Below are 56,624 nucleotides of genomic sequence, written 5' to 3'. Positions count from 1 at the left end.
ACGGCATCTTCCTGCTCGGCCCGACCCTGATGGAATTCGGCACCGACGCGCAGAAGGCACGCTTCTTGCCACGCATGGCGCGCTGCGACGACATGTGGGCGCAGGCGTGGAGCGAACCGGGCGCCGGCTCGGACATGGCGGCGATCCGCACCACCGCCTACCGCGACGGCAACCACTACGTGATCAACGGCCAGAAGACCTGGTCGACCCGCGCACGCTGGGCCGACTGGATCTTCGGCCTGTTCCGTACCGAGCAAGGCTCGCAGCGCCATCACGGCCTGAGCTACCTGCTGGTGCCGCTGGATTTGCCGGGCATTACCGTGCGGCCGATCCGCCAGCTCAACGGGCTGGCCGGTTTTGCCGAGATTTTCTTCGATGAGGTGCGCGTGCCGGTGGACAACCGGCTGGGCGACGAGGGCGAGGGCTGGGCGGTGGCGATGGCGACCGCCGGCTTCGAGCGCGGGTTGATGCTGCGCTCGCCCGCCCGCTACCAGGCGACCGCACGGCGGCTGGCCGCGCTCTATCACGCGCATCCGGACGCCGCGCGGCGCGACCCTGCCTTGCGTGACCGTGTCGCGGCGGCCCTGGCGGCCACCGAGGCGTACGCGCTGTCGACCTACCGTACGGTCAGCCAGTTGCAGGCCGGCGGCAGGATAGGCCCCGAGGCGAGCACCAGCAAGATCTTCTGGTCCGAGCTCGACCTTGCGCTGCACGAGGCGGCGCTGGCTATCCTCGGCAAGGAGGCGGAGCTCGATACGCCCGAGGCGCGCCGCTGGATGGAGGGCTTCATGTTCGCGCAGGCCGGGCCGATCTACGCCGGCAGCAACGAGATCCAGCGCAACATCATCGCCGAGCGCATGCTCGGGCTGCCGCGCTAAGGAGGAAACGATGGATTTCACGTATACGCAGGACCAGAAGAGTTTCCGCGACGCGGTGCGCGCGGCGTTCATGGTCGAGGCCACGCCCGACGTGGTGCGCGAAGGATGGGAGCATGCATCCGGTGTCGCGCCGGCGCTTGAGGCGCTGATCGCCGAACAGGGGCTGACCGCCCTGTCGGTGCCCGAGGTGTTTGGCGGGCTCGGCCTGTCGGACACCGACTGGGCCTTGCTCACGCAGGAATTCGGCTACTACGCGGTGCCCGACGCGCTGCTCACCACCAGCTACCCGGCCGCCTGCCTGATCCGCGAACTGCCGGACGCCGCCAACCGCCAGCAGGCGTGGCTGCCGGCGCTCTCCGAAGGGCGGCTGTCGGTGGCCGTCGGCCACCCGCTCAGTCCGCTGGTGGGCGACGCCGACAGCGCGGACCTGCTGTTGCTGTGGCACGAGGACGAGGTGCATGCAGTTTGGCGAGCCGACGTCGATATCACGCCGGTGGCGAGCGTCGACCCGTCGCGCCGGTTGTGCCGCGTCAGCTGGAACCCGTCGTCCGCCAGCCGCGTCGCCGACGCGGGGGCCGGCCGTGAGCTATGGCAGCGCCTTGCCGACCGCATGGCGCTCGCGATCGCCGGCGAGCAACTGGGGCTGACCCAGCGCGTGTTGGATCTCGCGATCGACTACACCGCGCAGCGCAAGCAGTTCGGCAAGCCGATCGGCAGCTTCCAGGCGGTCAAGCACCTGCTCGCCGACGTCGCGGTGAAGGGCGAGTTCGCCAAGCCGGTTTTCAACCGTGCCGCTTACGCGCTCGAACACGGCCACCCCAACGCCGGTGCCTACGTGTCGCACGCGCGTCTGGCTTGCGGGGACGCCGCCTGGCTCGCCGCGCGCAACGGCATCCAGGTGCACGGCGCGATCGGTTACACCTGGGAGTGCGACCTGCAGATCTTCATGAAGCGCATCTGGGCGCTCGAATCGGCGTGGGGAGATGCCGCCTACCACAAGGCGCGCGTCGCCGACTGGGTGCTCGCCGACGGCGCCGCGGGGCCCGGCGTCACCTTCGCGTAAACGAAAACCACAAGGACAGACCATGGCAGAAGCTTATATCGTCGACGCGCTGCGCAGCCCGACCGGCAAGCGCAAGGGCTCGCTCGCCGACGTGCACGCGGCCGACCTGGGCGCGCATGTGATTCGCGCCATCGTCGCGCGCAACGCGATCCCGGCCGAAGACTACGACGACGTGGTGTTCGGCTGCGTCGACACCATCGGCAGCCAGGCCGGCGACATCGCGCGCACCTCGTGGCTGGCCGCCGGCCTGCCGCTGGCGGTACCCGGCACCACCGTCGACCGCCAGTGCGGCTCGAGCCAGCAGGCGGTGCACTTTGCCGCGCAGGCGGTGATGTCCGGCACTATGGATGTGGTGCTCGCCGGCGGCGTGCAGACCATGACGCGCATCCCGATCTCGGCGGCGATGCTGGCAGGCCAAGCCTACGGCTACAGCACGCCGTTCGCCGAAAGCAGCGGCTGGCGCGCGCGCTTTGCCGACGCGCCGGTCAACCAGTTCTACGCCGCACAGCGCATCGCCGACCACTGGGGGCTGTCGCGTGCAGCGATGGAAGCGTTTGCGCTCGATAGCCACGACAAGGCGCGCCGCGCCACCGAGGCCGGCCATTTCGCGCGCGAGATCGTGCCGCTGTTGGGCCTTGCCCACGACGAGACGGTGCGCGCGACCAGCCTTGCCAAAATGGCCGAGCTTGCGCCGGTCGACGCGGCCTACCCCGACATTACCGCCGCGGTGTCCAGCCAGACCGCCGACGCGTCCGCCGCGCTGCTGGTGGTGTCGGAGACCGCGCTCAAGCGCTACGGGCTGACCCCGCGCGCGCGCATCCACCACCTGTCGGTGCGCGCCGACGACCCGATCTGGCACCTGCGCGCGCCGATCCCGGCCACCGAATACGCGCTGAAAAAGTGCGGCATGAAGTTGTCCGATATCGATCTGGTTGAAATCAACGAGGCGTTCGCGTCGGTGGTGATGGCGTGGCAGATCGAGACCGGTTTCGATCCGGCGCGCATCAACGTCAACGGCGGCGCCATCGCGCTCGGCCACCCGCTGGGCGCCTCCGGTGCGCGGCTGATGACGACGCTACTGCATGAGCTCGAGCGCAGCGGCGGGCGCTTTGGCCTGCAGACCATGTGCGAGGGCGGCGGCCAGGCCAACGTGACCATCATCGAGCGGCTGTAACGGCCGCCATAGCAGGAGAAACTCCATGCAGCTTTGCGAAAACCGCACCGTGATCATCACCGGCGCCGGCGGCGGTCTGGGCCGCGCCTATGCGCTGGCTTTGGCCGCAGCGGGGGCCAATGTCGTGGTCAACGATATCCGGCTGGAGGCAGCACAAGCCGTCGTTGCCGATATTCTGGCAAGTGGCGGCAAGGCGCTGGTCAACGCCGGCGACATCTGCTCGCTCGAAGGCGCGCGCGCCATCGTCGCGGCGGCGCTGACCGCCTTCGGCGAGGTGCACGCCGTGGTCAACAACGCGGGCATCCTGCGCGACCGCATGTTCGTCTCGCTGTCCGAGGAGGACTGGGACGCGGTGATGCGCGTGCATCTGAAGGGGCACTTCTGTCTCGCGCGCGTGCTCGCCGAGCGCTGGCGCAACCTTGCCAAGGACGGCATCGCTATCGACGCGCGCATCATCAACACCACCTCCGGCGCCGGCCTGCAAGGCTCGATCGGCCAGTCCAACTACGCATCAGCCAAGGGCGGCGTCGCCGCGTTGACGCTGGTGCAGGCGGCGGAGCTTCGCCGCTATGGCGTCACCGCCAACGCGCTGGCGCCCGCCGCGCGTACCTCGATGACCGAGCAGGGCATGCCGGACCTCGTGAAAAAGCCGGACAGCGGCTTCGACCACTACGACCCGGCCAACGTCGCGCCGCTGGTGGTGTGGCTCGCCAGCAGTGCCAGCCGCGGCGTCAGCGGCCAGGTGTTCGAGATCGAGGGCGACCGCGTGTCGGTGTGCGACGGCTGGCGCTCCGGCCCCGAGGCGAGGGCAGGCGGCGTCGCCTTTACCGCGCAGACGATCGGGCCGGTGATTGCCGGCCTGATCGGTGAGGCGGTGCCGGCCAAGCCGGTGTGGGGCAGCTGAGCGCAGGCCGTTGGCCGCATCGCCTGCTGTACGACAACAGCCCGCCGCGAGCGGGCTGTTGCTTTTTGGGGCTCAGCAAAGTTCGATGGCCAGCGCGGTCGCCTCGCCGCCACCTATGCACAGGCTGGCCACGCCGCGCTTGAGGCCGTGCCTTTGCAGCGCGTGCAGCAGCGTGACCAGGATGCGCGCGCCGGATGCGCCGATCGGGTGGCCGAGCGCGCAGGCGCCGCCGTGCACGTTGACCTTGTGTTCGGGCAGGGCCATCTCGTGCATCGCGGCGAGGGCGACCACGGCGAACGCCTCGTTGATCTCGAAGAGGTCGACGTCCGTGGCGCGCCAGCCGATCTGCCCGAGCAGGTGCTGCATCGCATGCACCGGTGCGGTGGTGAACCAGGCCGGTTCGTGCGCGTAACTGGCATGGCCGACGATGCGCGCGAGCGGCGTCAACCCGAGTGCACGCGCGGTCGATTCGCGGGTCAGTGCGAGCGCCGCCGCGCCGTCCGAGATCGAGCTTGAATTGGCCGCGGTGACCGTGCCGCCGGGCCGGAACGCGGGCTTCAGGGTGGGAATCTTGTCCGGACGGGCGCTCAGGGGCTGCTCGTCGCTGTCCACCTGTACCTCTCCCTGGCGGCCTGTCACGCTGACCGGCGCAATCTCGGCGGCAAAAGCGCCGTCGCGGATCGCCGCCTGCGCGCGGCTGAGCGACAAGCGCGCGAAGGCGTCCTGCCTCTCGCGGCTGAAGCGGTAGTGGTCCGCGCAGCGCTCGGCGAACACCCCCATCAACGTACCCTTTTCGTACGCGTCTTCCAGCCCGTCGAGGAACATGTGGTCCTGGGTGACGCCGTGACCGATGCGCTGGCCGGTGCGCATCTTGGGCAGCAGGTAGGGCGCGTTCGACATGCTCTCCATGCCGCCGGCGAGTACGACGCGCGCGCTGCCGGCCTGCAGCGCGTCGTGCGCCATCATCACCGCCTTCATGCCCGAGCCGCACATCTTGTTGATGGTGGTGCAGGGGGTATGCAGGTCCAGTCCGGCGGCGAGTGCCGCCTGTCGTGCCGGCGCCTGGCCCTGGCCGGCCGGCAGCACGCAGCCCATGATCACTTCGTCGATGGTGTGCCCGGCGAGGCCGGCGCGTTCGCATGCCGCGGCCAGCGCCACCGCGCCGAGCGCGCTCGCGCTGTGCGTGGCGAGGCTGCCCTGGAAGCCGCCCATCGGGGTGCGGGCGGCACTGATGATTACGACCGGATCTGGCTGCGACATGGTGGCCTTTCGTTGACGTCAGTGCACGGCAAGGGATGGAAAAGCCACGCCGCAGGCGTGGCTCAGCGTTCGCCCTGCGAGGCGCCCGCTCCGCCGGTGCGCTTCTCGATCAGCTGTTCGCACATCTGGCGCAGCGACTGCACTTCGCGGGTGACCACCCGGATGTCCTCGATCTGCTGCATCAGCTGCGCTTCGCGCTGGCTGAGGACCTTCAGGAATTCGAGCAGCTGCGGCGCGTCGTCGTGCGCCGCGTCGTACAGGTCGAAGAGTTCGCGGATTTCCTGCAAGGTGAGTCCGATGCGTTTGCCGCGCAGGGTCAGCAGCAGCCGCGTGCGGTCGCGGCGCGAATAGACGCGGTGCTGGCCGCGCCGCTCCGGTGCGATCAGGCCCTGGTCTTCGTAGTGGCGGATGGTGCGGGTGGTGACGTCGAATTCTCGCGCCAGTTCGCTGATGGTGTAGGTTCTTTTTTGCTCGTCCATATTGCTGCTCCGGCTGATGGCGCGATTTTATCGCGGTGCAATATTTTGCGCTGCCCGCAACAAGGCATTGGTTGCGACGCCAGATTCGTGTGCATTGTTTGACGTTTACGTTCGCGTAAACATATATTAGCGTCATGACCCGGCCAGGGTAAAGGGGCTGGCAATGCAGGCAAGGCGGGTTGCCGTTCTTGGCGCAAGGCAGACGGGTAGCCCGTTTTTGTGCTGTTACTGCACGGCGAACTGTGATCGGCGATGAGCTTGCCCGCATCCACACCACCATCAGCCTGAGGTAGACCGCATGGACTTCGCGCTCAATGAAGAACAGCGCGCGTTTCAGGACAGCGCGCGCGCCTTCGCCCGCCATGAACTCGCACCGCACGCCGCGCGCTGGGACGCCGACGAGGAGTTTCCGCTCGCTACCATCCGCCGCGCCGGCGAGATGGGCTTTCTCGGCCTCTACACGCCGGAAGCCTACGGCGGGCTTGAGCTGCCGCGGCTGGACAGCGCGCTGGTGTTCGAGGAACTCGCCTACGGCTGCACGTCCACCGCGGCATATCTCACCATCCACAATATGGTGAGCTGGATGGTCGCAAGCTTCGGCTCGCCTGAACTGGCGGCACAATGGGTGCCGCGCATGGTGACGGGTGAGGTGCTGGGCAGCTACTGCCTGACCGAACCGGGCGCCGGTTCGGACGCCGCCTCGCTTGCGACGCGCGCCGAGCGCCACGGCGAACACTATCTGCTCAACGGCAGCAAGATGTTCATCTCCGGCGCCGGCAGCACCGAGGCGCTGGTGGTGATGGCGCGCACCGGCGGGCCCGGCCCCAAGGGTATTTCGGCCTTCTTGGTGCCGGCCGACAGCCCCGGCATTGTCTACGGCAAGAAGGAAGGCAAGATGGGCTGGAACAGCCAGCCCACCCGCGCGATCAGTTTCGAGAACGTGCGTGTACCGCTGGGCAACCGTCTGGGGGAGGAGGGCGCGGGCTTCACCTTCGCGATGAGGGCGCTGGACGGTGGCCGCATCAATATCGCCACCACCGCAGTCGGCACCGCGCAGGCCGCGTTTGACGCCGCCTGCCGCTACGTGGGAGAACGCGAGCAGTTCGGCGCGCCGCTTGCCAGCCTGCAGAACATCCAGTTCCGGCTCGCCGACATGCAGACCGAACTTGTCGCCGCGCGGCAGATGGTCAGGCTGGCGGCCTGGCAACTGGACACGCAGCACCCGGAAGCGTCGGCGTATTGCGCGATGGCCAAGCGCCTGGCCACCGACCTTGCCTTCAACGTGGCCAACCAGGCGCTGCAGTGCTTCGGCGGCTACGGCTATTTGCGCGACTTCCCGCTGGAGCGCCATGTGCGCGACTTGCGCGTGCACCAGATCCTGGAAGGCACCAACGACATCATGCGATTGATCATTGCCCGCCGCCTGCTCTCGGACGGCGTTTCGGAGAACCTCAGATGAGCACTTACCAAGGCCTGCGCCTGGAAAAACACGGCGTCGCCGCCGTGGTCACGCTGGACAACCCGCCGGCCAATACCTGGACGCGGCAGAGCCTTGCCGACCTTGTACGGCTGATTGACGACGTGGAGGCCGACCCCGCGCTCAGGGTGCTGATCCTGGTGGGCGCTGGCGACAAGTTCTTCTGCGCCGGGGCGGACCTCAAACAGTTTGCCGAAGGCGACGTCGCGGTGGCCGCCGAGGCGGCGTCGGCGTTCGGCCGCGCGTTCGAGCGGCTGTCCGCCTACCGTGGGGTCAGCATCGCCGCGATCAACGGCTACGCGATGGGCGGCGGACTGGAAGTCGCGCTCGCCTGCGACCTCAGGGTGGCCGAGGCGCAGGCGCAACTGGCGCTGCCCGAGGCGGGCGTCGGCCTGCTGCCGTGCGCCGGCGGCACCCAGTTGTTGCCGCATCTCGTCGGCGAGGGTTGGGCCAAGCGGATGATCCTGCTGGGCGAGCGGGTGGACGCCGACACAGCCCTCGGTATCGGACTCATCGAACAGGTGGCCGGCAAGGGGGAGGCGCTGTCCGTCGCGCTTGAAATGGCGGCCAAGGTCGCACGGCAAAGCCCGGCCAGCACCCTCGCGTGCAAGACGCTGATCCAGCGCGCGCGCAGCGTGCCGCCGGCGCTCAACCTGCCGCTGGAGCGCGAGCTGTTCGTCGGCCTGTTCGCCGACCCCAACCAGCAAGAAGGCGTGCGCGCCTTCCTCGAAAAACGCGCGCCCGTGTGGCAGGTGCCGGGCAAGGGGGAGCGGCCATGAGCGCGGCCGATTGCGTATTGTTTGCCGAGTACACCGCCGCCAACGGCTACCGCATCGCCACGGCGACGCTCAACAGCGAGCGCACGCTCAACGCGCTGACGCTTGAGATGATCCGCGCGCTGTCCACCCAGCTCGCGCGCTGGCAGGACGACCCCAGGGTCGCGCTGGTGGTGCTCTCGGGCAGCGGCGAGCGCGCGTTCTGCGCGGGCGGCGACGTGCGCGCGCTCTACCGCGCGCTAACCGAGACGCCGGCGCCGTGCCCGCACCCGTACGCCGAAACCTATTTCAGCGAGGAGTACGCGCTCGACTACCTGATCCACACCTACCGTAAGCCTGTGCTGGTATGGGGGCGCGGCATCGTGATGGGCGGCGGGCTCGGCCTGCTGGCGGGCGCCAGCCACCGCGTGGTCACCCCGTCCACCCGCATGGCGATGCCCGAGGTGAGCATCGGCCTGTTCCCGGACGTCGGCGGCAGCTGGTTCCTGAACCGGATGCCGGGCCGGGTCGGCCTGTTCCTCGGGCTGACCGGCGCGCCCTTGAACGCTGCCGACTGCCTGTACGTCGGCCTCGCCGATTACGCGCTGGAGGACGGTGCGCTGCCGGGCTTGATGGCGGCGCTGTGTGCGTGTGACTGGCAGGACGGTGCCGCGGCCAACGGCGCGCAGCTGGACGCGCTGCTGCAAGGCATGGCCGACCAGGCCAAGGAGAGCCTGCCGCCCGCGCAGGTCGAACCCCACTTCGCGCGCATCGAGGCGTTGACCGCGTATCCGACGCTCGCCGCCGTTCATGAAGCGGTGCTGGGCGCGCAAGGCGACGCGTCGCCTTGGCTTGCCGACGCTGCCGGCAAGCTCGCGGCGGGTTGCCCGACCACCGCCGCGCTGGTGTGGGAAACCCTCAGGCGCGCGCGCGAGCTGTCGCTCGCCGACGTGCTGCGCATGGAACTGGTGCTGGCGCTGCGCTGCTGTGCCAACGGCAACTTCAGCGAGGGCGTGCGCGCGCTGCTGGTCGACAAGGACAACGCTCCCGTCTGGCAGCCGCCGACGCTGGATAGGGTGGACCCGGGCTGGATTGCCAGCCATTTCGAGGCGCCGTGGCCACGCTCGCCGCTGGCCGCGCTGGGTGAACGCACAAAGGAAACCGCATGACACGCATCGCATTTATCGGCCTCGGCCATATGGGCGGCCCGATGGCGCTCAACCTGGTGAAGGCCGGCTTCGAGCTTGAGGTGTACGACCTCAACCCGGCGCTGGCCGAACCCCTGCTGGCGGCAGGTGCGACGCTTGCCGCGTCCGCCGCGGCGGCTGTCACCGACGCCCACGTGGTGATCTCCATGCTGCCGGCGAGCCCGCATGTCGAGCGGCTCTACCTGGGGGACGCGGCGGCGGGCGGGCTCATCGCGGCGATCGCGCCGGGCGCGCTCGTGATCGATTGCTCGACGATCAGCCCGCAAAGCGCGCAAAAGGTCGCGGTGGCCGCGCGCAAGCAGGGACTGAGGATGCTGGACGCGCCGGTGTCCGGCGGCACCGCCGGCGCGGCGGCGGGTACGCTGACCTTCATGGTCGGCGGCGAGGCGGACGACCTGGAGCTGGCGCGGCCTATCCTGTCGGCGATGGGGCGCAACCTCTTTCACGCCGGCGGGCAGGGCGCGGGCCAGGTCGCCAAGATCTGCAACAATATGGTGCTCGGCGTGCAGATGCTCGCCATCAGCGAGGCGCTCGCCCTGGGTGTGCGGCAGGGGCTGGATGCGGCCGTGCTGTCGGACATCATCGGCAAGAGCTCGGGGCGCGGCTGGGTGACCGAGGTGTACAACCCGTGGCCGGGGGTGATGGACAACGTGCCGGCCGCGCGCGGCTACGCCGGCGGCTTCGGGTCCGACCTGATGCTGAAGGACCTGGGGCTGGCGGTGGAAGCGGCAATCGCCGCGCGCGCATCGGTGCCGATGGGCGGCCTCGCGCGCGAACTCTTTGCGCAGTGGAGCAGCTCGGGCCACGGCGCGCTGGATTTCTCCAGCATCGTCGGCCTGTTCGCGCCGCCTGAGGCCTGAGGCGTGCCGTAAGACCCGCAGCGGCCCTGCTCTCTGGCAGGGCCGTTTTTGTTTTTGGCGGGCGGCAAGCGCGGGCGTCATCGCCCGGCTTTGCGCGTTCAGCCTTGCAGCGCCGGCAGCCTGGCGAACAGCTCGAGCGCGGCCGGGTTGGCCAGCGCGGCGAGGTTGTTGACCGGCTCGTCGTGGATCACGTTCCTGACCGCCAGCTCGACGATCTTGCCGCTGACGGTGCGCGGGATGTCGGCGACGGCGACGATCTTGGCCGGCACGTGGCGCGGGGTGGCCTGTTGCCGGATCGCCGCCTTGATGCGATCGGCCAAGCTGTCGTCAAGGGCCAGGCCGTCCCTGAGCCTGACAAATAGCACCACGCGCTCGTCGCCCTGCCAGCGCTGGCCGACCACGACGCTCTCCAGCACCTCATCGAAGCGTTCGACCTGCCGGTAGATCTCGGCGGTGCCGATGCGCACGCCGCCGGGGTTGAGCACCGCGTCGGAGCGGCCGTGGATGATCAGGCCGTCCTCGGCCGTCAGCTCGGCGTAGTCGCCGTGGCACCAGACACCAGGGAAGCGCGCGAAGTAGGCTTTGCGGTACTTCTCGCCGTCCGCGTCGTTCCAGAAGCCGACCGGCATCGACGGGAAGGGGCGGGTGCATACCAGTTCGCCCTTTTCCCCCCGCACCGGTTTTCCCGCGTCGTTCCACACCTCGACCGCCATGCCTAAGCCCCGGCATTGCAACTGGCCGCGGTAAACCGGCAGGCAGGCGTTGCCCAGCGCGAAGCAGGAGAGGATGTCGGTACCGCCCGAGATCGACGCAAGGTCGAGGTCGGCCTTGATTGCCTGGTAGACCCAGTCGAAGCGCTCGGCCAGCAGCGGCGAGCCGGTGGACATCAGCACGCGCAGGTGCGCCAGCGCGTAGTCGTCCTTGGGCACCAGGCCGGACCTTGCCGAGGCCGTCCAGGTATTTGGCCGAGGTGCCGAAGTGAGTGCAGCGGTAGGCGTCGGCGTACTCCCACAGGATGCGGCCGCCCTTGGCAAAGGGCGAGCCGTCGAACAGCAGCAAGGTCGCGCCGCTGGCGAGGCCCGAGGCCAGCCAGTTCCACATCATCCAGCCGCAGGTGCTGAAGTAGAACAGCACGTCGCCCTGGTGCAGGTCGGCGTGCAACTGGTGTTCCTTCAGGTGCTGCAGCAAGGTGCCGCCGTGGCCGTGCACGATGCATTTGGGAGCGCCGGTGGTGCCGCTGGAGTACAGGATGAACAAGGGGTGGTTGAAGCCGACCCGCTCGTAGCTGAGCGCCTGCGCGGCAAAACCGTCGAGGAAGCTGTCTAGCCTCACCCCGCCGGGCAGCGCTGCAGCGAGCGCGTCGGCGCCGCCGGTGTAGGGCACCACCACCAGCCGCTCGAGCGAGGGCAGGGCGCGGGCGATGGTGCCGAGCTTGGCACCGATGTCGACGCGCTTGCCGTTGTAGAAGTAAGCATCCGGGCAGAACAAGACCTTGGGCGCGGTCTGGCCGAAGCGGTCGATCGCGCCGTCGGCGCCGAAGTCGGGCGAGCAACTGGTCCAGATCGCGCCCAGGCTGGCGGTTGCCAGCATCGCGGCCAGCGTCTCCGGCATATTGGGCATGAAGCCCGCCACGCGGTCGCCCGCGCGCACGCCCTGCGCGCGCAGCGCCTGTTGCAAGCGCGACACCAGTTCGCGCAGCGCCCTGAAGCTCAACTCGCGCTTGACGCGGTCTTCCCCCCAGAAGGCGACGGCCAGCGCGTTGCCGTCGTGCCTGAGCAGGTTTTCGGCGTAGTTGAGCCGCGCGTTGGGAAAGAAGCGCGCCGCGCGCATTTCGTCGCTTTCGACAAAGGCAACCTCGCCCGGCTTCCCGATGACCCCGCAGTAATCCCATACCTGGCGCCAGAAGCGGCCCGGATCGTCAATGCTCGCCTGCCTGAGGCTTTCGTAGTCGGGGTAAGTCCTGCCGTCGGCGTGTTCGGCCTGGCGGGTGAAGGCGGTCAGGTGGGCCGCCGCGACGCGCGCGGCCGACGGTTGCCAAAGAGGGGCGGGCTGGGTGTGCATCGTGTGTTTATTCCGTGTTCAGCGCGGGGTGCCGGCGGATACCCGCCCGCGCGCCCGCGCGTATTTCGAGCCCGGCTCGCGGCCGAGCGCGTCGGCGATCTGCCACGCCGCGTCGGTGACGGCGGCCAAATCGACGCCGGTGGTGTAGCCCATGCCGTGAAGCAGGTAGAGCACGTCCTCGGTCGCGACGTTGCCGGACGCGCCGCGCGCGTACGGGCAGCCGCCAAGGCCCGCCACCGAACTGTCGAAGGTGCGCACGCCGGCGGTGAGTGATGCGTAGATATTGGCGATGGCCATGCCGTAGGTATCGTGAAAGTGCCCGGCGAGCCTGTCCACCGGCACTTCTGCGGCAACCGCATCCAGCATGGCGAGCACCTTGTCGGGCGTGCCGACGCCGACGGTGTCGCCCAGCGAGACCTCGTGGCAGCCCATCCGGTACAGCGCAGCGGCCACCTCGGCGACCTTGCGCGGGGCGATATCGCCCTCGTACGGGCAACCGACCACGCAGGAGACGTAGCCGCGCACGCGCAGGCCCGCTGCCAGCGCCTGGCGCGCGACCGCCTCGAAGCGCGCGAGGCTGTCCTGGATGCCCGCGTTGATGTTTTTCAGGCTGAAGGTTTCGCTGGCGGCGCCGAAGATGGCGATTTCGCGCGCGCCGGCCGCGAGCGCAGCTTCCAGCCCCGCCAGGTTGGGCACCAGCACCGGGTAGTTGACCGGGCCGGCCAGGTTGAGCGAAGCGAGCACCGCGGCGCTGTCGGCCATCTGCGGCACCCACTTGGGCGAAACAAAGGCGCCCGCCTCGATGTGGCTCAGCCCCGCGTCGGCCAGGCGCCGGATCAGCGCGAGCTTCACCGCCAGCGGCACCGCCTGTTTTTCGTTCTGCAGCCCGTCGCGCGGGCCGACTTCGACGATCTTTACCTGTGTCATCTTCAGTCCGCCTCGAAATCCACCAGCTCGTCGCCGTCGCTTACCTGCTCGTCCTGGGCGAAGTAGAACGCTTTCACCACGCCGTCTGCCGGCGCGCAGAGGGTGTGTTCCATCTTCATCGCTTCGAGGATCATCAGCGGCTCGCCGCGCGCGAGGCGGTCGCCGGTCTTGGCCAGCAGCGCGACCACCCGCCCCGGCATCGGCGCCGTCAGGTGGGCCTCGCCGTGCGTAGCTTCTTCCTCGAACGCGTACGGGTCGACGTAGTCGACGCAGATTTGTTCGCCGTCGACGAACAGCACCCGCTTGAGGCCTTGGCTAACCCGCGTGGCGTTCACGCGTTTGCCATCAAGCGTGACGGTGAGTACCTTGCCTGCCAGTGTCGCCTCGGCCGGCTGCCACTGGCCGCCGACCTCGACGGCGAGGCCTCCGTTCTCCCGGCGCACGCCGATATCGAACACCGCATCGCCTTGCTCGAAGCGGACGCGGCGGGTATGCGTGCCGTTCAGGCGCCAGGACGCCTGGCAGGGGGCGTCGCTGTTCTCTGCCGAGGCGAGCACCTCGCCCAGCGCGAGAAGTGCCAGCGCCTCCGGGGTCGGCGCGGCGGGCGGCAGCAGCAGGGTGTCCAGGTGGCGGGCGATCAGCCCGGTATCGACGCGGCCCGTGGCGAAGTCGGCGTTGCCGGCGATGCGGCGCAGGAAGCGGATATTGGTCGCGACGCCGACCACCTGATAGCTGGCGAGCGCAGCATCCAGTTGCCTGAGCGCCGCCTCGCGCGTCTCGCCCCACACGATCAGTTTGGCGATCATCGGGTCGTAGTAGGGGCTGATGCTGTCGCCCTCGGTGACCCCGGTGTCGATGCGCACCCGCGCGCCCTCGGCGGGCGGCGCAAGGTGGACGAGGGTGCCGGTGGCCGGCAAAAAGCCCTTGTCCGGGTCTTCGGCGTAGATGCGCGCCTCGATGCTGTGGCCGCGGATCGCGAGTTCGTGCTGCGCGAGCGGCAGGCGCTGGCCGCAGGCGACCTTCAGTTGCCACTCGACCAGGTCCTGCCCGCAGATCATTTCGGTGACCGGGTGTTCGACCTGCAGCCGGGTGTTCATCTCCATGAAGTAAAAGTGCCCGCTGTCGACGTCGAGGATGAATTCGACGGTGCCGGCGCCCACGTAGCCGACGGCGCGCGCGGCGGCAACCGCCGCCTCGCCCATCGCTTTGCGGGTGGCGGCGGGCAGGTTGGGCGCCGGCGCTTCTTCCAGCACCTTCTGGTGGCGGCGCTGCACCGAGCAGTCGCGCTCGAACAGGTAGACGCAGCCGCCGGCACTGTCGGCGAACACCTGGATTTCGACGTGGCGCGGCCGGGTCAGGTATTTCTCGATCAGCACCTTGTCGTCGCCGAAGCTCGCGCGCGCCTCGCGCTGGCAGCTCGTGAGCGCCGCGGGGAAGTCCGCGGCTGTCTCGACGATGCGCATGCCCTTGCCGCCGCCGCCGGCACTTGCCTTGATCAGCACCGGGTAGCCGATGCGTGTGGCCTCGGCCGCCAGCAGCGCCGGGTCCTGCGCGTCGCCGTGGTAGCCGGGCACCAGCGGCACGCCGGCCTTTTCCATCAGGGTCTTGGCGGCGGACTTGCTGCCCATCGCGGCGATGGCGGCAGAGGGCGGGCCGATGAACACCACGCCCGCCTGCGCGCAGGCGTCGGCGAACGCGGCGTTTTCCGACAAAAAACCGTAGCCGGGGTGGATCGCCTCGGCGCCGCTTTGCCGCGCGATCTCGAGCAGTGTATCGGCCTTCAGGTAAGAGTCGGCGGCCGGCGCCGGCCCGAGGCGCCACGCCTCGTCGGCCAGTTTCACGAAACGGGCGTCCCGGTCGGCGTCCGAATAGACGGCGACGGTGGCGATGCCCAGCAGCCGCGCGGTGCGGATGACGCGGCAGGCGATCTCGCCGCGGTTGGCGATCAGGATCTTGCCGAACAGAGGACGGACATTCGGCGGCTGGGGCGGGTCGCTCTGCGGCAGCGCTTGCTGCAGTTGCTCCGGGGTGGGGTAGGCGTGCATCAGTGCTGGATCCAGTCGGGTGGGCGTTTGTCGAAGAAGGCGGCCAGCCCTTCGCGGGCTTCTTCGCCGGTACGGATCTGGGCGATGCGCCGCGCGGTGTCGTCCAAGAGCGCGTCGTCCTGCACCGACGTACCGGAGAGCACGCCGAGCAGGTCTTTCGCTGCGGCGAGCGCGCCGGGTGCGCCCTTGGCCAGTTCGGCGCAGATTTCGCTGATGCGCGCGTCGAGCGCGTCTTCCGCCACCACTTCGTGCAGCAGGCCCATGCGCTGCGCGCTGGCCGCGTCGATGCGCTCGGCGGAGAGGAAGTAGCGGTGCGCGTGGCGCTCGCCGATGGCGTGCACCACATACGGGCCTATGGTCGCCGGGATCAGCCCCAGCCTGACTTCGGAGAGGCCGAAGCGCGCCTTGGCGGTGCCGATGGCGATGTCGCAGGCGGCGATAAGCCCGGTGCCGCCGGCCATTGCCGGGCCGTGCACGCGCGCGACAACCGGCTTGGGGCAGCGGTGGATGGCCTTGAGCATGCCGGCCAGCGCGCGCGCGTCCGCAAGGTTTTCTTCTTCGCTGAACGCCGCGGCGCGCTGCATCCAGGTGAGATCCGCGCCTGCACAGAAGCTGCTGCCGCGCCCGGCGAGCACGATCACGCGCACCGTCTGCTCGAGCGCGAGGGTGTCGAAAGCGCCTTGCAGTGCGGCGATCAAATGCTCGTCCATCGCGTTGTGCCGCTCGGGGCGGTTCAGCCAAACGGTGGCGACCGGGCCGTGGCGGGTGATGTCCACGCTCATCTCTGTCATCGCAAGCCTTTCCTGGTTTACATGCGGAACACGCCGAAGCGGGTCGGCTCGATCGGCGCCGTCAGGCTCGCCTCCAGCGCGAGCGAGAGCACTTCACGCGTCTGTGCCGGGTCGATCACGCCGTCGTCCCACAGGCGGGCGCTCGCGTAGTAGGGGTGGCCCTGGCGTTCGTACTGTTCGCGCACCGGCGCCTTCAACGCCTCTTCCTGCTCAGGCGTAAACGCGTCGCCCAGTTGCTCTTTCTTGACCTGGGCGAGTACGCCGGCGGCCTGCTCGCCGCCCATCACCGAGATGCGGCTGTTCGGCCACATCCACAAAAAGCGCGGGCTGTACGCACGCCCGCACATGCCGTAGTTGCCGGCGCCGAAGCTGCCGCCGATCAGCACGGTGAACTTGGGGACCTGCGCGCAGGCGACCGCCGTCACCAGCTTGGCGCCGTCCTTGGCGATGCCGCCGTTTTCGTACTTCTTGCCGACCATGAAGCCGGTGATGTTCTGCAGGAAAACCAGCGGGATGCCGCGCTGGCAGCACAGCTCGACAAAGTGCGCGCCCTTGAGCGCGGACTCGGAAAATAGGATGCCGTTGTTGGCGATGATGCCGACCCGGTAGCCGTTGAGCCTGGCAAAACCGGTGACCAGGGTGGTTCCGTAGTTCTGCTTGAATTCGTCGAACTCGGAGTCGTCGACCAGGCGGGCGATGATCTCGCGCACGTCGAACGGCTTCTTGCTGTCGGCCGGGATCACGCCATAGAGCTCGTCGGCCGCGTAGCGGGGGGGCTTGGGCTCGATGCGGTCGAGCCGGCCGGCCTTTTGCCAGTTGAGCGAGGCGACGATGCGCCGGGCGATGGCGAGCGCGTGCGCGTCGCTTTGCGCGAGGTGGTCGGCCACACCGCTGACGCGGGTGTGCACGTCGCCGCCGCCCAGCGCCTCGGCGCTGACCACCTCGCCGGTAGCCGCGCGCACCAGCGGCGGGCCGCCCAGGAAGATGGTGCCCTGTTCCTTCACGATCACCGTCTCGTCGCTCATCGCCGGCATATAGGCGCCGCCGGCGGTGCACGAACCCATCACCACCGCGATCTGCGGCACGCCGGCGGCGGACAGTTGCGCCTGGTTGTAGAAGATGCGGCCGAAGTGCTCGCGGTCGGGAAAAACGTCGTCCTGCAAGGGCAGGTAGGCGCCGCCGGAGTCGACCAGATAGATGCACGGCAGGTGGTTCTCGCGCGCGACTTCCTGCGCGCGCAGGTGCTTCTTCACCGTCATCGGGTAGTAGGTGCCGCCCTTGACGGTGGCGTCGTTGGCGACGATCAGGCAGTCGACGCCGCTGACGCGGCCGACGCCGGCGATCAGCCCGGCGCCGGGGGCGTCGCCGCCGTACATGCCGAAGGCCGCCAGTTGCGACAGTTCGAGAAAGGGCGCGCCGGCGTCGAGCAACAGGTCGACGCGCTCGCGCGGCAACAGCTTGCCGCGCGCGACATGCTTCTCGCGCGCCTTGTCGCCACCGCCTTGCGCGGCCTGGGCGACCTTGTCCTTGAGGTCGGCCACCAGAGACCGCATCTTCTCGGCGTTGGCGATGAAGTCGGCACTGCGCGGCGAGAGCCTGGATTCGATGACGGGCATGGGTGGTCTCTGCTGTGGGGGCTAGCGGGTTTCGGCCATCAGCTCGCGGCCGATCAGGTAGCGGCGGATCTCGCTGGTGCCGGCGCCGATCTCGTAGAGCTTGGCGTCGCGCAGCAGGCGCCCGGTCGGGTACTCGTTGATATAGCCGTTGCCGCCCAGGCACTGGATGGCGTCCAGCGCCATCTGGGTGGCCCCCTCGGCCGCGAACAGGATGGCACCGGCGGCGTCCTTGCGCGTCTGGCGGCCGGCCTCGCCGCGGTCGAGCGCCTGGCCGACGGCGTACACGTAGGCGCGGCTGGCTGACAGCTTCACGTACATGTCGGCCAGCTTGCCCTGCATCAGCTGGAAGTCGCCGATGGCCTGGCCGAACTGCTTGCGCTCGTTAAGGTAAGGCACCACCACGTCGAGGCAGGCCTGCATGATGCCCAAGGGGCCGGCGGCGAGTACCGCGCGCTCGTAGTCGAGCCCGCTCATCAGCACCTCTACCCCCTTGCCCTCGCCGCCGAGCACGTTGGCCTCCGGCACGAAACAGTCGTCGAAGAACAGCGGGTAGGTATTCGAGCCGCGCATGCCCAGCTTGTCGAGCTTGCTGCCGTGGCTGAAGCCGGCGAACCCCTTCTCGACGATGAAGGCGGTGATGCCGCGCGCGCCGGCACAGGGGTCGGTCTTCGCGTATACCACCAGCGTGTCGGCGTCGCCGCCGTTGGTGATCCACAGCTTGCTGCCGTTGAGCAAATAGCCGCCGTCGACCTTGTCGGCCTTGAGCTTCATGCTCACCACGTCCGAGCCCGCGTTCGGCTCGGACATCGCCAGCGCGCCGACATGTTCGCCCGACACCAGTTTGGGCAGGTAGGCGCGCTTTTGCGCTTCGCTGCCGTTCTTGTAGATCTGGTTGACGCACAGGTTGGAGTGCGCACCGTAGGAGAGGGCGACCGACGCGCTGGCGCGGCTGATCTCCTCCATCGCGATCATGTGCGCAAGGTAGCCCATGTCGGCGCCGCCGTAGGCTTCGGGCACGGTGATGCCGAGCAGGCCCATCTCGCCGAACTGCTGCCACAACTCGGCCGGGAACAGGTTGTCGCGGTCGATGGCGGCCGCACGCGGCGCGATCTCGCGCTGCGCGAAGTCGCGCACCGCTTCGCGCAGCATCCGGCAGGACTCGCCGAGGTCAAAACGCAGGCTGTGGTACATGTTCTGTCTCCTTTGTCCCGGGCAGGCCCGGTGGGTGCGGCCTTTTCATGCCGTCATGCTTTTATTTTAGTGACGTTTACGTTAGCGTCAACTTTGCGACGGAGAACTGGGCGCTTGTGTTGCGTCAAGATCAGCGGCGTGTGGTTCCCTGCGCAGCCGAGGAGGCAGTTGGTCGGGGATAGAGCTGCAGGGGCTGGCTAGCCTGGAGTACGCAGAAGGTCTTGCCGATACCTCACCGAAGGTGAACGCTACCAGATTCAACTACTGGCGAGTGAAGGATGCAGGCCGGCCGTCATCGGTCAGTGTGTCGGGCGCTGCAGGAGCGTCATCAGCCGGGAACTGTGCTGCAATCGTTCAGGCTTCGGCTGCTACAAGGCATCGGATGCGTTTCCAGAAGGCGCGTAAGAAGCGCTACGGCCGGCCCTAGCCTGTCAGGACAACACTCCATCCATGACCGCCCCAGCGCGGTTTTGGAGTGCCGGCGAATCGGCAACAGGGAGGCTGGCGTGATCATCGGAACCGGGTATCGCGGAGCGGTGGTCATGTCCTGTGGTAGCCGTTTCTGCCAGTTGGTAGGCAACGGCTTGGCATGGCTGACGATCGCGTCGATGTCGAAGGCCAGGGCCAGCGTCACCACGTCGGCTTCCAGTCTGTCGATCACCGAACGCGACTTCTTGCCCGAGCCTCCGTGCGACTGCTTGATGATCAGCGCTTCGTCAGTATTTTTCTGCCTCTGCGAAATAAAGCCTTGGTTGCTGTCCTTGTACAGTTCACGGGTCGGGGCGTAGGACACATTGAGCAAGGGGGAGGGCTCAGCCGCAGCAGTGCCCACAAGCCGCACAAGACGGCCAGTACCACGCTGCCTTCCTGTCTGCGTTACAGAAGACCGCACTCTTTCACATACGCACTATCCTGACCAATAACGGCAGCAAGTGCACCGATCGCTTGTCCAACTGCTCGATGCAGGTCAGTGGCGATCGAACTCCGACTCACCCAACCGCGCATGCCGCAGATAAACGGAATGATCGAGCGTTTCAACGGCCGGATCAGCGAGGTGCTGGCCACGCACCGTTTCGAATCGGGCCAGGATCTCTCGACCACGCAGGAGCGCTATGTGCTGCTCTACAACCAGCATCTGCCGTAGTTGGCCCTGCAACACCGGACACCGATTCAGGCCATGAAGGAGTGGCAGAAGCAGCGTCCGGACTTGTTCAAGAAACGTGTTTGCAATCGCCCGGGACTGGACACCTATTTCTATGACAAATCGCCTGCTTGCCGCAGCTCTTGTTGCGGGATTTACCCTCGCTCCGCCGACCTATGCCGGCACATATCCTGATGATGTTCCTGCACTGGGCTATTCGCCGGCCAACATGGATAGCAGCATCAATCCGCGCCAGGATTTCTATCGCTACGCCGCTGGCAACTGGCTCAAGAAGACCGAGATTGCAGCCAGCGATTCGGACGTAGGGGGTTTTGTATTGCTGGGACACAATCTGGAAAAGCAGCTGCTGATCCTGATCACGGAGGCTTCCAAGGTAAGCGACGCACCCAAGGGCAGCCCCCGTCAGCAAGTGGGTGACTTCTACAGGGCGGCCATGGACAACGCACACCGTGATGCCATCGGCCTCAAACCGCTTGAGGCCGATATGAAGCGCATCGCTGCGGCAGGTGGCACGCCGGCCGACTATGGCCGTCTCGCCGGCCGGCTACAGGTTGCGGTGGGCGGCTCGCCACTGATCATGGCCGGGGCCATGGCAGATGCCAAGGACAGCAGCACCGGTGTCATGGTGCTGGCACCCGGCGCGCAACTGCTCGAACAGGACGAGTACGCCAGGCCCGAGCATCAGAAGTTGCGCAACCTGTATCACAGGTACATCGTAGCGATGCTGCACGGCACCGGCGAGTCCATCGATACCGCCAAGACTCAGGCGTCCAGGATCCTGACGATGGAAGCGCAAGCGGCGGGCGCGATGATGACGCCGCTGCAGCAGCGCGATCCGGCCAACACGTACAACATCATGACACTGGATCAGGCGCAGGCGCTGGTGCCGGCGCTTGACCTGCGGGCCTATTTGGCCGAATTAGGCATCGCCGTACCCGCACGGGTTCAGGTGGTGGATATCAACGCCATGAGGGCGCTGCAAAAAATGCTGACCGAGCGTCCGGTCGATGAGGTCAAGCTGCTGCTGCGCTGGTTCTTGCTGGCCAGCCGCGCCTCGGAGTTGGGACAACCGTGGCGTTTGCAGGAAGAAGCGTTCACGAAGGAGCGCAAGGGCCTGAAGATTCCGCCCGAGCAGAAGCAGGTCGTCACCCAGCAAATTAGCGCGCAGCTGTATCACCCGCTGTCGCAGCTGTATGTGCAGACCTACTTCCCCGATTCCACCCGGCGTGACATCACCGAGATGGTCGGGCATATCAAGGACGAGTTCGCCACCCGCCTGCGCCGCAATTCCTGGCTGGACGAGGCGACGCGCAACGCTGCGCTGGAAAAACTCAGCAAGATCGACATCCAGGTTGGCTACCCCCAGGGGTGGGTCGATTTCAGTGGGCTCGATATTCGCCCGGACGACCATTTCGGTAACGTGCAACGCGCCAATCGTTTTGCGTTCTTGCGGGAAATGGCGCAGGTTGACAAGCCCGTTCTGAACAACCGTTTTGCCGTGGCGACCAAAACCACGCCGATTGCGGTGAACTCCGCCTACAACTTCACCACCAACACCATCGATATTACGGCGGCCATTCTTCAACCGCCGTTTTATAAGCCAGGTGCTGATCCTGCCGCCAACTACTGCGCCATCGGCGGTGTGATTGGGCATGAGCTCACCCATGGTTTCGACAGCCTTGGGCGTCAGTACGACCCGCAGGGCAACTTGCGCGACTGGTGGACGCCGCCGGCGAACGCCGAATTCAAGCGGCGCACCGACGTGCTGGTTGATCAGTACAGCCACTACGAAATCCTGCCCGGCCTGATGCACAACGGCGCCATGACCGTCACGGAGAATACCGCCGACCTGGGCGGCATCACACTCGCGCATGCTGCCTTGAAGCGCTCTCTGGCTAAAAATCCGATACCGGACGTGGATGGACTCAACGCCGATCAGCGCTGCTTCGTTGCCTGGACGCAGATGTGGGCCTACAAGGCACGTTCGGAGCGGCTGCGCTACCTAGTGTCGGTCGATGTCCATGCCATCGCATCAGTGCGGGCCGTCGCGCCTCTGTTGCATCTCGACGCCTTCCACAAGGCTTTTGATACGAGGCCGGGCGACCCGATGTGGCGGGCCCCCAAAGATCGCGTGGTTATCTGGTGATGTCTGGCATGACAGCCAGGATCTCTCGGTCTGCCAAGGTGCAGCTTGCTGCGTGCGCCCTGATCGTGTTGAGCGCGGCAGGCTGGACGAGCACGGCCAAGGCTACGGGAGACAAGCTGCCAGAAATCGAGCGCGCCAGAGCCGAACCCGCGCAAGTGCGTGTCCAGGGTGATACGGTGTACTACACGGGTAATTTCTCGAAAGCGAGTTCCGCGGCCTTCGACGCCGCGGTGGCTGGTATCGCTCGCGGTCAGATCACCCGTCTGGTCATCAGCTCCGGCGGCGGCGACACCGTCGCCGGCCGCCATGTCGGGCGCTGGGTCAGGGATATGGGATTGGTCGTCGAGGTGGATGTCATCTGTTTTTCGTCCTGCGCCGATTACATCTTCCCCGCCGGACGTGCGCGGGTAATCCGTACCGATGCCTTCGTCGGCTGGCACGGCAACGAGCGGACGTTCCATGTGCAGGCCGCACGCAAGGGCATAAGCCTCGCAGAACAATTGGCTCAATATGTCCCCAAGGACGCATCGCCCGAGCAACGAACGGCCTTCTTTCGGGATTTTGAAGAGACGACAAAGGTGACCATGAAGGACGAGGCGGACTTCTACTCGCAACTGGGCCTCAACGATGCCTTTGCCGTGTGCGCGGTTGGTGATGTTCTGGAGAAACGCCCTGGTTATGCCAAGCAGATCGGCTGGGGGTTTGCTATCCCGGACATGGCGCGCTTCGGAATGACCAATACCGTTTATCTGGGTGACGGATCGTACGAAGACTCCGCCCGTTTCCAGAAGTACCTCGTGCGCATCAGCGCCGACGAATGTCAGGCAATGCTGAAATGAAGCAAAGCTCATCAAATCGAAGAAAGCATCCTTATGGCAAGTTTCATCGGTAGCCCGATCCGCAACGAAGAGCGGTTTGTCCGGCTGGAAGATCCCGCGCCCGACTTCCCGTTCTATAACGGGGTGCCAGTTTCCATTTCGGGAAGGCAATGGCTGTTTGTCATGGCCATGGTCGTTGCCGGCTTCCTGTTGCTGGCTTCACCCATTGACTGGCCAGATGGCGCATTCTGGAAATTCCTGCCGGCGATCTTGATGCCCGGCCTGCCTCTGATCGCTCTGGCTTACGTTGCGCCCGGTCACTGGAAGGCCATCTTCGGCAAGGTAGGCGGCCGCGAGGTGAAACTGATGTTCGGTTTTGCGCTGCTCAACATTGTCGTCAGCATGATCGTGGGTGCCATCGTCATGGCACTGTTCGGAGCCACCCCGAACAGAACGACAGCCGAGTTGGGAGGGTTTGACACCGCAGGGCAAATTGCGTTTTTTGCCAAGATCATCCCGCAACTGCTGGGCGAGGAAGTCATCACGCTTCTGCCGTTTCTGGCACTGTTGCAGTGGTTTTCGAAAGGCTTCGGCATGGGAAGAAAGAGCGCAATCATCTGTGCCTGGGTGATAACGTCCGTTTTCTTTGGCCTAATCCACCTACCCACCTACGACTGGAACTGGATCCAGTGCATCGTCGTCATCGGCTCCGCACGCATGATGCTTACGCTGCCGTGGATTCTGACCAAAAACATTTGGGTATCCACCGGGGCCCATATCGTTAACGACTGGCTGCTTCTCGTGATGACTTTGCTGGGAGCCAGTCTTGTCGGCAAGGTCTGAACAGTTATGTCAATTCGTAGCGGAAACAACGCAAGCAACTTCAGAAACGACGCCGGGGTCGTATTAGTCATCGACAGAAAAGGTTGAATGTCATGAAGAAAAAACTCGCCATCGCCATTGTTATGATCTTTTCGGTACATGCGTCCGCTTACGCGATCAATGCCAAGTACAGGCAACAACTCGAGCGCTCCGGTTGTACGCAAGCAAGCGAAGCGCAGGGGTGCGACATCACCAAGACGAAGGAAGAGAACGCCAAGATGGGTTTTGATACTGGCATTCCCGCCGAAAAGGCCAAGACCTCAAGCCAGACGCCTTATGCCGGACAATGGGTTGCCGTCGGCCCAACCGGCGGCACGGTCGCCACTATTCGCATCGACGAAAAAGAACGGGTTTGGGTCAACGGCAAACCTGTCAAAGCCAAGCGCACGGACGGTGCGCTGGTATTTCGCCAAGGCGTGATCACTTACACCATTCAGGGCGACCGTCGCTTGAAGGGTAAGGATGTCTGGCACAGTTCCGATGCCGGAACCTCCGGGAAAATCGTTTCCGAGTAAGGGCCGCTAACAAAAAACTTGTCGATAAATCGCAGGAAAATCAAGGGGCTGTCCAGCTTGAGCAGGGCGTAATGGGTATCAAGTCGCCGTTCGAAACGGATGCGCAGTTTTCCGAAGCCAGCAAGCCACGCATGGGTACGTTCAACGCCCCAGCGATGTAAACCCAATTTCTCGCTGCTTTCGACGCCGCGATGGGCAATGCGCGCCAGGGCGCGGAGCGAAATTCTGCTTATCGCCCGCAGGCTGGGTGTGACGATCTGGAAACGCTGGAGTGGCTACTACCGGCGTAGCTTGGTCAAAACGAAGATGCGCTGTTTCAAACGGCTAGGTGAGCGCGTCATGGCTCGGACGTTTGAACGTCAGGTGGCAACTCCGCCACGGCTTATCAGCCCGACCATACGGTTCAGGCTGGATGCGGCGAATGGGGGCAACACAGGTGGCACGGTTGGAGGAGGTGACTACGCCGACTTGATTCGTGATTTGGCAGCCCGCTACGGGAGGTGTCTTGATCTGGATGATCTGCGCGAGCGGTTCGAAGAGCGGGTTGCCATCGTTGCCGAGTCCGAACCGGAAGCCGTGGCAATTAAAACCGCGCTGACTGAGATCGAGACTTTGATGCGGACGTTGGAGTAACGGGCTACCGCCCCGTTGCCAAGCGTTACGTAAGTGGTTGCCTCACGTTACTTTACGAGTGACGCATCATGGTTGCGTCACGGAGGCAGGCAAGCCAGGGAAGCCCGCTCAATCCCGCTTTAGCTAGGCGGGGTTTTTCATTCGAGGTATGGGAAAGTATGTCAAGTATGGTTCTTCAGGCAGGTCTTTCCTTACATCAGTGGATGGGAGAGTCAGCTTCTCGACTTACTAATTTTGGCCAATAAGCAGGCATGCCCCTTCGGAAAACTAGCGGAAGCTTTGGCCGACGATCTGACGCTGCCTACCCAGGTTGGCTGCTCGTCGGCCAAAGCAGACAGCAAGCGGAGCGCTTTCACTACGTCTTTATCCTCAGAAAAGTCAGTTAGCCCCGACGCCTTTGGAAATATTCTCTTAGGCGTTTGTAGCTAGCATCTTGTGCAAAAATTGGCGCTGCATTCGAGATTTCGTCCAAGCATTGTCCCAACTCTCGAGGAGCCCACTGCTGGTCTGCAATCACTGCATCTAGCAGCTGTAATGCCTCGGCAGGGAACCGTCCGCACAAACCGGATTCGAGCAGCAGGCGTACGACATAGTCCGGGTGTTCGATCGGTTTTAGCCAGTCTTGTACCGCAGTCAAGGCTGACCGGAATTCTCCTCGGGCCGCGATCACCAAATGAGTCAAAGAATCGGCAATTCGCGGGGTAGCCAAATTGCGAGATTTTGGCCAGACATGTTGCCAAAACGGCTTGGCACGATTTTTCCAATACTCCTCACGCTGATCCGCCGCACCTTCAAGCGCTTGGGAGAGCGCCTGCGCTGACTTCTCCAGACCTTCTTGCGGAAGAGAACCAATCGCAGAGCGGAACTCCTCCACGGTGTATCCATCGGTCTGGTCCAATGCTGCATAGGTCAGGAGTCTCGCGAATTGCTGGCGGTGCTTGCCAAGATCGGTATAGTGGTTAGCGCTATCAAGGAACTGCGACTTGAAGGCTATCAACAACGGCTGGTACAAGCGCGGCGACCAAAGGAAGCCTTCCCACGCAGCCTTGGCTTCAACGGGATTGCACCAGTCGAACAATGGCAGCAGGTTCTGTTCGGTCCAAGGGCGATCCACGCGGAAAAATGCGATCAACCTCGAACCCATTAACACCCGGCCGTGGCGGAATCGATCTATCTGCGCGTTGCACAGTGTGGTGAAAATGGGCTTCAAGTCACTAGGAATCAGATCGTTATCATTCGGGTTCTGCTTGAACCACAGGTTGATCAGTGCCTGCGTGACATGCCCCACCGGGTGGTTAATGGCCTCCGTAACAGGTTCATCTATTGGCTCGCCGTTACGTGTCATCCCAGTACCCGCATCAATTGACAGCGCGAGAACGCGGCGGCACAACTCCAGCAGGATTTCCTCGTGGCGGTTGATCGACTTGGATGCAGCTTCAATCCACCACGTTACACTGTGGGAAATTTCCCGAAGGACAGCATCGGGCATGGTCCGCACTATCGGTGCCGCATAGCACCACATGCGCTGGACCTGTTTCCCATTGCTCCATGCATACAGAGCATCACTCCAGCGACTATGAAGCCAATTTCCCCGCGCCGCTAAATCAGCGAGGGCAAACAAACAGTTCAAAGAGTGCCTATTGCAGGCGTCACGCCAAGTGTCTTCATAGAACGGTCGCCGCTCTGGCATCGGCTTTGTGAGCCATTGCACCAGTTCCCGCCGCTTGCGGGGGGCAATGTCGACATCCCGACTGTCCTCGTAGTCCGGATCACCGGTGCCACTCATCCAGTGCGAGAACTCGTCACGCTCGTTCGTCGCCAGTTGCCATTGTGGGTAGGCATTGGAAATTTCCGCCAATCGTGCCGCTGCAGACGCTCCCAGTACGACTCCTGATGTGTTCAGTTTGGCCAGATGCAGCCAGACCGAGCGGGCCACCAAGTCTTGCCACCGATCATCTTCCAGATCGTCTCGGTACCTCTCACGTGGCGGGCCCGCCAAAATGGCTGTCTCCAGGCGTTGCTGCTCGGCTCCAGCCAGATGCCGCCCCTGCAACACGAGCAACCTGAACACCTCCCGCCCCGTATCTGTGGACCACAACCACCACGCATCATCGGCCAACAACCAATTCACCCATTGCTCGGGTGGGATGCAATCATCCTGACTGGCAGCAAACAAGGCCAGACGTTTGAAGGTGGAGTACGTCAGTTCAAACCAGTTCTGCGCGATGCGTTTGGCGCGCGCACTGTCGTTGGCACGAACCGCAAGCCATGCATCGCGCAGCAATTCAATCAGGCTCACCCAGTCGTGGAACCCGCGATTCTGCCAGTGGGGCGTGATGGATGGCAGATCCCAGTGTGATCGATCGCTATGGTCGTCGGCCTCGCCCAACTCACGCAGCAGATCCAGTGCGTCACGCAACAACTGTTGAAAATCATTCAGCAGTTCTGGCAAGGCCGGCGTCCAGTGCTCGTCAGCCAAATCGCGCAGGGTTGAATGCACGTGATCAGCGGCCAGTGCGAGCTCCCAATCCACCAGTTGCTTGATCCGTGTGGGCTCGTCAGCGCCGCTCGAATCGTCCTCTCCCCAGCGAAATGGTTTCTTCAAGACAACCTTGGGCGCGAGCAATTCACGCAACTCCAGACGCAATGTGGCGGTCAGTCCTTCTCGCTTAAGGCGTCCTTTCCATCGATACAAATCGGGATCGTGCCACGGCGATTTCACCCGGCCACTAAGCAGAAGGCGCCACAAAGTGCGCATCAGTGGGCTAGGAATGGCCTTGGGTGCGTATAAGCGGATTTCATCAAGCTCGGAGGTTTTTCCCTCACGTTCCAGTGAAGCAAAGCGATCCAGCTCATGTTCAATTAGCCACAGCCAGCGATCGTGCAACTGACCGCCGCGCTCCGCAATCCAGATGATCAGCCTTGGATCATCTAGGTGTCGCACCAGCCATCGGGACAGATGGGACATCACGTCATCCCACTGGCTACCAGTGATGCCACCAGAGGCAAGCAGCATCGGCGGTGCACGGTCATAGGGCGCGGGCCGTCGAATGAGGCTGAAGCGCAGCTTGGTGTCCACTTCGTCACGGGGCGGCACGCCAAAGCGAGATAGGTCGCTGTGCCCAAAATGCTCATGCGCGAAGGGTTCCAGCAGCCAGTCCAGTGAAGGAACAGGATTCAAATCGGCAAAACGTTTCGCCGGCAGACCTGATTTGTCCGACAAAGCCCAAAGCATCCGCCCGACGAAATCGTCCTGCTGCGTGCTCTCCTGTGGGCGTGTCAGGGCGTGTTTAACAACGATGGCTTCTTTGCCCTGCACACCGTCACGATAGGTTTCTGCCCAAGCGTGCAGGGTCAGGTGCAGCGCGGAATGGTCATAAGTGCCAGCGGGCACGGTGTAGAGAATGGGGGTGACACCCTTGGCTTCCCATTCGATGGTTTTCCGGTGCTCTTGCCCCGGTTCGCAATCGCCCAGTGCCCAAGCCTGAGGTGTGATTTCGCCCAGCATCCGGTCAGCCGCCAGCGCATCCATCATGTAGCGCAGCACTGGGTCGTTGATGCTATAGCCCACAAAGCAGACCACGTAGTTGCGGAACAGCTCGCTCACAAAGCGTGCCGCCCAGCGTTCAGTCAGATACGCCAAGCCGAAATCACCGCTGGTCACAACCAGACGGTTCAGGGCTGTGTCGTCCAGTTTTACGGGCAGCAAGCCGTGCAGGTAGACCAACCCGTTCCAGCGGCTGTTCTTTGGAATCGGCAGCATCGGAGCTGCGTGGGCCTGGAACATTTGGCCTGTGCGTTTGGCCGCCACGTGAAAGATGCGGTCGAAGTTGGTGGTGACCAGCCGTAGCGCCCCCTCGCGGCTGCGAGCCAGACGCAACAGCGCCGCCTGCGTATCGATAGCACCCTTGCGGCGGAGCTTCGGCTTCAGCGCCTGCGCTAGCGCTCGACGGACGGCCAGACGCTGGCCCGGCAACCGCCGCTCCAGCAGTTCAAGCGTGGCGTCGAACTGTCCCCGCTCAAAGGTCTCGTGCTCGATGTCCCGACGCGTCGTCCCGTTCAGCCGATAGATCTGATCCACCAACCTCTTGAAATCGGGCAAGCCAGCGGGAATGGAAATGCCTGCCCCGCAGAAAAACACTACGCGGCCTTCCTCGTGTGCCCGCAAGAGTGTGTCGGGGACGTCCGGGCCATTTGTGACGAATTGCATCTCTTCTGCTGCCTGTCCAAAGCTTATAAAAGGACGCCCTTTCTCCCGAGATCTGCTATTGGGAGCCCAGATTGACCAGCCGCGTCCGGCTAACAGCAAGCATTGTATATATTTGGCATTGAGTAATGCTATGGCGAGCGCGTCCGGCTGTGGCGTCAGCCTAGCCAGCTCTTCCCGCCACAGGTCGGCCGGGCGGGCCTGCGTGGTGGCCAGGCTATCGCAAATGCGGATGCGGATTCGAAGGAAGAACAAGGCCAGTGAGTTGGTATCGACTCTCTGGTCGAATTCCGCACCATAGGGGCGGCCCGGCTGTCCTTTCCAGGACGGCAAGCCACCGCAGAATCATGCTGCTATGGAGCGCCGCACTCGGCTGAATCTGCTCCGGTTCTATAACTGTCTAGTCCTGGGCGATTGCAAACGCGTTTCTTGAACAAATCTGGGCGCTCTCCAGCGAAGCACGTAGCCGATCAAATTCATGTTCGCCGCTGGCCTGCTTCTGGCGGTTGAACAGGCGGACTGTGAACTCGCTGCCGTTATCGGTCAGCATGGTGCGTACGAGACAAGCTGCCGCCTTTTGACGCGCAGACAGGAAGGCGCGGGCGGTGGCGACCGTCTTGTGCGGTTTGATCAGCACAAAGACTCGACGGGTGGTTCGGTCGATTGCCACAAACAGATAGCGTCGTGCCGACTTGTCCGGCATCTGCGGCAAGTATTTTGCGTCCATATGGGAATGGCCGGGGTCGTACGCTTTGAACAGCTTGTGCGTCGGCCGGTTAGGTGTTGGCTCCAGATCGTGCAGGCTACCTACGCCGTGCCGGCGCGGCGACGATCCAGGCCAGAGCGAGACGCCGCCGGATTGATGGGTTTGCTGGAGTTGCACCGACGCAAGCGTCCGCCAAATGGCGGACTTTTTTTGTGCTTGCAGGGGGGGCTTGAGCAGTGTGCAGTTCTACCGAGCTTGGCAAGAAATGTTGAACCGGTGTTGGAGCCGCGCAGAAAATGAAACGGGGCTTCCATGTCTGGAAGCCCCGTGGATACTGGTGCCGGCTGCAGGATTCGAACTCGCGACCCCCTGATTACAAGTTTAAAGTTGCCCATTTCTACGGTTCCCGCCTAAACTCTACAAATCCCGTGCAAGCCTTATTCTACAAGGCTTCACGACAATAACAACCTCTACGCCGTCCTACTCGGTTTGGCCGATTTTTAGCCAAAATGTTGAACCGATGTTGAACCGGTGTTGAACCGATGTTGAACCGTGGAGTGCCAAATGGGCGAATCTGTGAAGTTCACAAAGACCGGCGTGAAGGTGCTGCCGGCTGGTAAGGGAAGGGTTGACTACCACGACACCGAAAGCCCGCTGAGCATCAACGTAACGCCTGCCGGAACTCGGACGTACTACTTGATCAAGCGAATCGGCAGCAAGGTCGAGCGCATCCGCATCGGTCGGGTGGATGAAATGCACCTGCCAGACGCGCGCGCCAAGGCAACCGAGCTGTTGAACGAGATCGCCAAGGGCGCGAACCCAGGCGAGGCGAAGCGCGTGGTGAAGGGCGAGCCGACGCTGGCCGACCTGTTCGAGCAGTTCCTTGAAGGACGCCGCAGCAAGACCGGCCGCGCGCTGGCGGATAAGACCGTCGAGAGCTACCGCGACTCATGGCGGCTGCACTGCCAGAAGATCGCGGACAAGAAGCCGACGCAGGTCAGCGCCGACGACATCGAGCGCCTGTACCGGACTGTCGGCGCCAAGTACCCGACGACCGCCAACCGACTGCGCGCCATGCTCTCGAGCATGTTCTCCTGGGCGAAGGCGTCCAAGCTGGTCAGCGTCAATCCCGTGGCCGATGTGCCGAAGGCGTTTGAGGACGTGGAGCGCAAGCGATTCCTGAACACTGCCGAGGTGTCGGCGTTTCTGGCATCGCTCGACGTCGAGCCGAAGCTATGGCGGGTGTTCTTTACCTTGTCACTGATGACCGGTGTACGCCGCTCGAACATCGAGGCTGCCGCCTGGGATCAGTTCGATCTAGACGCCGCCGCGTGGTGGCTGCCGACCACGAAGAACGGCGACCCCCAGCTGGTGGCGCTGGCGCCAATGGTGGTGGACATGCTGCGCGATTGGCGGGCAAGCGGCGAGTGCCACGGGTCGGATTGGGTGTTCCCGTCCAGGAGCGCGAGCGGGCATGTAGAGGAGCCGAAAACCGCCATGCGCCGCATTCTGGCGCGCGCTGGCATCGAGGACTGCCGCATTCACGACCTACGGCACACCATCGCGTCATGGATGGTATCGAGGGCAGGCGTGTCGCTGACGGTGGTAGGCAAAGCGCTGAACCAGAAAACACAGAAGGCCGCAGCGCGGTATGCACACGTTGACGTTGACCCCGTGCGGGCAGCGCTGGCGTCCGCGAGCGAGGCGATGCTATTGGCGAAGAAAGGGGCGGGGGATGAGTGACGCAATCACGGTTTTGGCCGATGAGATGCAGCATCGCCTTCTAGCATCAACAAGCGCAATGGAGAAGTTCGCGTCCGTGTTTGCCGTTGCAGCGCAAAAGCAACGCGATGGCGTCATTCCTACCGACTGGAGTGATGCTGGCGATGAAACCATTGCCGACTTTATGGCCGTGATGAATACAGAACCAGTTGGAGGTGTGGTTTTTGGTGTCTTGTTAAATCTAGGCTTTGCCCGATGCAAGGATTTTGACTGGCACCGTCGGATGCAACACTTGGCGGAGGCTCACGCGCTGGTATGCGCCTTACACCGAGAGTTTGACGATCAAGACAGCTTGCGCGCTTGCAATGAGCGTTACACCGAGCGTGGCGCGCGATTTACGAGGGATTACCTTGCAAGCATCCGTGATGATGGTTTTAAACGTGGTGTCGAGCGCGCAAAGACCGCCACGGCGAAGAAGGGCGCTGCAGGCCGCGACATGAAATACGCCAAGGCGCGCGAACTGTTCTTCAAGTGGTGGGATGCACAGCCGGCAGCCAAGACGGACAAGGACAAGATCGAGGCTTTCAGGCGCGAGCATTTCAAGCCTGCCAATGATGGCGGGTATCGGTGGGTTGAGGCCGAGGTTCGCATGTCAGACAGTGAGTTCCCGAGAACCGCGCGCGGCTGGATCAAGAACCGCAACAAGTGACCAACACCGGCACCAAGGCAAACCCGCTTCGGCGGGTTTTTTTGCGTCTGGCGTTTGAGGTTTGCCGGCAAACCGCGCGTTTACCAGCAAACAGGATTTTTGCCAGCAACCCCGCGACATGCTGGCAAGCCGGCTGATGTGTTAGTGAGTTCGACCGAACATGGCGTCACTCGATAACGAACGATGAAAGGAAGTTAGCCGTGATCGCCAATGACGAACTCATGCATGAAGAGCAAACCGCCGCACTTGTCGGCGTCAAACCCACCACGCTGCAGCAATGGCGCTGGAGCGGCAAGTACAACCTGCCGTTCGTGAAGGTTGGCCGGCTGGTGCGCTACCGGAAAAGCGACGTGCTCAAGTGGCTTGAGTCCCGTACCCAGACCATCGCTTAAGGAGGCGCGCAACTTGACCGACTTTTTCGATGCCGTAAGGGCGACGCTGAAACACCGAGCCGCGCTCGGGATCGGCAAAAAGAAAAGCGCCGCCGGGGAGAGAGACCGGAACGGCGCACGCACAAGGGAAATGCCTGCCAATTATAGCGCGACCGGCGCATTCTGCCGCGATCTGCTGCCCGAGGCCGGCAGCTACTACCGCCAGCACTTCGGGGACGCCATGCGCGCCACCTCGCGCGGCTGGCTGGTGCGCTGCCCGTTCCACGATGACAAGACGCCGAGCGCCATCTGCTACCGTGCGGACGGTGGGTTCCATTGCTTCGGGTGCGGGGTTCACTGCCGCGACGTGCTCGATTTTCACCAGCGCATGACCGGCCTGAGCTTCAAAGCCGCTGCGCAGGCGCTTGGCGCGTGGAGGGCTGGCCGATGACCTCGCTGACCATGCAGTTCCCAGCCGAGCACAAGCAGGCGCTGTGGGCATCCGTACAGCACGCCATCGAGGACGCACGCGACCGCGCGAACAGGCCGACAGTTAGCCCGTACTTTGACGAGGCCGGCAAACTGCTGTTCGCTCGCGTCCGCATCGACACCGAGCACGGCAAGACCATCCGCCCGTTTCATCCGTCCGGTGGCCGCTGGAAGCAAGGCGAGCCGGCTTTCGATGGCAAGAAGCCGCTGCTGAACCTGCCGCTGCTGGCCGCGCACCAGGGCGCCGAGGTGGTGGTGGTCGAGGGCGAAAAGTGCGCCGCCGTACTGACCGATGCCGGCAGACTGGCGACCACTTCAGGCGGGGCAAGCAGCGTGAACGGTGCCGACTGGACGCCGCTGACAGGCCGGAGCGTGATCGTCTGGCCGGACAACGACCAGCCCGGCGCCAATTGGCTGGCCGACCTGCTGCCAGAGCTGAAGCGCATCGGCGCCGAGGTGCGCGTGGTAGACGTTGACCGGCTGGAGCTTACCGATGGCGGCGACGTGGCCGACTGGCTGCCGCTGCACGGCGTCGAGGCGCTGGAGACCTTGCCGATGGTCGAGGCCGAGGCGCTGGCGCCCGCTGCTACTGATGCCGACGACGAGCCGGCGAATGGTCGAGATTCGGCAGCTACTGCGCTGGTGCGCCACGTCCAATCCAACTGTGTGCTGTACCGCAACCAGGACGGCGATGTGTTCGCCAAGCTGAACGGCAGCAATCAGGCGTGGAAGCTGTCATCTACGTCCTTTCGGGATTGGCTAAGTGCGTCCTTTTACCGGGCGACAGACAAAGCCGCGCGCGATCAGGCAATCAAGGAGGCGCTTTCCGTGCTGACCGGCATCGGCCGGCATGAAGGAGAGTTGCGCGAAGCGCATATCAGGGTGGCGAGGCACGGCGACCGCTACCTGATAGACCTAGGTGACGACGCATGGCGCGTGGTTGAGGTTAGCGCCGATGGCTGGCAGATCATCGAGCATTCCCCTGTGCTGTTCGTGCGCAGCAAACCCATGCGGCCGCTACCTGATCCTGTTCGCGGGGGAAGCCTCGACGCGCTGTGGCCGTGCGTAAACGTGCCGAAATCTGCGCGTCCGCTGGTACTGGCATGGCTACTGGAGTGTTTGCGGCCGGATACGCCGTACCCGCTGCTGGAGCTGACCGGCGAGCAGGGCAGCGCCAAGAGCACGACACAAAGCTACTTGCGCCGGCTGGTTGACCCGAACCATGTGAATCTGCGCGCGGCACCAAAAACGAACGAGGACGTGTTTGTGTCTGCAGCGTCAGGCCTGCTAGTGTCCTACGAAAACTTGTCGCACCTGTCGCCGCAGATGCAAGACGCATTCTGCACGCTGGCAACGGGTGGCGGGTTTGCACGTCGCCAGCTTTACACCGATTCCGAGGAGGCAACGATTGAGGTCAAGCGGCCAATTGTGCTGAACGGCATCGCGGCCGTGGTGACGGCGCAGGACTTGGTAAGTCGCACGGTTTCCGTTGACCTGCCGACCATTCAGGCGCGCGCGACAGGCGCCGAGTTGGAAGCGAAGTTCGACGCCGAGCACGGGCGACTATTCGGGGCGTTGCTTGATCTGTTCGCGGCAACATTGCGCGCACTGCCCGACGTACACCTAGATCCAGAGCGCCGGCCGCGCATGGCCGACTTCTGCTTGCTTGGCATGGCGATGTTCAAGGCGCAGGGCAAGGCGCCGGACGACTTCGCGCGACTGTACCGGCAAAGCGAGGTCGGCAACATCGAACGCACCTTGGACGCTTCGCCAGTTGCGACCGCAGTTCGTGAGCTGGCCGAGGATAGGTCGGTGTTCTCTGGCACGCTGAAAGAGCTGCTGCTTGCACTGGAGCGATACCATCAAGGTCGGGGCGACGCATGGCCGAAGTCTGAGCGCGGTCTATCCGCTGCGCTCAAGCGTGCCGCGCCAGCATTGCGGATGGTCGGAATCAGCGTTGGTGAAGATTTGTCTATTTCGCGGAGGCAAGGCAGGTGGTGGCGCGTCGAGCAGGCGCCAGAGCGAGAGAAGTTTACGAATGAACCGTCACGACCGTCACACCGTCACGGGGAATCGCCCGAGGATGGCAAAAAGCGTGACGGTGTGACGGTTGTGACGGTCGATTCGGAAAAAACTTTCGTCGAGGATGGTGAAAAAGACCGATCACAAGTCGCAATTGCCGACGAGGTGCAGGTATGAGCGCCGCCGCCGAAATCGTCCGCGAGGTGCTGGCGACCGGCGCGACCATTCGAGCAGACGGCGACGCGCTGAAGATCAGGCCGGCGTCGCTGGTGCCGCCCTGGCTGCTGGATCGGGTCAAGGCACACAAGCCAGAGCTGCTGCGCGAGCTGACCGCCGCCAACGACCCGCCGAAGCCACCAGGGCGCGCGATCCTGCACTTTCGCCTGACTGGCGCCAGAGGCGGCAACGCTGGCGGCACGGTCATTGCTGACGGCGAAGTGGACGCGCTTGTGCTGGAGCTGGTCGAGCGGTACGGCGCACGGCTTGACCTCGACGACCTGCTGGAGCGCGTCCGCGAGCGATTCGCCATCGCGTCAGAATCAGCACCAGACGCTGAGGCGCTGCGCGTCGCCATGACAGAGGCCGAAGCCGTGATACGACGAGCGATGACCCGCTGACCACGAACCCCGCCGAGTGCGGGGTTTTTTGCGCCCTGATGCCATTGGTCAAGTGTATTGACCTAGTTGGGCAAAAGGGCGAAAATGAATTTTGGTGCAAATATCAAAAGGGGGAAAACATGACTGCACTGGTCAAGGGGTATCCGTCCTACTGGCGCACGTGGATTGACGGCGAGCCTCTGAGAACCGCAGCCGGCCACGTCCGCATTTTCAGTAGCGCCGACACGGCGATTCGAGCGCTTGAGCGCGCAGGGCACAAGGTCATTCAGGTCGAGGTCGAGCGATGATCGGCGAGGACTACCGCCAGATGATCGGGGAATACGCGCAAGTCACCGGCATGCGCCTGTTCGCCGCCAAGATCGAGGGCATCGAGGCGCGTTACCGCGATGAGCTGGCGAAAGACAAACGCAGGGAGCAGGCCGCACGAGTGGCTGCGCTGAACAACAAACAGGAGGGCAAGAAGTGAAACCGAAGAACCAACCGAGCATGAGCCGCGCCGACGAGCTGCGCGCCGAACTGGCAGGGCTGCGCGCCAAGGCGCAAGACGGCGTGCAGGAGGTCGAGCGCCTCAAGAACGACCTGTCCGCCGCATTGCTGGCCGGCAACGACGCACGCGCCGACGCGCTGGAGGTACAACTCGCTGACGCGCTGAAGGCCGCAGGCCGCGCCGAGGTGCGCGAGCAGGGGCTGCTGCAGGCTGTTGACGCCGCCGAGCGCGAGGCGAATGCAAGCCAGCGTGCTGCCATCGCCGCCGAGCTGGCCGACCGCATGGCCGAGCGTGCCGCGCTGGTGGACGGCATTGCCGAGCGCCTTGATGCCCTGGCCGCCGAGCTTGAGGCCGTGCGCGACAACACACTGCAAGGCCGCTTCTGGTCATTGCTCGAGCTGCACCCGACCGGCGGCGAGATCCCGAACCCGCCGAGCTTCGGCAAGCTGCACAAGGTAGCGCGCCGCATCGCGCTGGCTGCTGGCGACGTGAGCGAATACGTGGACGACTTGGCGGGAAACTGCCACCGCACGCGTGAAATCGCCAACGAGCGCGCACGGCGCGGCACTAGCGCCTTTGACGAGAGTTGCGAGAATGAAGCGTTCATCGCCGCCAATCCGATTCCTGAGCTGCCGCGAATCACGCTTGGCGACATGGCACGCAGCGGGGCTTTCATCGGGATCATGACGAACGATGGTACGATCCTGAGAACGACCGAGCCGGCGAAGATGTGACGCTGACCAGGCACGACACCATACCCGCCACGGCGGGTTTTTTGCTGCCAGCTGCTGGCCGGCATAAGGGGGGCGGGTGAAACCATAGACGCCGCCCCATGTAGACCACTCGTCCTCCCATGCGCGGAAAAAATCCCAGGCGCCACAAACAATCAAATGGGAACTGCTCGAAAATCCGCGCTGGGCAAGGCTTTCGAGGGCATTTGATTTACGCCAGAACCTCAGTTTGTGGGGCATCGGTGGTGGGGCTGGTCGAAAGTCTGACCGACACCCGCTGGAAACCGACCGTTCCCCTCGCCTTGCACAAACGTGGACAAAAAAGGTGCGCGCAATGCCCGCCAAGGCCACGGAATCTACGCCTGCCGCGAGATCGCCGCACTGGACGGCCATGTGCATGCCGGCATCGCCTCGACGCTGTAGCGCGCGCTTCCGGCCTTGGTTCAGGCAATGATGTGCGTTCATCATTTCACGTCATTGGTTGCGCTAGAATGCAAGCAATCAAACACGGTGCGGAGACCAACCATGACCAACGAACAATTTGACCTGCTGGCCGAGGCGTTCAGCCTTCCCAATAGCCCGACACGCGAGGCCGTGCGCCTTGTCCAGGTTGACGGGCTGACGGTATACGCTGCCGCCAAGTCGTGCGGACTCATTCAGTCAACCGTGAGCCGGGCGAACCACAAATTTGCCCGTGCGCTGCAGCTAGTGCTGGACGCTAGACTAGTTGCGTAAAAACGCAAGCAAGGGTAGCATTCTCCATGTCAACTACATGGAGATTCGGCATGACCGCATTGGACAACGTCAACAAGTGCAGCACGATCCTTAGCATGGCTGCAGGCATCTGCGATTCGCTTGGTAGTGCACTGGATGGCGACACCGACCTTAACGCGCTCGACAACAAAGAGCTGAGCCTTGCGTTGTACGGGGTTGCCCACTTGATTCGCGAGGCACGCGACACGGTCAACGAGATCCCGCGCGCCGAGCTCAAGGGGGTGGAAGCATGAGCGCACGCGACGACTTCGACTTCGGCCTGAGGGTCAACCAGGACGAGCAAGGCCGCACGGCTGTTGTAGTGGACGAGGAGGCCGGCGACGCACTGCTACGCCGCACCCGGCAGCTTCGCGCACTGGCCGCGCTGCTGAGTGGCGAGCATCAAGACAGCGGCCTGTTCCGCATGGCCGACGCATTGCAGGCCGATGTGCTCGACCTAGTGGCCGACCTTGCCGGCGAGGTGCACGCCTTGGCGCAGGCGACCGCCCGCTGACGCCGCCCAGCTGCTGACAGACCCGCCCGAGTGGCGGGTTTTTTGCGTCTGGCGTCCGAGTGGTGCGCTCTTTCTCTACGCAGCTTTAGGAAAAATGTTGAACCGGTGTTGAACCGTGGTAGAAATGAAACAGGGCTTCCATGTCTGGAAGCCCCGTGGATACTGGTGCCGGCTGCAGGATTCGAACTCGCGACCCCCTGATTACAAGTCAGGTGCTCTACCAACTGAGCTAAGCCGGCCAAGGACGCGAATTATGCATAAGGCGCGTCCTTCTGGCAAGGCTTATGCTGCTTACGCCCGTTTGCGCGTAGGGGTGGCCTTGGCGGTCTTCTTGCTGGTGGGTGTCTTGACCTGTGCCTTGCGGGTGGTGTGCTTGGGCACCCTGGCGGCTTGCTTGCGCGAGCTGGCTCTGGCCTTGACCTGTTGCTTGCTGCGTACGGATTTGCCTGCCTTTGTTTTGTGCTTGACCTTGTTGGCAGAAGCAGTCTGGCGCGGTTTGACATGGCTGCCTGCCTTTTTGGCGCGCACCGCCTTGGCTTCCCTGGTGCTCGGGCGGGTCTTGCCGGCCTTGGCCGTGCGTGTGCTGCCCGGCTTCGCGACCTGCTTCTTGTTGCCGGTACGGCTAGCCTTTACGCCGGACTTGTGGACGCGCTTGCTGCTAGTGGCCTTGGCGGAGCGGGTGCTGTGGCGCGCCTTGACGGCCTTGGTCGAGCGGGCCTTGCGGGTGTTGGGGGTCGCCTGCTTGGCGTGCTGGGCGGTCTTGGCGGTTGCCTTGCGACCGGTGTCCGCGCGCTTGCCGTCCAGCTTGGTGGCATGGCTGTTGCTTGGGCTTGCAGCGCGCGGCTTGCTGGGCGCGCTACGGAAGCTGGGGCCGAAGTCGCCGGGCAGTGGGGCGTCTTCGGCGTAGGCTGCCGGCGAGATGGCCAGCGTCAGTGCGACGAAGGCTGGCAGTAAATTGCGCAAAAACATGGTATTCAGGGTGGATTTAATTCTGCAAAAAAAATGCCAATACATTGTTGTGGCATCGGTGGGTTGTTATAGTAACACGCAGCCCGCACGGGCTTTGCGTTGGCCGCTTATTCAATCAATAAGGAGAGACCGGGGATGAAACAGAACAGAAGGACTTTGCTGGCGACCATGCTGGCCGGCGTTTTCGTGCTGGCAGGCTGCGGACAGAAAGATGAAGCGGCGACGCCGGGCGCGGCCAGTGCCCCCCAGGCGGCTGCTGAAGAAAAGGTGTACGTGGTCGGCTCCGACGCCGCGTACGCGCCGTTCGAGTACCAGAACGAGAAGGGCGAAGTGGTCGGCTTTGACGTCGACGTGCTCAACGCGGTCGCCGACAAGGGTGGCTTCAAGGTCAAGGTGGTGAACACGCCGTGGGAGGGCATCTTCGCGACGCTCGACCAGGGCGACCGCGACATCATCGTGTCGTCGGTGACGATCACCGACGAGCGCAAGCAATCGATGGACTTTTCCGAGCCGTACTTCGAGGCGCGCCAGCTGATCGCCACCGGCAAGGGCGGCGAGGCGATCAAGTCGTTCCAGGACCTGAAGGGCAAGAAGGTCGCCGTGCAGACCGGCACCACCGGCGACGAAGTGGTGCAGAAGCTGCTGGGCAAGACCAGCCCGGACATCAAGCGCTTCGAGAGCCTGCCGCTGGCGATCAAGGAGCTCGAGAACGGCGGCGTGCAGGCGGTGGTCGGCGACAACGGCGTGGTCGCCAACTACGTGACCAACAACCCGCAGGCCAACCTGCGCATGGTCGAGGATACCCAGAGCTTCCAGCCCGAGTTTTACGGCATGGCGGTGAAGAAGGGTAACCAGGAACTGCTGGACAAGCTCAACAAGGGTATCCAGGCGATCAAGGCCGACGGCACCTACGACAAGATCCACGCGCAGTACTTCGGCAGCAAGTAAGCTTTTGTAACGACGACCCGGCGGCTCCCGCCGCTGGGCGGAACACTCTCGGAGAAGAGGATGGATTTACGCTGGGGAATGATTGTCGAGTACGCGCCACTCTTTGTTGACGGCGCGATCATGACGTTGGTGATCACGTTTTTTGCGGTGATCGTCGGGACCCTGATCGGTCTCTTTATGGGGATGGCGCGTCTGGCGAGCGCCCCGCACGGCTTTGCCAAGTATTTTCTCGAATTCTTCGTGCGCTGGCCGGCGACGGCCTACGTAACCTTCTTCCGCGGCACTCCCTTGTTCGTGCAGATCCTGCTCGCGCACTTCGCGCTGATGCCGACGCTGATCCACCCGGTCGACGGCCTGCTGCTCGACGGCGACCTCGCCCGTGAAATCCGCCAGAACTACGGTGCCTTCATCTCGGGCCTGCTCGCGCTGACGCTGAACGCTGGCGCATACATCACCGAGATCTTCCGTGCGGGCATCCAGTCGATCGACAAGGGCCAGGTCGAGGCGGCGCGCTCGCTGGGCCTCTCCTACGGGCAGGCGATGCGCTTCGTGGTGGTGCCGCAGGCGTTCCGCCGCATGCTGCCGCCGCTGGGCAACGAGGCGATCATGCTGCTCAAGGATTCGTCGCTGGTTTCGGCGATCGGGCTTGCCGAGCTTGCGTTTGCCGCGCGCACGGTGGCCGGCGTGTACTCGCGTTACTGGGAGCCCTACCTGACCATTTCCTTCATGTATCTTGCGCTGACCATGTTGATGGCTTGGGGTTTGTCGAGGCTGGAGAAGCGTTACCAGATCGCCGGGCGCTAGCGCGTCGCGCGATCCGCCACAAAGGCCGGCCATGCGCCGGCCTTTGTGCTGTCAGGCCATGCGGGCGGGGGCTGCGCATGATAGAATCCCGAGTTATTGCCATCAAAAGAAGACAAGCGCGTAACCCATGACAGATCAGCTTTTCGCCAAGGAAACGATCCCGGTCAGCCTGGAAGAGGAGATGCGCCGTTCCTACCTCGATTACGCGATGAGCGTGATCGTGGGGCGCGCCCTGCCGGACGTCCGCGACGGCCTCAAGCCGGTACACCGCCGTGTGCTGTTCGCGATGCACGAGCTCTCCAACGACTGGAACCGTGCGTACAAGAAGTCGGCGCGTATCGTCGGCGACGTGATCGGTAAGTACCACCCGCACGGCGACATCGCCGTGTACGACACCATCGTGCGCATGGCGCAGGACTTTTCCTTGCGCTACCCGCTGGTCGACGGCCAGGGCAACTTCGGTTCGGTCGACGGCGACAACGCCGCGGCGATGCGTTACACCGAAATCCGCATGGCGCGCATCGCGCACGAACTGTTGGCCGACATCGAGAAGGAAACGGTCGACTTCGGCCCGAACTACGACGGCTCCGAGCACGAACCGCTGGTGCTGCCGGCCAAGATCCCGAACCTGCTGATCAACGGTAGTTCCGGCATCGCGGTGGGCATGGCGACCAATATCCCGCCGCACAACCTGAACGAAGTCGTCGATGCCTGCCTCGCGCTGCTCGCCAACAGCGAGCTTGGCATCGACGAGATCATCGACATCATCCCGGCGCCGGACTTCCCGACCGCCGGCATCATCTACGGTGTCGCCGGCGTCAAGGAAGGCTACCGCACCGGCCGCGGCCGCGTGATCATGCGCGCGCGCACCCACTTCGAGGATATCGGCAAGGGCGACCGCCAGGCCATCATCGTCGACGAGCTGCCGTACCAGGTGAACAAGGCGCGCCTGCTCGAGCGCATCAGCGAGCTGGTGCGCGAGAAGCAGATCGAGGGCATTTCCGACCTGCGCGACGAGTCGGACAAGTCCGGCATGCGCATGGTGATCGAGCTCAAGCGCGGCGAAATGCCCGAGGTGGTGCTCAACCAGCTGTTCAAGCTGACCCAGCTGCAGGACAGCTTCGGCATCAATATGGTCGCGCTAGTCGACGGACAGCCGCGCCTCTTGAACATCAAGCAGGTGCTGGAAGAGTTCCTGCGCCACCGCCGCGAAGTCGTCACCCGCCGCACCATCTACGAACTCAAGAAGGCGCGCGACCGCGGCCACGTGCTCGAAGGCCTGGCCGTCGCACTGTCCAACGTCGACGAGATCATCGCCCTGATCAAGGCGTCGCAGACGCCGGCCGAGGCGAAAGCCGGCCTGATGGTCCGCGCCTGGCGCTCGGAGCTGGTCGAGGAGATGCTCTCGCGCGTCGACGCGACGATGGCGCGCCCCGAATGGCTGCCCGAAGGCTTCGGCCTGTCCGCAGACGGCTACCGCCTGTCCGAGACGCAGGCGCAGGCCATCCTCGACTTGCGCCTGCAGCGCCTGACCGGCCTCGAGCAGGACAAGATCGTCGGCGAGTACCGCGAAGTGATGGCGCAGATCCTCGATTTGATCGACATCCTGTCGCGCGCCGAGCGCGTGAGCGCGATCATTTCCGAGGAGCTGTGCGCGATCAAGGCGCAGTTCGGCGACGCCCGCCGCTCCGAGATCGAGCCCTTCGGCGCCGACATCAATATCGAAGATTTGATCACCCCGCAGGACATGGTGGTCACCATCTCGCACGCCGGCTACATCAAGGCGCAGCCGGTCGGCGACTACCAGAGCCAGCGCCGCGGCGGCCGCGGCAAGCTGGCGGCGGCGACCAAGGACGACGACTTCGTCGAGACGCTGTTCGTCGCCAATACGCACAACTACCTGCTGTGCTTCTCCAGCCTGGGACGCTGCCACTGGATCAAGGTGTACAACCTGCCGCAGGGCGGGCGCACCAGCCGCGGCAAGCCGATGGTCAACGTGCTGACGCTGCAGGACGGCGAGAAGATCAACGCGGTGCTGCCGGTGAAGGAATTCACTGACGACCAGTTCGTGTTCATGGCCACCGCCAACGGCACCGTCAAGAAGACCCCGCTGGTCGACTTCTCGCGTCCGCGCGCGGCCGGCATCATCGCGATCAACCTCGAAGAGGGCAACTACCTGGTCGCGGTCGCGCTGACCCGCGGCAAGGCAGTCGGTGCGCTTGTCGACGAGGATGAGGCGCTGGACGAAGTGGTGGCCGACGAGGAGCTCGAAGGCGTCGACGCCGCCGGCGAGGGCGACGAGGTGATGCTGTTCTCGGACGCCGGCAAGTCGGTGCGCTTCAGCCAGAGCAAGGTGCGCCCGATGGGCCGCACGTCCAAGGGTGTGCGCGGCATGAAGCTGGCCGAAGGCCAGCAGCTGATCTCGCTCCTAGTGACCAACGAGGCGACGCAGCAGGTGCTCACCGCGACCGAAAACGGTTACGGCAAGCGCACCCCGGTCGGCGACTACCGCCTGTCCGGCCGCGGCACGCAGGGCGTGATCGCGATCGATACCAGCGAGCGCAACGGCAAGCTGGTCGCCGCGAAGCTGGTCGAGGAGAGCGACGACGTGATGCTGATCACCACCGGTGGCGTGCTGATCCGCACCCAGGTCTCCGAAGTGCGCGAGACCGGCCGTACGGCGCAGGGCGTGAAGCTGATCAACCTCGACGAGGGCGAGAAGCTGATCGGCCTGGAGAAGGTCGCCGACGCCGGGGGTGACACTGACGACGGCACTGCCGAAGGCGAAGCGTAATGGTGCCGGCACCGGTCAACGCGCAGGTGTTGGAGGCGATGGGCCAACTCTTCGTCTCCTTGCCGCACTGCGAGACGCTGGGCATGCGCTGGCACGGCACCGACGGCCGCCAGCCGACGCTGGTGGTCGACTGGAAGCCCGAGTTGGTCGGGAACCCGGCCACCGGCGTGCTGCACGGCGGGGTGATCACCTCGCTGGTCGACACCACCAGTGCGCTGGCCGTCTGTGCGCACCTGCCAGACTTCGAGACCATCGCCACGCTCGACTTGCGCATCGACTACCTGTCGGGCGCGCGGCAAGGGCTGCCGGTGTACTGCACGGCAGAATGCTACCGGCTCGCGAGCCAGGTCGCGTTCACCCGCGCGGTATGCTGGCAGGAAACCCCTGGGCAGCCGATCGCGCACGGAGTCGCCACCTTCATGCGCGGCTCGAGTCCGATCCCGATGGTCGACAGGAGCGAGCCATGAGCGAATTCATGCAGCGCTTCGGCCAGTTGCGCGAAGCGAACGACTACGCGGGCGTGATCGACGCGATCCCGTACGCGAAGCTGATGGGCGCGACCTTCGAAGAGACGGATGGCGGCCTGTTGTTCGCCTTGCCGTTCAGCCCGCACAACGTCGGCAACACCCGCCTGCCGGCGCTGCACGGCGGGCTGATCGGCGGCTTCCTCGAGAACGCCGCGCTGATCCACCTGATCTGGAACCGCGAGAGCCGTCAGACGCCGAAGATCGTCAACTTCTCGCTGGACTACCTGCGCTCGGGCAAGCCGCAAACCTTGTACGCGCAGTGTGAGATCACCAAGCAGGGCAAGCGCGTCGCGCATGTGCTGATCGAAGCCTGGCAGGAAGACCGGGCCCGGCCAGTCGCGGTTGCCCGCGCCCACTTTCTGTTATCGGCCGCGTAAGTGCGGCCACGGTCGGGAAGCCATATGAGCAAACTCTACAATTTCTCCGCGGGCCCGGCGCTGTTGCCGCACCCGGTGCTGGCCGAAGCGCAGGCCGAGATGTTCGACTGGCACGGCAGCGGCCTGTCGGTGATGGAAATGAGTCACCGCGGCCGCGAGTTCATGGAGATCATCCACGACGCCGAGGCGGACTTGCGCGAACTCTTGAACGTGCCGGCCGGCTACAAGGTGCTGTTCCTGCAAGGCGGCGCGTCGCAGCAGTTCGCCATGGTGCCGCTGAACCTGATGGGCGAGGGCGGCCACGCCGACTACCTCGACTCCGGTCACTGGTCCCGTTTGGCGATCAAGGAAGCGCGCCGCTACGGCCAGGTCAACGTTGTCGCCAGCAGCGAGGCGTCCGCGTACACGACGGTGCCGGCGCAGGGCAGCTACCAGGGCAGCAGCGGTGCGTCCTACCTGCACTACACGTCGAACGAGACCATCAACGGCGTGCAGTTCCCGTACATCCCCGACAGCGGCGTGCCGCTGGTCTGCGACATGTCGAGCGACTTCCTGTCGCGCGAGATCGACGTGTCGCGTTTCGGCCTGATCTACGCCGGCGCGCAGAAGAACATCGGCCCGTCCGGCATGGTGGTGGTGATCGTGCGCGACGACCTGCTCGGCCGCGCGCTGCCCTGTACGCCGACCATGCTCGACTACCGCGTGCACGCCGATGCCGACTCGATGTACAACACGCCGCCGACCTGGCCGATCTACATCGCCGGCCTCGTCTTCAAGTGGCTGAAGGCGCAGGGCGGCCTGCGCGGCATCGCCGCGCTCAACAGCGAGAAGGCCGGGCTGCTCTACCACGCGATCGACGCGAGCGGCGGCTTCTACCGCGCGCCGGTGGCGGCAGACGCACGCTCGCAGATGAACGTGGTGTTCCGTCTGGCCGACGACGCGCTCGACGAGGCCTTCCTCGCCGGCGCCAAGAAGGCTGGCCTCGTCCAGCTCAAGGGCCACCGCGTCGCCGGCGGCATGCGCGCGTCGATCTACAACGCGATGCCGGTCGACGGTGTGAAAGCACTGGTCGGCTATATGCAGGAATTTGCCCGCCAGCACGGCTGAGCGCCTGTTCACGGTCTGAGCCACCCCCTTGCAAGACAACCCGCCTTCGGCGGGTTTTTTTGGCTCGCCCGCCACAAATGACAAAGAACTATAAATAAACATGAATCGTTCCCTTGCGCACCTGCTGCTCGCCTGCGGTGTCATCGTGTCGCTGAGCATGGGCATCCGCCACGGCTTCGGCTTTTTCCTCGCCCCGCTGACCATGGAGTTCGGCTGGAGCCGCGAGGCGTTCGCCTTCGCCATCGGCCTGCAGAACCTGGTGTGGGGCATGGTGCAGCCCTTTTGCGGTGCGCTGGCCGACCGCCACGGCCCGGGGAGGGTGCTTGTCGGCGGCAGCCTGATCTACGCGGCCGGCTTGCTGCTGATCACCATGTCGGCGACGCCGGCCGCGTTTGCCTTGTCGTCCGGCGTGCTGATCGGCATCGCGATGGCGTGCACCACCTACAGCGTGATCTTCGGCGTGGTCGGGCGGGTGGTGCCGGTGGCGTACCGCTCGCGCGCGATGGGGCTGACCGCCGCCGCCGGCTCCTTCGGCCAGTTCGCGATGGTGCCGATCGAGCGCAGCCTGATCGACGGCGCGGGCTGGATGCCGGCGCTGGTGATCCTCGCCGCGATGACCCTGCTGATCATCCCGGCAACAAGGGTGCCGACCCGCATGGACGTGGCGCCCAAGCGCACCGGCGCGCACCCGCCCTTGCTCGCCGAAATGGCGCGCCAGTTCGCACGCGCGTGGCAGGTGCGTGACTTCCGCCTGCTGATGGTCGGCTATTTCGTGTGCGGCTTCCAGGTGGTGTTTATCGGCGTGCACCTGCCGGCCTACCTGAAGGACCACGGCCTGTCCGGCGCGGTGGCGAGTACGGCGCTGGCACTGATCGGCCTCTTCAACATCTTCGGCACCTTCAGCGCGGGCGAGCTGGGCAGCCGCTTTGCCAAGCCGCGCCTGCTCTCGGGAATTTATCTCGCGCGCAGCGTGGTAATCGCGGTGTACCTGCTGCTGCCCTTGAGCGGCCTCTCCACCGCGGTGTTCGCCGCCGCGATGGGCTTTCTGTGGCTGTCGACGGTGCCGTTGACCAACGGCGTGATCGCCAGCCAGTTCGGCGTCGCCAACCTGGGCCTGCTCTCCGGTGCGGTGTTCTTTTCGCACCAGGTCGGCAGCTTTCTTGGCGTGTGGCTGGGCGGGCTGATCTACGACAGGACCGGCAGCTACGACCTGGTGTGGGGCGCGGCGATCGTGCTGGGCGTGCTCGCCTGCGCCGTCAGCTACCCGATCCGAGAAGCGCCAGTATCCGGGCAGGTTGCCGCATGAAATGGGCGGCGCTGCTGTTGCTGGTGGCGGCGCTCGCCGTCACGTTCGCGGCCTACCAGTCGCCCGGCTTCGTGATCGACGCCGCCAACCTGATCGCCGGCTGCGGCTGAATGGCGGGCGAGGGGCGTCGGTACTTGCGGGCGAGGCCCAAGCCGTGGACACTTATGTAATTCGAGAAATTAGCGCAAATCTGAAAGTACAACGTGTCGGATGAACTCCTGAAACAACACCGCGACGCGATCGACGCGATCGACGCGCAGGTACTGGACCTCCTCAACCAGCGTGCGAGCCACGCGCGCGAGATCGGCGAAATCAAGGGTGGCGGGGTGATCTACCGTCCCGAACGCGAGGCGGAAGTGTTGCGCCGCATCCAGTCGATCAACCGCGGCCCCTTGCCGGACGAATCGGTCGCGCGGCTCTTTCGCGAGATCATGTCCGAGTGCCTGGCGCTGGAGAAGCCGTTGTCGATCGCCTACCTCGGCCCCGAGGGGACGTTCAGCCAGTTGGCGGCGACCAAGCATTTCGGCCACGCCGCGCGCACCGTCGCCTGCTCGTCGATCGACGAGGCGTTCCGTCTCGTAGAGGCGCGCACCCACGACTACGTGGTCGCGCCGGTCGAGAATTCGACCGAGGGCGCGGTCGGCCGCACCCTCGACCTGATGGTGACCACGCCGCTGAAGATCTGCGGCGAGGTGGTGCTGCGCATCCATCATCACCTGTTGCGCAAGGTGCCGGGCATGGACGGCATCCGCCGCGTCTACTCGCACGCGCAGTCGCTCGCGCAGTGCCACGAATGGCTGAACCGCCAGTTGCCCGATGGCGTCGAGCGGGTGTCGGTGGCCAGCAACGCCGAGGCGGCGCGGCTGGCGAGCCTGGACGAAACCGCCTGCGCGATCGCCGGGCAGGCCGCCGCCGAGCGCTTTGCCCTGGTCAAGCTCGCCGAAAACATCGAGGACGAGCCGAACAACACCACGCGCTTTCTGGTACTTGGCTATCAGGACGTCGCGCCGACCGGCAAGGACCGCACCTCGGTCATCGTGTCGGCGCCCAACCGCCCCGGCGCGGTGCACGAACTGGTCGAGCCGATCGCGCGCTACGGCGTGTCGATGACCAAGTTCGAGTCGCGTCCGTCCAAGGCGGGGCTGTGGGACTACGTGTTCTTCATCGACATGGAAGGGCACGTCAAGGACGCGCCGCTGGCGGACGCCCTGGCCGCGCTGCGCAGCCGCGCGTCCTACGTGAAGCTGCTGGGTGCCTACCCGCAGGCGGTGATCTGAAATGACGACGACCATCCGTTCTATCTGTGTTTTTTGCGGCGCACGCCACGGCGCGCGTGCCGAGTACACCGACGCCGCGCGCGCCTTTGGTGCCGCGCTTGCCGCGCGCGGTATCACCCTCGTCTACGGTGGCGGCAACGTCGGCCTGATGGGCGAGGTGGCCGACGCCGCGCTGCTCGCCGGCGGCAAGGTCACCGGCGTGATTCCGGGTTTCCTGCGTGACAAGGAAGTCGCGCATACCGGGCTGACCGAGCTGGTCGAGACCGAGAGCATGCACGCGCGCAAGGCGAAGATGGCGTCGCTCGCCGACGCCTTCGTCGCGCTGCCCGGCGGCTTCGGCACCTATGACGAGCTGTTCGAGATCCTGACCTGGGCGCAGCTTGCCATCCACGACAAGCCGGTAGGCCTTCTCAACGTCAGCGGCTACTTCGACCCGTGGCTCGCGCTGGCGCGCCACACCGTGGATGAAGGCTTTGCGCGCGAGGAAAACCTGTCGCTGTTCGTCGCCGAACACGGCGTCGGCGCCTTGCTTGGCGCGCTCGCCGGGCACCGTGCGCACCATGTCACCAAGTGGGAAGACCTCTCGCGCGGCTGAGCCACCCTTCACGACAACAAAGGAAGAACCCATGCATCCAGTCGACCTGGCGCCCAAATACGTCCGCGCGATCGCGCCTTACCAGCCGGGCAAACCGGTGTCCGAGCTTGCCCGCGAGATGGGACTTCGTGAAGACACCATCGTCAAGCTCGCGTCCAACGAGAACCCGCTGGGCCTGCCGGCGTCGGCCCGCGCGGCCATCGAGCGGGCGCTGTCCGAGCTGGCCCGCTACCCGGACGGCAACGGTTTCGAGCTCAAGGCCGCGCTGTGCCGCCACTTCGGCGTGAACGCGGACCAGGTCGTGCTCGGTAACGGCTCGAACGACGTGCTCGAACTCATTGCGCGCGCCTTCCTGCAACCGGGCGACGAGGTGGTGTTCTCGCAGTACGCCTTCGCGGTCTACCCGCTGGTCGCGCAGGCGACCGGCGCCAAGGGTGTCGCGGTGCCGGCCAGCGCGTGGGGGCACGACCTCGCCGCGATGCTCGCCGCGATCAACGACCGGACGCGCGTAGTGTTTGTCGCCAACCCGAACAACCCGACCGGCACGCTGCTCGCGCCGGATGCGCTTGCGCGCTTCATCGCCGCGGTGCCCGAGTCGGTGCTGGTGGTGCTCGACGAGGCATACACCGAGTATCTGGCGCCCGAGCAGCGCTTCGACAGCGTCGGCGCGCTCGCGCAATACCCGAACCTGATCGTGTCGCGCACCTTCTCCAAGGCGTACGGTCTGGCCGGCCTGCGCGTGGGCTTCGCCTTCGCCCACCCCGAGGTCGCCGACCTGATCAACCGCGTGCGCCAGCCCTTCAACGTGAACAGCCTCGCGCAGGCGGCGGCGGTCGCCGTCCTGGACGACGCCGACTACTTGGCGCGTTCGGTCGAGGTCAACAGCGCGGGCATGCGCGTGCTGACCGCGGCGTTTGATCGGCTCGGCCTCGAATACATCCCGTCCAGCGCCAACTTCGTGACCTTCCGTGCGCCAAACGCGGCGGCGCTTAACGCCCGCCTGCTCGCCGAGGGCGTGATTGTGCGTCCGCTCGCGCCTTACGGCATGGGTGACTGGCTGCGCGTAAGCATCGGCCTGCCGGCCGAAAACGCGCGCTTCGTCGAGGTGCTGGGCGCGGCACTGGCCGGCGCGTAGGGCGGTCCGCGATGATCGTCGTAATGAAGCCGGGGGCGAGCGAGGCCGAGCTTGCCGCGCTGATCGAGCGCATCCGGGCGTCCGGCCTGCGTGAACATGTGTCGCGCGGCACCGAGCGCGTGCTGGTCGGCGCCATCGGCGACGAGCGGGTGCTCGACGTGGCGCTGATCGAGCGTCTGCCCGGCGTCGAGCGCGCGCTGCGCATCGTCAAGCCTTACCGGTTGGTCTCGCGCGAACTGGTGGGGCAGAGCAGCGTCGTGCAGGTCGGCGGCGTGCCCATCGGCGGCGAGGCGTGGCAGCTGATCGTCGGGCCGACCAGTGTCGCCACCCCCGGTGCGGCCGAGGAGGTCGCGGCAAGCCTTGCGTCGTGTGGCGCACGCCTGATGCACGGCGGCGTCTACGGGCCGGCGCTGTTTGGCGGCCCGTACGAGGCGCAAGGGGCGGGCGTGGCCGGGCTCGAGCAGCTGCTCGCGGCGGCCCGTGCGCACGCGCTGCCGGCCATCGCCGAGCTGACCGACGTGCGGCTCTTGGAAACCTTCCTCGAATACGGCGTCGACGCGCTGTTGATCGGCGCGCGCAATATGCAGAACTTCGAACTCTTGAAGGAAGTCGGCCGCGTCAACAAACCGGTGATCCTCAAGCGTGCGCTGTCGGCGACGGTCGGTGAATGGCTGATGGCTGCCGAGTACGTTGCGGCCGGCGGCAACCACCGTATCGTGCTGTGCGAGCGCGGCGTGCGCGGTTTCGACGACGCGACCCCCGCGCTGTTTGACGCAGGCGCGATCGCCTGGCTCAAGCGCGAGAGCCACCTGCCGGTGATCGCCGACCCCGGCCGCGCCGTCGGTCGCGCCGACCTGGTGCAGCCGGTGGCGCTCGCCGCGCTCGCCGCCGGGGCGGACGGCCTGATGGTCGACGTCGGCGCCGAGGCGCACGCGCTCGATGCGGCGTCGCTACAACAACTTGGCGCGCAGATGCGCGCGTTCGCGCCCGCGCTCGGGCGTACCTTTGCTTAAGGAGGCCTTATGTCCGCGGATTTCACGCTGAATTTCAGGCAGCTCGAACGCTACCGTTTCTCCAACCTGTTCGGCGGCACCGTACCCGAACTCTTTACCGACGAGCCGCCGCCCTTGGGTGAAGACAGCGGCCCGTCGCCGTCGCAGCTCTTGGTCGCGGCGACCGCCAATTGCCTGGCGGCGAGCCTGCTGTTCGCGTTCGGCAAGTTCAAGCAGGACGTCGCGCCCTTGTCCGGCGAGGCGAGCTGCGTGATCGGCCGCAACGAAGAGCGGCGGCTGCGCGTCGAGTCCATCGCCGTCACCTTGCAACTGGGGCGGCCGGCCGCGACGCTGACCCACGTCGAGCGGGTGCTGTCGACCTTCGAGGACTACTGCACGGTCACGCAAAGCGTCCGCCAGGGCATCCGCGTCGAAGTGACGGTGCTCGACGCCGATGGTACGCGGTTGAAATGATTGTTGCCGTTGTTTGCCATTTTTATGGCATGTAATTTTTCAATATAAGAAAAACTGGCAATTTAGTTTGATTACTGGGAGGGGCTTTGGTATTTGCTGCATGGGCGAGCCGGTAAAATGGCTGCATCGCACAAAATGCAAATGCCATGCCCAGCCCTCGCCAAGCCCCCTTGTTCCTGGTGCTCGCCCTCCTGATGTGGTCGAGCAATTTCATCATCGGCCGCGCGCTCGCCGGCGCCATCGGCCCGTTCACGCTGGCCTGCCTGCGCTGGCTGATTGCCTTCGCCGTACTCGCGCCGTTCGCGTGGCGGCCGCTCAAGGCGGCGTGGCCCGTGATCCGTGGCGCGTGGCCCTTGGTGATGCTGCTCGCCGCCAGCGGCATCGCGCTGACCAATACCTTGCTCTACCTTGCGCTCAAGTCGAGCAGCGCGCTCAATGCGGTGGTGATCAATAGCGCGACGCCGGTGCTGGTGCTGTTGTTCGGCGCCCTCGTCTCGCGCAGCCGCATCGGCGCCGGGCAGTGGCTGGGCATGGTGCTTGCGCTGGCAGGCGCGCTCATGATCGTCGTGCGTGGCGATGCGGGCCGGCTTGCGCTCATGTCGTTCGGCGGCGGCGACTACCTGGTGCTCGCCGCCGGCGCGTGCTGGGCGTGCTATACGGTGTCGCTGCGCTACCTGCCATCCGGCATCCCCGCCAACGCGCTGATGCTGCTGTTGTTTGCCGTCGGCGGCGCTTCGCTCGCGCCCTTCATGCTGGCCGAGTTTGCGCGCGGCGACGCGGTCACGGCGATGGCCGCGCCGCAATGGCTCTCGCTCGCCTACCTGGGTGTCTTTCCGTCGGTGCTCGCCTTCATTCTCTACAACCGTGCGATCGCGGTGATGGGCAGCGCGCGTGCCGCGCCGTGGCTCTACCTGATGCCGGCTTTTGGCGTACTGATGTCGGTGCTGCTGCTGGGCGAGGCGGTGCACGCCTATCACGTGGCCGGCCTCGCCGCCATCTTCGCGGGCATCGCCTGCGGTAACGGGCTGTCGGAAGGGGGGCTGGCGCGCCTCGTGCCCGTGCGCAAAATCGTCCGTTGACTTAAAATGTCTCTTTGAAACCGGGCGACCCTGTGTCGCCCTTTTGTCTTGGAGTCACCATGGAAAGCGTCCGTCTGTCCAAACGTCTGGCCGAGCTCGGCCTGTGTTCGCGCCGAGAGGCCGACAGCTATATCGAGCAGGGCTGGGTCAAGGTCGACGGCAAGGTCGCCATCCTCGGGCAGAAAGTCGACGAGCACGCGCAGATCGAACTTGACGCGCGTGCGCGCCAGGCGCAGTCGCGCCGCGTGACCATCCTGATCAACAAGCCTGTCGGCTACGTGTCCGGCCAGGCCGAAGACGGCTACCAGCCCGCGCAGGTACTGGTCACCCCCGACAACCACTGGAAGGGCGACAAGAGCGGCATCCGCTTTTCGCGCGATCACCTCAAGGGGCTGGCGCCGGCCGGCCGCCTCGACATCGACTCGGTCGGCCTCTTGGTACTCACCCAGGACGGGGTGGTCGCCAAGCAGCTGATCGGCGAGCGATCCGACGTCGACAAGGAATACCTGGTGCGGGTGACCGGCCGCCTGTCGGCCGAGGGGCTCGCCCGCCTGAACCACGGCCTTGAGCTCGACGGCAAGAAGCTGTTACCGGCCAAGGTGAGCTGGCAGAATGAAGACCAGCTGCGCTTCGTGCTGCGCGAAGGCAAGAAGCGGCAGATCCGCCGCATGTGCGAACTGGTCGGGCTGCGGGTGGTCGGCCTCAAGCGCGTGCGCATCGGCAAGGTGATGCTGGGTGACCTGCCGGTCGGCAAGTGGCGCTATCTTGCGCCGGGCGAACAATTCTGAAAGCGGGGCGGTCATGTCTGTCTGGCAAGCATTCAAATCCATGCTCGGTCTTGGCGGCGACGAAGGTTCGGTCGACGCGTCGGTCAAGGCGCTGATCCATGTGGCCGAGCCCAAGCTCGAGCTGTTGCCCGGCGCCGTGCAGGCGCTTCGCGAAGGCGTGCGCCGCACGCTGGCCTACGCGGACGAGTTGGGCGAGCGCGAGCACTCGCCGCTTGATTTGACGCCCGCCGGCTACGGCGCGGACGCGCGCATCGGGCTGATGTTCGCGTCCCCCGAGGTGCTGCTGGCGACGCTGGAGGGCAGCGACGCGCTGCGCGACTACTTCCTGAGCGCGAGCAACCCCGACGAGGCGTACGCGCTCCTGGTGATGCAGTGCCACCGCTCGCAACGCTTCGGGCAGGCGATACGGAATGGTCAACTGGTCGACGACGTTGCGCAGACCGTGGTCAGCTTCGGCGCACACCGGCTGGTCGACGTGTGCGCCGACGAGGTTTCGCTGCGCCATCAGGTCGCACAGCGGGCATTCCGTTCGGTCGCGGCGGTCGCGGCGCGCAGGATCGCGCTCTTGAATGCGCAGCAGCAGGCGCTCGGCACCGAGAAGATGCAGGTCGAGCTCAGGCTGGCGACGCTGGGCGGGTCGGCGACGGTGGTCGACGCCTTGCCCGCCGCCGACGGACTGCCGGTGGATGCCGCCTCGCTCAAGCGCCGGCTTGCCGAAATCAACGAAGCGCTCGCCGAGCTTGCGCCGATCGGCACGCTGGAAGGGAAGCTCGCGCAGGTGCGCAAGGTGTGCAGCGCGCCGCAGGACTTTGTTTCGGTCAGGACTGAATCGCTGTTTCTCGACCGCATGGGGGTGCTGCGCTCGCCCGGCGAAGGCGAGGAGGGGATTCCGCTCAATATCGAGACCGTCGCGCTGGGCAAACTGCAGCCGATCGAGCGGGTGATCGTCCCGGTCAGGGTAACCCGGCAGGCGCTGGCCGCCTGGCGCGACCGCCTGGCCTGATCAGACGTCGACGCGGATCAGCGGCACGCGCATCTCGGCTGTGCTTACCCCACCGTGCGAGCCGTCCAGGTGCAGCCAGCGTTCGCCGGGCAGCGTGTCGCGCAGCGTATGTCCCGGCTTCATCAGCAAGGTCACGTCGCCGACGCGCGGCAAGAGTTCCGGGTGGTAGGGCGGCGGGCCGAACGCGCCCCGTTCGACCAATGACGGGCTCGTCTCGACCCAGGCGACCTCTCCCAGTATTTCCCTCGCCAGTGCTGCAAAGCGTCCGGCCTCCCCCTGCTTGACATGGCAAAAGCGTACCCGTCCCTCGCCCGAAAGCGGCCGCTCCAGCAGCGCCTGCAGCGCCACAGGTAGCGCTTCCCACGCAACGCGTTTGTCGCGCGGCGTCGCCGCGAAACCGTGGTCGGCGGTGATGAGCAGGGTCAGCGGCCGGCGTCTGGGTTGGCGGCAAAACGCCTCGATGCGCTCGTCAAGCTCGGTGAAGCTGCGGCTGACCGACCAGTCGTCAGGGCCGGCGGCGTGCATCTCGTGATCCAGTCGTGAGGTATACGCGTACACGAAGGCGGGCGTGCGCGAGGCAAGTGCCTGGCCCAGCGCGGAAAACAGCGCCGGCCAGTCACGGTAGGGTACGCGCATGGTGCGCCCGGCGTGGTGGCGGCTGAATGGCGTCGGCACCAGGTGCTGCGGCAGCACGCAGACGGCAGGGCGCGCCACGCGGTCGAACCAGCTGGGCGTCTTGTAGAGGGCGGCGGCCAGCGCGGCGTGGGTGGGTGCCGCAGCCTCGCTGTGCCGGCAGCCCAGGGTCAGCGGGTGGACGATGGCGCGGTGGGCGGGGCTGTACATTTCCCAGCCGGTCAGCCCGTGGTGCGAGGGCGGGGTCGCCGTCTGTAGGCTGGTCAATGCGCTGGCGGTGGTCGACGGGAAAACAGAGCTGAGCGTCGAGCGCTGGTGCGCGCGCAGGAAGGAGGCCGGTCCATGCCTGGCCAGTTGCGCGTCGCCCAGGCCGTCGACCAGCAGCAGGGCAATGTCGCGCCCTTCCGTCGCAAGCGGCCCGAGCAGGCCGGGGTGGAGCGGGGTGCCCGCGACATCCGCGCCCAGCGCGCGTGCAAGGCTGACGCTGAGGTTGACGAGGCTGCCGCCCTGGTAGTCGGGCCAGCAGAGGGTTTCCTGGTCTGGGCTTGCGTCGGGCATGGCGTGGCGTCCGGCATTGGCTACGCCAATTATGCCAGCATTGTCTGCTGCAGACGCAAAAACCGCCGGGCAGGCCGGCGGTTTTGGTTCTCGGTTCAGCGTTTAGCGGTTGAAGTCGCGGCGGTTGCCGTTGCCCCAGCTTTCGCCGCGCGGCTTGCCGTAGCCACCTTCGCGACGGTTGCCCCAGTTGTCGTCGCGGCGCTGGCCCTGGGTGTCACGGCGGTTGCCCCAGTTGTCGTCACGGCGCGGTGCCTGGCCCTCGTTGCGGTTGCCCCAGTTGCCTTCGCGGCGCTGGCCCTGACCCTGGCCTTCGCGGCGTTCCTGGCTGAAACCGCCTTCGCGCGGCTGGCCGCCGTCACGCTGGCCGTAGCCGCCCTCACGCGGCTTGCTGCCGTAGCCGCCACCGCCCGGACGTCGGTCGCCCCAGCTGCCGCCCTTGTTGCCGTAACCCGGCTTGCGCTGGTTGTGGCGCTTCGGGCCGCCCTTGGGCGGGCGACGGGTCGGTTCCATGCCTTCGATCACGCCTTCGGTGATCTGGCGCTTCAGGTACTGCTCGATGCGGCGGACCTTGTGGAATTCCTTGGACTCGACCAGCGTGATCGCCGTGCCGTCGCGACCTGCGCGGCCGGTACGGCCGATGCGGTGCACGTAGTCTTCCGCCTGCTTGGGCAGGTCGTAGTTGATCACGTGGGTGATGGTCGGCACGTCGATGCCGCGCGCGGCGACGTCGGTCGCCACCAGGATCTTGATGCGGCCGCGGCGCAGGTCGTTCAGCGTGCGGTTACGCCAGCTTTGCGGCATGTCGCCGTGCAGGCAGGCCGCCTGGTGGCCCTGTTCGCACAGCTTGTCGGCCAGCTCTTCGGAGCCAATCTTGGTCGCGGTGAATACCACCATCTGGTCGAAACCGGCTTCCTTCAGGATGTGGTCGAACAGGCGCTCCTTGTGGCGCATGTCGTCGCAGTACAGCAGGTGTTCTTCGATGGTGCCGGCCGATTCCTGGCGGGCGATCTCGATGCGCTGCGGGTCGCGGGTCAGGCGGCGTGCCAGCTGGCCGACGGTGCCGTCGAGCGTGGCCGAGAACAGCA

At 65.1% G+C, this 56,624-nt stretch carries 53 protein-coding genes, 1 tRNA gene and 4 pseudogenes (2 of these 58 cut by a window edge); 41 read left to right on the top strand and 17 right to left on the bottom strand.

Features of this window, described 5'->3' with window-relative positions; genetic code table 11:
• The 4 genes in view from GZH52_RS13455 to GZH52_RS13440 are tightly spaced (at most 25 nt apart) and all read left to right on the top strand, a layout consistent with a single transcriptional unit that may run on beyond the window.
• A protein-coding gene (locus GZH52_RS13455; protein WP_163317066.1) for an acyl-CoA dehydrogenase family protein crosses the window boundary here: on the top strand, positions 1–878 show its 3' portion. Its footprint begins 268 nt before the window's first position; 878 of the gene's 1,146 nt are visible here — the last part of the coding sequence; its start codon lies beyond the left edge, outside the window; its stop codon occupies positions 876–878.
• A gap of 10 nt (positions 879–888) precedes the next feature.
• The gene (locus tag GZH52_RS13450; RefSeq protein WP_163317064.1) at positions 889–1,941 is read left to right on the top strand and encodes an acyl-CoA dehydrogenase family protein; all 1,053 of its coding nucleotides are present in this window, start codon (positions 889–891) and stop codon (positions 1,939–1,941) included.
• Positions 1,942–1,963: 22 nt separating this feature from the next.
• The gene (locus GZH52_RS13445) at positions 1,964–3,115 is read left to right on the top strand and encodes an acetyl-CoA C-acetyltransferase (protein WP_163317063.1); all 1,152 of its coding nucleotides are present in this window, start codon (positions 1,964–1,966) and stop codon (positions 3,113–3,115) included.
• Positions 3,116–3,140: 25 nt separating this feature from the next.
• Complete coding sequence (locus GZH52_RS13440; RefSeq protein WP_163317061.1) at positions 3,141–4,019, top strand: SDR family oxidoreductase; 879 nt, start codon at positions 3,141–3,143, stop codon at positions 4,017–4,019.
• Between the two features lie 72 nt (positions 4,020–4,091).
• On the opposite strand, the gene GZH52_RS13435 is transcribed toward GZH52_RS13440, so the two are convergent.
• Together GZH52_RS13435 and GZH52_RS13430 are read right to left on the bottom strand one after the other, a co-directional pair.
• Positions 4,092–5,279: an acetyl-CoA C-acyltransferase gene (locus GZH52_RS13435; RefSeq protein WP_163317059.1), complete on the bottom strand. Its 1,188-nt coding sequence runs from the start codon at positions 5,277–5,279 to the stop codon at positions 4,092–4,094.
• Positions 5,280–5,341: 62 nt separating this feature from the next.
• Positions 5,342–5,758, bottom strand: coding sequence for a MerR family transcriptional regulator (locus tag GZH52_RS13430; RefSeq protein WP_163317057.1), 417 nt, complete (start codon positions 5,756–5,758; stop codon positions 5,342–5,344).
• A gap of 298 nt (positions 5,759–6,056) precedes the next feature.
• On the opposite strand from GZH52_RS13430, the gene GZH52_RS13425 reads away from it, so the two are divergent.
• From GZH52_RS13425 to mmsB, 4 genes are read left to right on the top strand one after another with little or no spacing between them, the layout of a single operon-like run.
• Positions 6,057–7,217, top strand: a complete 1,161-nt coding sequence (locus GZH52_RS13425) for an acyl-CoA dehydrogenase family protein (RefSeq protein WP_163317055.1) — start codon at positions 6,057–6,059, stop codon at positions 7,215–7,217.
• Entirely contained in the window at positions 7,214–8,014 is an 801-nt protein-coding gene (locus GZH52_RS13420; protein ID WP_163317053.1) for an enoyl-CoA hydratase, read from the top strand. The genes GZH52_RS13425 and GZH52_RS13420 overlap by 4 nt, the downstream gene beginning before the upstream one ends.
• Complete coding sequence (locus tag GZH52_RS13415; RefSeq protein WP_163317051.1) at positions 8,011–9,159, top strand: enoyl-CoA hydratase/isomerase family protein; 1,149 nt, start codon at positions 8,011–8,013, stop codon at positions 9,157–9,159. Before GZH52_RS13420 ends, GZH52_RS13415 begins: the two co-directional genes overlap by 4 nt.
• Positions 9,156–10,058, top strand: a complete 903-nt coding sequence (gene mmsB, locus GZH52_RS13410) for a 3-hydroxyisobutyrate dehydrogenase (RefSeq protein ID WP_163317049.1) — start codon at positions 9,156–9,158, stop codon at positions 10,056–10,058. The genes GZH52_RS13415 and mmsB overlap by 4 nt, the downstream gene beginning before the upstream one ends.
• A 98-nt stretch (positions 10,059–10,156) precedes the next feature.
• Here the strand turns inward: mmsB and GZH52_RS17070 are convergent, their stop codons facing one another.
• From GZH52_RS17070 to GZH52_RS17065, 8 genes and pseudogenes are all read right to left on the bottom strand, one after another.
• A complete protein-coding gene (locus tag GZH52_RS17070) occupies positions 10,157–10,987 on the bottom strand; it encodes an AMP-binding enzyme (RefSeq protein WP_349290661.1) in 831 nt (276 codons plus the stop codon).
• A 25-nt stretch (positions 10,988–11,012) separates the two neighbouring features.
• A pseudogene (locus tag GZH52_RS13405) lies at positions 11,013–12,119 on the bottom strand (AMP-binding protein); the annotation flags it as partial.
• Positions 12,120–12,137: 18 nt separating this feature from the next.
• Positions 12,138–13,046, bottom strand: coding sequence for a hydroxymethylglutaryl-CoA lyase (locus GZH52_RS13400; protein ID WP_163317047.1), 909 nt, complete (start codon positions 13,044–13,046; stop codon positions 12,138–12,140).
• A gap of 2 nt (positions 13,047–13,048) precedes the next feature.
• Complete coding sequence (locus GZH52_RS13395; protein ID WP_163317045.1) at positions 13,049–15,091, bottom strand: acetyl-CoA carboxylase biotin carboxylase subunit; 2,043 nt, start codon at positions 15,089–15,091, stop codon at positions 13,049–13,051.
• Positions 15,091–15,882 carry an enoyl-CoA hydratase/isomerase family protein gene (locus GZH52_RS13390; RefSeq protein ID WP_163317043.1) on the bottom strand — a complete coding sequence of 264 codons (792 nt, stop codon included), beginning with the start codon at positions 15,880–15,882 and terminating at the stop codon, positions 15,091–15,093. Before GZH52_RS13390 ends, GZH52_RS13395 begins: the two co-directional genes overlap by 1 nt.
• Positions 15,883–15,899: 17 nt before the next feature.
• The gene (locus GZH52_RS13385) at positions 15,900–17,498 is read right to left on the bottom strand and encodes a carboxyl transferase domain-containing protein (RefSeq protein ID WP_163317041.1); all 1,599 of its coding nucleotides are present in this window, start codon (positions 17,496–17,498) and stop codon (positions 15,900–15,902) included.
• A gap of 21 nt (positions 17,499–17,519) precedes the next feature.
• The gene (locus GZH52_RS13380; RefSeq protein WP_163317039.1) at positions 17,520–18,689 is read right to left on the bottom strand and encodes an isovaleryl-CoA dehydrogenase; all 1,170 of its coding nucleotides are present in this window, start codon (positions 18,687–18,689) and stop codon (positions 17,520–17,522) included.
• A gap of 328 nt (positions 18,690–19,017) precedes the next feature.
• Positions 19,018–19,491 carry a hypothetical protein gene (locus GZH52_RS17065; RefSeq protein ID WP_203525760.1) on the bottom strand — a complete coding sequence of 158 codons (474 nt, stop codon included), beginning with the start codon at positions 19,489–19,491 and terminating at the stop codon, positions 19,018–19,020.
• A 159-nt stretch (positions 19,492–19,650) separates the two neighbouring features.
• Between GZH52_RS17065 and GZH52_RS16895 the strand changes: the two are divergent.
• The 5 genes and pseudogenes from GZH52_RS16895 to GZH52_RS13350 all read left to right on the top strand — a co-directional run.
• A pseudogene (locus tag GZH52_RS16895) lies at positions 19,651–19,929 on the top strand (integrase core domain-containing protein); the annotation flags it as partial.
• A gap of 16 nt (positions 19,930–19,945) precedes the next feature.
• Complete coding sequence (locus tag GZH52_RS13365) at positions 19,946–21,997, top strand: M13 family metallopeptidase (RefSeq protein WP_163317037.1); 2,052 nt, start codon at positions 19,946–19,948, stop codon at positions 21,995–21,997.
• A gap of 8 nt (positions 21,998–22,005) precedes the next feature.
• Positions 22,006–22,836 carry a hypothetical protein gene (locus GZH52_RS13360; protein ID WP_163317036.1) on the top strand — a complete coding sequence of 277 codons (831 nt, stop codon included), beginning with the start codon at positions 22,006–22,008 and terminating at the stop codon, positions 22,834–22,836.
• 33 nt (positions 22,837–22,869) lie between these two features.
• A complete protein-coding gene (locus GZH52_RS13355; RefSeq protein WP_163317034.1) occupies positions 22,870–23,658 on the top strand; it encodes a CPBP family intramembrane glutamic endopeptidase in 789 nt (262 codons plus the stop codon).
• 92 nt (positions 23,659–23,750) lie between these two features.
• The gene (locus GZH52_RS13350) at positions 23,751–24,212 is read left to right on the top strand and encodes a hypothetical protein (protein ID WP_163317032.1); all 462 of its coding nucleotides are present in this window, start codon (positions 23,751–23,753) and stop codon (positions 24,210–24,212) included.
• 14 nt (positions 24,213–24,226) lie between these two features.
• Here the strand turns inward: GZH52_RS13350 and GZH52_RS13345 are convergent.
• Positions 24,227–24,415: pseudogene (locus tag GZH52_RS13345) on the bottom strand (IS5/IS1182 family transposase); the annotation flags it as partial.
• Positions 24,416–24,422: 7 nt separating this feature from the next.
• On the opposite strand from GZH52_RS13345, the pseudogene GZH52_RS13340 reads away from it, so the two are divergent.
• A pseudogene (locus tag GZH52_RS13340) lies at positions 24,423–24,578 on the top strand (IS5/IS1182 family transposase); the annotation flags it as partial.
• Positions 24,579–25,227: 649 nt separating this feature from the next.
• Here the strand turns inward: GZH52_RS13340 and dsr1 are convergent.
• Complete coding sequence (gene dsr1 / locus GZH52_RS13335; RefSeq protein ID WP_203525758.1) at positions 25,228–29,385, bottom strand: anti-phage defense-associated sirtuin Dsr1; 4,158 nt, start codon at positions 29,383–29,385, stop codon at positions 25,228–25,230.
• Positions 29,386–29,452: 67 nt separating this feature from the next.
• Positions 29,453–29,935: a DDE-type integrase/transposase/recombinase gene (locus tag GZH52_RS13330; RefSeq protein WP_163317028.1), complete on the bottom strand. Its 483-nt coding sequence runs from the start codon at positions 29,933–29,935 to the stop codon at positions 29,453–29,455.
• Between the two features lie 387 nt (positions 29,936–30,322).
• On the opposite strand from GZH52_RS13330, the gene GZH52_RS13325 reads away from it, so the two are divergent.
• The 12 genes from GZH52_RS13325 to GZH52_RS13270 all read left to right on the top strand — a co-directional run bounded on the left by GZH52_RS13325 (position 30,323) and on the right by GZH52_RS13270 (position 38,173).
• On the top strand, positions 30,323–31,501 hold the full coding sequence (locus tag GZH52_RS13325) for a tyrosine-type recombinase/integrase (protein WP_163317026.1): 1,179 nt from the start codon (positions 30,323–30,325) through the stop codon (positions 31,499–31,501).
• On the top strand, positions 31,494–32,189 hold the full coding sequence (locus GZH52_RS13320; RefSeq protein WP_163317024.1) for a hypothetical protein: 696 nt from the start codon (positions 31,494–31,496) through the stop codon (positions 32,187–32,189). Before GZH52_RS13325 ends, GZH52_RS13320 begins: the two co-directional genes overlap by 8 nt.
• A 200-nt stretch (positions 32,190–32,389) precedes the next feature.
• Positions 32,390–32,581: a helix-turn-helix domain-containing protein gene (locus GZH52_RS13315; RefSeq protein WP_203525757.1), complete on the top strand. Its 192-nt coding sequence runs from the start codon at positions 32,390–32,392 to the stop codon at positions 32,579–32,581.
• Between the two features lie 13 nt (positions 32,582–32,594).
• Positions 32,595–33,011, top strand: a complete 417-nt coding sequence (locus GZH52_RS16890) for a CHC2 zinc finger domain-containing protein (protein WP_239058130.1) — start codon at positions 32,595–32,597, stop codon at positions 33,009–33,011.
• Positions 33,008–35,248: a hypothetical protein gene (locus tag GZH52_RS13305; protein WP_163317022.1), complete on the top strand. Its 2,241-nt coding sequence runs from the start codon at positions 33,008–33,010 to the stop codon at positions 35,246–35,248. Before GZH52_RS16890 ends, GZH52_RS13305 begins: the two co-directional genes overlap by 4 nt.
• Complete coding sequence (locus GZH52_RS13300; protein WP_163317020.1) at positions 35,245–35,688, top strand: hypothetical protein; 444 nt, start codon at positions 35,245–35,247, stop codon at positions 35,686–35,688. Before GZH52_RS13305 ends, GZH52_RS13300 begins: the two co-directional genes overlap by 4 nt.
• A 119-nt stretch (positions 35,689–35,807) precedes the next feature.
• A complete protein-coding gene (locus GZH52_RS13295; protein ID WP_163317018.1) occupies positions 35,808–35,975 on the top strand; it encodes a hypothetical protein in 168 nt (55 codons plus the stop codon).
• The gene (locus GZH52_RS13290; RefSeq protein WP_163317016.1) at positions 35,972–36,154 is read left to right on the top strand and encodes a hypothetical protein; all 183 of its coding nucleotides are present in this window, start codon (positions 35,972–35,974) and stop codon (positions 36,152–36,154) included. Before GZH52_RS13295 ends, GZH52_RS13290 begins: the two co-directional genes overlap by 4 nt.
• The gene (locus tag GZH52_RS13285) at positions 36,151–36,909 is read left to right on the top strand and encodes a hypothetical protein (protein ID WP_163317014.1); all 759 of its coding nucleotides are present in this window, start codon (positions 36,151–36,153) and stop codon (positions 36,907–36,909) included. The genes GZH52_RS13290 and GZH52_RS13285 overlap by 4 nt, the downstream gene beginning before the upstream one ends.
• Positions 36,910–37,431: 522 nt before the next feature.
• On the top strand, positions 37,432–37,641 hold the full coding sequence (locus GZH52_RS13280) for a hypothetical protein (RefSeq protein ID WP_163317012.1): 210 nt from the start codon (positions 37,432–37,434) through the stop codon (positions 37,639–37,641).
• A gap of 50 nt (positions 37,642–37,691) precedes the next feature.
• Entirely contained in the window at positions 37,692–37,913 is a 222-nt protein-coding gene (locus tag GZH52_RS13275) for a hypothetical protein (protein ID WP_163317010.1), read from the top strand.
• Positions 37,910–38,173, top strand: coding sequence for a hypothetical protein (locus GZH52_RS13270; protein ID WP_163317008.1), 264 nt, complete (start codon positions 37,910–37,912; stop codon positions 38,171–38,173). Before GZH52_RS13275 ends, GZH52_RS13270 begins: the two co-directional genes overlap by 4 nt.
• 163 nt (positions 38,174–38,336) lie before the next feature.
• Here GZH52_RS13270 and GZH52_RS13265 read toward each other — a convergent pair.
• Positions 38,337–38,412 (bottom strand) — tRNA-Thr (locus tag GZH52_RS13265).
• 52 nt (positions 38,413–38,464) lie between these two features.
• Positions 38,465–39,142, bottom strand: a complete 678-nt coding sequence (locus tag GZH52_RS13260) for a hypothetical protein (protein WP_163317007.1) — start codon at positions 39,140–39,142, stop codon at positions 38,465–38,467.
• A gap of 135 nt (positions 39,143–39,277) precedes the next feature.
• Here GZH52_RS13260 and GZH52_RS13255 point away from each other — a divergent pair, with 135 nt between their 5' ends.
• The 15 genes from GZH52_RS13255 (at position 39,278) to GZH52_RS13185 (ending at position 54,348) form a co-directional block, all read left to right on the top strand.
• Positions 39,278–40,090 (top strand): basic amino acid ABC transporter substrate-binding protein, encoded by an 813-nt coding sequence (locus GZH52_RS13255; protein WP_163317005.1) that lies wholly within the window; start codon positions 39,278–39,280, stop codon positions 40,088–40,090.
• 60 nt (positions 40,091–40,150) lie between these two features.
• Positions 40,151–40,894: an amino acid ABC transporter permease gene (locus GZH52_RS13250; protein ID WP_163317003.1), complete on the top strand. Its 744-nt coding sequence runs from the start codon at positions 40,151–40,153 to the stop codon at positions 40,892–40,894.
• A gap of 127 nt (positions 40,895–41,021) precedes the next feature.
• Positions 41,022–43,688: a DNA gyrase subunit A gene (gene gyrA / locus GZH52_RS13245; RefSeq protein WP_163317001.1), complete on the top strand. Its 2,667-nt coding sequence runs from the start codon at positions 41,022–41,024 to the stop codon at positions 43,686–43,688.
• Positions 43,688–44,155, top strand: a complete 468-nt coding sequence (locus GZH52_RS13240) for a PaaI family thioesterase (protein ID WP_163316999.1) — start codon at positions 43,688–43,690, stop codon at positions 44,153–44,155. The genes gyrA and GZH52_RS13240 overlap by 1 nt, the downstream gene beginning before the upstream one ends.
• The gene (locus GZH52_RS13235) at positions 44,152–44,592 is read left to right on the top strand and encodes a PaaI family thioesterase (RefSeq protein ID WP_163316997.1); all 441 of its coding nucleotides are present in this window, start codon (positions 44,152–44,154) and stop codon (positions 44,590–44,592) included. Before GZH52_RS13240 ends, GZH52_RS13235 begins: the two co-directional genes overlap by 4 nt.
• A 24-nt stretch (positions 44,593–44,616) precedes the next feature.
• Complete coding sequence (serC, locus tag GZH52_RS13230) at positions 44,617–45,699, top strand: 3-phosphoserine/phosphohydroxythreonine transaminase (RefSeq protein ID WP_163316995.1); 1,083 nt, start codon at positions 44,617–44,619, stop codon at positions 45,697–45,699.
• Positions 45,700–45,799: 100 nt separating this feature from the next.
• On the top strand, positions 45,800–47,005 hold the full coding sequence (locus GZH52_RS13225; protein WP_163316993.1) for an MFS transporter: 1,206 nt from the start codon (positions 45,800–45,802) through the stop codon (positions 47,003–47,005).
• 203 nt (positions 47,006–47,208) lie between these two features.
• Positions 47,209–48,282, top strand: coding sequence for a prephenate dehydratase (pheA, locus tag GZH52_RS13220; RefSeq protein WP_163316991.1), 1,074 nt, complete (start codon positions 47,209–47,211; stop codon positions 48,280–48,282).
• 1 nt (position 48,283) lies between these two features.
• Complete coding sequence (locus tag GZH52_RS13215) at positions 48,284–48,877, top strand: LOG family protein (protein ID WP_163316990.1); 594 nt, start codon at positions 48,284–48,286, stop codon at positions 48,875–48,877.
• 31 nt (positions 48,878–48,908) lie between these two features.
• Complete coding sequence (gene hisC / locus GZH52_RS13210; protein ID WP_163316988.1) at positions 48,909–50,012, top strand: histidinol-phosphate transaminase; 1,104 nt, start codon at positions 48,909–48,911, stop codon at positions 50,010–50,012.
• An 11-nt stretch (positions 50,013–50,023) separates the two neighbouring features.
• On the top strand, positions 50,024–51,025 hold the full coding sequence (locus GZH52_RS13205; protein ID WP_163316986.1) for a 3-deoxy-7-phosphoheptulonate synthase: 1,002 nt from the start codon (positions 50,024–50,026) through the stop codon (positions 51,023–51,025).
• Positions 51,026–51,034: 9 nt separating this feature from the next.
• On the top strand, positions 51,035–51,478 hold the full coding sequence (locus tag GZH52_RS13200; RefSeq protein WP_163316984.1) for an OsmC family protein: 444 nt from the start codon (positions 51,035–51,037) through the stop codon (positions 51,476–51,478).
• A 146-nt stretch (positions 51,479–51,624) separates the two neighbouring features.
• Positions 51,625–52,557 (top strand): DMT family transporter, encoded by a 933-nt coding sequence (locus tag GZH52_RS13195; RefSeq protein WP_163316982.1) that lies wholly within the window; start codon positions 51,625–51,627, stop codon positions 52,555–52,557.
• Positions 52,558–52,616: 59 nt separating this feature from the next.
• Positions 52,617–53,345 carry a pseudouridine synthase gene (locus GZH52_RS13190; RefSeq protein WP_163316980.1) on the top strand — a complete coding sequence of 243 codons (729 nt, stop codon included), beginning with the start codon at positions 52,617–52,619 and terminating at the stop codon, positions 53,343–53,345.
• A 40-nt stretch (positions 53,346–53,385) separates the two neighbouring features.
• Complete coding sequence (locus GZH52_RS13185) at positions 53,386–54,348, top strand: hypothetical protein (RefSeq protein WP_163316978.1); 963 nt, start codon at positions 53,386–53,388, stop codon at positions 54,346–54,348.
• Here the strand turns inward: GZH52_RS13185 and GZH52_RS13180 are convergent, their stop codons facing one another.
• Complete coding sequence (locus GZH52_RS13180) at positions 54,349–55,539, bottom strand: alkaline phosphatase family protein (protein WP_163316976.1); 1,191 nt, start codon at positions 55,537–55,539, stop codon at positions 54,349–54,351.
• Between the two features lie 102 nt (positions 55,540–55,641).
• Positions 55,642–56,624: the 3' portion of a DEAD/DEAH box helicase gene (locus GZH52_RS13175; protein WP_163316974.1), read on the bottom strand. 547 nt of this gene lie beyond the right edge of the window; the window shows 983 of its 1,530 coding nt (coding positions 548–1,530); its start codon lies beyond the right edge, outside the window; the stop codon is at positions 55,642–55,644.

This window comes from Crenobacter caeni, assembly GCF_010435965.1.
Classification (GTDB): domain Bacteria; phylum Pseudomonadota; class Gammaproteobacteria; order Burkholderiales; family Chromobacteriaceae; genus Craterilacuibacter; species Craterilacuibacter caeni.
The sequence above is the reverse complement of the archived record's forward strand: the minus strand, read 5'-3'. Positions and strand labels throughout refer to the sequence as shown.

Coding starts and splice junctions, on each gene's coding strand:
- GZH52_RS13325 (WP_163317026.1), top strand. CDS start 30,323: ATGGGCGAATCTGTGAAGTTCACAAAGACCGGCGTGAAGGTGCTGCCG.
- GZH52_RS13255 (WP_163317005.1), top strand. CDS start 39,278: ATGAAACAGAACAGAAGGACTTTGCTGGCGACCATGCTGGCCGGCGTT.
- GZH52_RS13390 (WP_163317043.1), bottom strand. CDS start 15,882: ATGACAGAGATGAGCGTGGACATCACCCGCCACGGCCCGGTCGCCACC.
- GZH52_RS13235 (WP_163316997.1), top strand. CDS start 44,152: ATGAGCGAATTCATGCAGCGCTTCGGCCAGTTGCGCGAAGCGAACGAC.
- hisC (WP_163316988.1), top strand. CDS start 48,909: ATGCATCCAGTCGACCTGGCGCCCAAATACGTCCGCGCGATCGCGCCT.
- GZH52_RS13365 (WP_163317037.1), top strand. CDS start 19,946: ATGACAAATCGCCTGCTTGCCGCAGCTCTTGTTGCGGGATTTACCCTC.
- GZH52_RS13415 (WP_163317051.1), top strand. CDS start 8,011: ATGAGCGCGGCCGATTGCGTATTGTTTGCCGAGTACACCGCCGCCAAC.
- GZH52_RS13290 (WP_163317016.1), top strand. CDS start 35,972: ATGATCGGCGAGGACTACCGCCAGATGATCGGGGAATACGCGCAAGTC.
- GZH52_RS13305 (WP_163317022.1), top strand. CDS start 33,008: ATGACCTCGCTGACCATGCAGTTCCCAGCCGAGCACAAGCAGGCGCTG.
- GZH52_RS13350 (WP_163317032.1), top strand. CDS start 23,751: ATGAAGAAAAAACTCGCCATCGCCATTGTTATGATCTTTTCGGTACAT.
- GZH52_RS13275 (WP_163317010.1), top strand. CDS start 37,692: ATGACCGCATTGGACAACGTCAACAAGTGCAGCACGATCCTTAGCATG.
- GZH52_RS13250 (WP_163317003.1), top strand. CDS start 40,151: ATGGATTTACGCTGGGGAATGATTGTCGAGTACGCGCCACTCTTTGTT.
- GZH52_RS13195 (WP_163316982.1), top strand. CDS start 51,625: ATGCCCAGCCCTCGCCAAGCCCCCTTGTTCCTGGTGCTCGCCCTCCTG.
- GZH52_RS13355 (WP_163317034.1), top strand. CDS start 22,870: ATGGCAAGTTTCATCGGTAGCCCGATCCGCAACGAAGAGCGGTTTGTC.
- GZH52_RS13270 (WP_163317008.1), top strand. CDS start 37,910: ATGAGCGCACGCGACGACTTCGACTTCGGCCTGAGGGTCAACCAGGAC.
- GZH52_RS13225 (WP_163316993.1), top strand. CDS start 45,800: ATGAATCGTTCCCTTGCGCACCTGCTGCTCGCCTGCGGTGTCATCGTG.
- GZH52_RS13445 (WP_163317063.1), top strand. CDS start 1,964: ATGGCAGAAGCTTATATCGTCGACGCGCTGCGCAGCCCGACCGGCAAG.
- GZH52_RS13200 (WP_163316984.1), top strand. CDS start 51,035: ATGTCCGCGGATTTCACGCTGAATTTCAGGCAGCTCGAACGCTACCGT.
- GZH52_RS13450 (WP_163317064.1), top strand. CDS start 889: ATGGATTTCACGTATACGCAGGACCAGAAGAGTTTCCGCGACGCGGTG.
- GZH52_RS13380 (WP_163317039.1), bottom strand. CDS start 18,689: ATGTACCACAGCCTGCGTTTTGACCTCGGCGAGTCCTGCCGGATGCTG.
- GZH52_RS13185 (WP_163316978.1), top strand. CDS start 53,386: ATGCTCGGTCTTGGCGGCGACGAAGGTTCGGTCGACGCGTCGGTCAAG.
- mmsB (WP_163317049.1), top strand. CDS start 9,156: ATGACACGCATCGCATTTATCGGCCTCGGCCATATGGGCGGCCCGATG.
- GZH52_RS13240 (WP_163316999.1), top strand. CDS start 43,688: ATGGTGCCGGCACCGGTCAACGCGCAGGTGTTGGAGGCGATGGGCCAA.
- GZH52_RS13385 (WP_163317041.1), bottom strand. CDS start 17,498: ATGCCCGTCATCGAATCCAGGCTCTCGCCGCGCAGTGCCGACTTCATC.
- GZH52_RS13205 (WP_163316986.1), top strand. CDS start 50,024: ATGATCGTCGTAATGAAGCCGGGGGCGAGCGAGGCCGAGCTTGCCGCG.
- GZH52_RS13440 (WP_163317061.1), top strand. CDS start 3,141: ATGCAGCTTTGCGAAAACCGCACCGTGATCATCACCGGCGCCGGCGGC.
- GZH52_RS13300 (WP_163317020.1), top strand. CDS start 35,245: ATGAGCGCCGCCGCCGAAATCGTCCGCGAGGTGCTGGCGACCGGCGCG.
- GZH52_RS13425 (WP_163317055.1), top strand. CDS start 6,057: ATGGACTTCGCGCTCAATGAAGAACAGCGCGCGTTTCAGGACAGCGCG.
- GZH52_RS13320 (WP_163317024.1), top strand. CDS start 31,494: ATGAGTGACGCAATCACGGTTTTGGCCGATGAGATGCAGCATCGCCTT.
- GZH52_RS13280 (WP_163317012.1), top strand. CDS start 37,432: ATGACCAACGAACAATTTGACCTGCTGGCCGAGGCGTTCAGCCTTCCC.
- GZH52_RS13260 (WP_163317007.1), bottom strand. CDS start 39,142: ATGTTTTTGCGCAATTTACTGCCAGCCTTCGTCGCACTGACGCTGGCC.
- GZH52_RS13215 (WP_163316990.1), top strand. CDS start 48,284: ATGACGACGACCATCCGTTCTATCTGTGTTTTTTGCGGCGCACGCCAC.
- GZH52_RS13430 (WP_163317057.1), bottom strand. CDS start 5,758: ATGGACGAGCAAAAAAGAACCTACACCATCAGCGAACTGGCGCGAGAA.
- gyrA (WP_163317001.1), top strand. CDS start 41,022: ATGACAGATCAGCTTTTCGCCAAGGAAACGATCCCGGTCAGCCTGGAA.
- GZH52_RS13400 (WP_163317047.1), bottom strand. CDS start 13,046: ATGACACAGGTAAAGATCGTCGAAGTCGGCCCGCGCGACGGGCTGCAG.
- GZH52_RS13180 (WP_163316976.1), bottom strand. CDS start 55,539: ATGCCCGACGCAAGCCCAGACCAGGAAACCCTCTGCTGGCCCGACTAC.
- serC (WP_163316995.1), top strand. CDS start 44,617: ATGAGCAAACTCTACAATTTCTCCGCGGGCCCGGCGCTGTTGCCGCAC.
- GZH52_RS13190 (WP_163316980.1), top strand. CDS start 52,617: ATGGAAAGCGTCCGTCTGTCCAAACGTCTGGCCGAGCTCGGCCTGTGT.
- GZH52_RS13435 (WP_163317059.1), bottom strand. CDS start 5,279: ATGTCGCAGCCAGATCCGGTCGTAATCATCAGTGCCGCCCGCACCCCG.
- GZH52_RS13295 (WP_163317018.1), top strand. CDS start 35,808: ATGACTGCACTGGTCAAGGGGTATCCGTCCTACTGGCGCACGTGGATT.
- GZH52_RS13360 (WP_163317036.1), top strand. CDS start 22,006: ATGACAGCCAGGATCTCTCGGTCTGCCAAGGTGCAGCTTGCTGCGTGC.
- GZH52_RS13420 (WP_163317053.1), top strand. CDS start 7,214: ATGAGCACTTACCAAGGCCTGCGCCTGGAAAAACACGGCGTCGCCGCC.
- GZH52_RS13395 (WP_163317045.1), bottom strand. CDS start 15,091: ATGCACGCCTACCCCACCCCGGAGCAACTGCAGCAAGCGCTGCCGCAG.